This window comes from Nitrobacter vulgaris (genome assembly GCF_002028545.1).
In the GTDB taxonomy this organism is placed as follows: domain Bacteria; phylum Pseudomonadota; class Alphaproteobacteria; order Rhizobiales; family Xanthobacteraceae; genus Nitrobacter; species Nitrobacter vulgaris.
Window position 1 is genome coordinate 56457 of sequence record NZ_MWPQ01000025.1, and the last position, 57671, is coordinate 114127.

The following is a 57671-nucleotide window of genomic DNA, read 5'->3' on the forward strand; positions in this document are numbered from 1 at the left end:
GACGAAATTCGCGATCACCTCTCAGGGGCGAACATGGTGTTCGTCACCGCCGGAATGGGCGGCGGCACGGGGACCGGTGCTGCGCCGGTTATCGCCAAGGCCGCGCGCGAAATGGGGATCCTGACCGTCGGCGTCGTCACCAAGCCGTTCCACTTCGAGGGCCAGCGCCGGATGCGCACTGCCGACTCGGGGATCGGCGAACTCCACAAGGTGGTCGATACGCTGCTGATCATTCCCAATCAAAACCTGTTCCGCGTGGCTAATGAGAAGACTACCTTCGCCGACGCCTTCGCGATGGCCGATCAGGTGCTTTACTCGGGCGTGGCCTGCATCACGGACCTGATGGTGAAGGAAGGTCTGATCAATCTCGACTTCGCCGACGTCCGCGCCGTGATGCGCGAGATGGGCAAGGCGATGATGGGCACCGGGGAGGCTTCCGGCGAGAAGCGCGCGCTCACTGCCGCCGAAGCGGCGATCGCCAATCCGCTGATCGACGACAGTTCGATGAAGGGCGCCAAAGGGCTCCTGATTTCGATCACCGGCGGCAAAGATCTCACCCTGTTCGAGGTCGACGAAGCCGCCACGCGGATTCGTGAGGAGGTCGATCAGGACGCCAACATCATCGTCGGCGCCACCTTCGATGAGAGTCTCGACGGCATCATCAGGGTATCCGTGGTCGCGACCGGCATCGACCAGGGCACGATCGCGCGCGCTGCGGCCACTCCCGCCGCGAAGACGGTATCCGCTGCGCCCGACCCCCGCGCGGCCGAACTGACTGCAAAGCTCCGTGAGGACAACAAGCGTGCTTCCGCTAATCTCGCCCAGAAGCCCATCGAGCCCCGGCCTGCTGCGCAGCCGGTGCAGCCAGCTCAGGCCCCGACCGCTCAACCCGCCGCTAATGTAGAGCGTGCAGCGTTGGAGGCGATTGCCGCGGCGGTTGCCGAGCCAACGCCGCCACCGCCTGCTCCGGCTCCCGTGCAGCCGGCCTCGTACGGCGACGTTACTGTTCGGCCGATTGCGCAGAAGCCGACGCTGTTCCCAGATCACGATCCTGCGCCGCGCGAGCAGCACGAGCCGCCGCCGCCGGAAAACTTCATCCCGCAGCCGGCCGAACGTGCCCCGGTCCGCGTTCCTCGGATGCCGAGGATGGAAGAACTACCGATGCCGGCTCAGAATGAAATCCGACAGGCCCGGGGCGAGGTCGACGGAGAGCATCCGCAGAAGAATCGGCTGTCACTTCTGCAACGTCTGGCCAATGTTGGCCTCGGCCGGCGCGATCAGGACGCCGAGCCTCCTCTCGCGGGTCGCGAGGCCGGGCCAGCCATGGCTCAGATGCCGCCATTGCCGGAGCGCCGGCCGCAGCGCAGCGTTGCCGAGCAGATGGGTAACGAGCCGGTATCAGAGTACGCGCGCCGTCCGTCGCCTCAAGGACTGGATTCTCACGGCCGTCCGGTTCCCGTTACGCCCGCCCCGCAAGGCGATGATCACCTGGATATCCCCGCTTTTCTTCGCCGCCAGGCCCATTGAAGTCTGTAACAATTGAAAATTGGAAGGGCTCCGACCTTTTAGGGTCGGGGCCCTTTCTCTCTTGATACGGTATCTAGCATTTCCACGTATTTTACTGAAATTAATAGAAAATTAGGGTCTTCGGATTTTCGTAGAAGGTCACGCTCCGACGGAAAATTTGGTTAAGGGGCGGCGTGATTGCGGCGGAGATGGGGTAACAATCGGTAAAGAAGCGTGAGTTGGCGTGCTTTGTGGCAACCGGTATGTTCTAGGCGTGACTTTGGGGATCACGAATCGATTCGTCGCCTTTGCAGGCGGAGACATCGGCTTTCGGGATTAGTCACTTGGGCAAGACTTTATGAGATTCAACCGCCAGACGACGCTTCGTTCGCGAGCCACCGTGACGGGTGTCGGCGTTCATTCCGGATTACCAGTCAATTTGACCCTTGGGCCTGCCTCGATCGATGCGGGTTTTATTTTTGTCCGTATCGGTCCCGATGGAACCGAACGTCGGGTACGAGCTGCGGTAAAGTCCGTCACCGCGACCCAGTTTGCCACTGTCCTGGGCGACCAGCAAGGCTCGCTTGTATCCACCGCCGAACACGTTCTTGCTGCGTTGCGAGGCCTTGGGGTCGACAATGCAACCATTGAACTCGACGGGCCTGAAGTACCGATTATGGATGGCAGTTCGGCGGCGTTCGTCGCCGCGATCGATCAGGCTGGTATTGTCGAGCAGTCGGCAGCGCGCCGCTTCATCCAGGTTCTGAAAACGGTCCGGGTGAAGAAGGGCGAGGCGTTCGGCGAACTGCGACCGCACAGGCGCGGTTTTCGCATCGACATCGAGATCGATTTCGCCAATCCGGTGATCGGTCATCAGGACTATTCCATCGATCTCAATCCCGAAAGTTTTCGTCGCGAAATTAGCCGGGCTCGAACCTTCGGTTGCATGAACGATGTCGAAAGACTCCGGAGCGCGGGTTTTGCGTTGGGCGCGTCATTTGAAAACTCCATGGTGTTCGATGATGAGCGCCTGTTGAATACCGGCGGTCTGCGCTACGCGGACGAGTGTGTGCGACACAAGGCTCTCGATGCGATCGGCGATCTGGCTCTCGCAGGGTTTCCGCTGATCGGCGGCTATCGTTCGGTGCGTGGCGGGCACAAGCTCAACCACGCGGTGCTCACGGCTCTTATGGCCGATCGGACTGCCTGGCGGGTGGTTGAGGATCAGCCGGCCCCGCGTCCGCGCAGTCAGGGCGAAGTGGTCGGCGGAATGGTGGGCGGTATGGTTGCGGCCTATGGTCCCAACGTGTCCTGAGTTCTGCCCGGCCTCGCACGCTTTCATCCATTCTGCTCCATACGCGCGCCCTGATCCTGGCACGGCTCCGCAGTCTCACGCGAAATGCTTGGGCGATAGTATGGACAGGCGAGATCCGAATGAATCGGACCAAAGCCTTACTTTCGATCGAACATGATCTTATCCGAAAAGTGATTTCCGCTCGGCACCGCGCCCGGTGTTCCCGCCTTAATCCCGGCGAAATACCTGCTTACCCCGTTGGTGGACGGATTCTTTTCGGCTAAACGGGTCGCGGTAAAAGCAGCGCATCCTGTTTGCCTCGTGCTTGGATCGCCGTATCACGGACGTCGGATTTTCATCAATGTTGGCTAAGCGTATGGCGCTCGGACTGAGCGAGTTCATGGATCGCGCCGCTCTTGATCGGCTTGGCGGGAAACTCCGGCTCGCCGCCAGTCTTGCACTTGTTGCCGTTACCGTGGCCGGCTGCGGGACCGGACCGCTCTTGGACAAGCTCACGGCAAAGGACGAACAGACCTTCAGCGATGATCCGGCGGACAAGCTCTACAATGAGGGCTTGTTCCTGATGAACAAGGAGCGTGACCTCAAGGCGGCCACGAAGAAATTCGACGAGGTCGACCGTGAACACCCCTATTCGGAATGGGCGCGGAAGTCGTTGTTGATGTCGGCCTATGCATCTTATCAGGCGGGCGATTACGATACGTGCATCGGCTCCGCATCGCGCTACGTGACGCTCCATCCGGGCACCCCGGACGCCGCCTATGCGCAATATTTGATCGCCGTCTCGAACTACGACCAGATCCCCGATGTCTCGCGCGACCAGGCTCGCACCGAAAAAGCCATGCACTCCATGGAAGAGGTGATCCGTAAATATCCGACGTCCGAATATGCCGGCGAAGCCAAGAAGAAACTTCAGGCCGCGCGCGATCAACTCGCCGGCAAGGAAATGGCGATCGGCCGCTATTATATGGAGCGACGTGATTATACGGGCGCCATCAACCGCTATAAGGCCGTGGTGACGCGCTACCAGACCACGCGGCATGTCGAGGAAGCGCTGGCGCGGCTGACCGAAGCCTACATGGCGATTGGAATCGTTGCCGAGGCGCAGACCGCCGCGGCTGTGCTCGGCCACAACTTTCCGGACAGTCGCTGGTACAAGGACGCCTACAATCTCGTGACGTCAGGGGGAAGCCAGCCCAGCGAGAATAAGGGCTCGTGGATCAGCAAGGCGTTCAGGAAAGTGGGGCTTGGCTAGACATTCCCACGCCGTTTCAGCGAATGCTGTTGCGAATGCGGAATCGAAGGGCGCCCCTTGGGCTGCCAATGCTGTGGTCAATCCGCGGCTCTGGTTTCGCGATCCGAACTTCGCTAGTCTCCGTGCCACGCTTCTCTGCACCTCTCAACGACTTTCGGCAGGAACCGGCCTCCTATGCTTGCGCGCCTTTCGATCCGCGACATCGTCCTGATCGAGCGGCTCGACATCGAGTTCGCCTCCGGTCTTGCGGTGCTGACCGGCGAGACCGGCGCGGGAAAATCCATTCTGCTTGATGCCTTTGCGCTGGCGCTCGGCGGTCGCGGCGATGCCGGGCTGGTCCGTCACGGCGCGGAGCAGGGGCAGGTCACGGCCACCTTCGATGTTCCCAAGAACCATCCGGCCTGCGTCATCCTGACCACCAATGGCATCGACGGCTCTATTTCTGAAGATTCGGGCGAGATGATTCTTCGACGGGTTCAACTCGCCGACGGTCGCACCCGAGCCTTCATCAATGATCAAGCGATCAGCGTGCAGACCTTGAAGGCGGTAGGCGCGACGCTGGTGGAAATTCATGGCCAGCATGACGAGCGGGCGCTGGTCGATGCATCGACCCACCGTCGGCTGCTCGATGCCTCTGCGGGGCTGGACACCGAAGTCGCCGCGCTGGAGGTGTTGTGGGAAGCTCGCCGCCGCGCCCGCGCGGCGCTTGACGATCATCGCGCCGGCGTGGAGCGCGCCGCGCGAGAGGCCGAGTTTCTGCGTCATGCCTCCGACGAGTTAACGCAACTCGCACCGCAGGACGGCGAGGAAACCGCGCTTGCCGAACGCCGTGCCACGATGATGGCGGGCGAAAAGATCGCGACCGACCTGCGCGAGGCGCAGGACGTCGTCAGCGGTCATGGCTCACCGGTGAGCGTGCTGGCGGCTGCGGTGCGGCGGCTGGAACGGCGAGCTGCGAATTCGCCGCAACTGGTCGAGCCGGCGGTCAGGGCCATCGATGCCGCCATCAACGCGCTGGAGGAGGCGGACCAGCATCTCGCGGCGGCGCTCATTGCCGCCGATTTCGATCCGGCCGAGCTGGAGCGCATCGAGGAACGGCTGTTCGCGCTGCGCGCGGCGTCGCGCAAATATGCGACGCCGGTCGACGGCCTGGCTGCGCTTGCCAAGAAATACGCTGCGGAGGTCGCGCTGATCGACGCCGGCGCGGATCGATTGACCGTTCTGGAAAAAGAGGCGGCCGCCGCCGACAAACGTTATTCAGCGGCAGCGGCGAAACTTTCGGCCGCGCGCACGAAGGCTGCTGACAAACTCGACAAGACAGTCAACGTCGAGCTTGCGCCGCTGAAACTCGAACGCGCCAGATTTTCCACGCAGATCGAGTCCGACCCGTCGGCACCGGGACCGCAAGGCTTCGACCGCGTCGAGTTCTGGGTGCAGACCAATCCCGGCACGCGACCGGGGCCGCTGATGAAGGTCGCCTCGGGAGGCGAGCTGTCGCGCTTCCTGCTGGCGCTCAAGGTGGTGCTCTCCGACAAGGGCTCGGCACCAACGCTGGTGTTCGACGAGATCGACACCGGGGTCGGCGGTGCGGTGGCCGACGCAATCGGCGCGCGTCTGGCGCGGCTCGCTGGCAAGGTGCAGGTGATGGCGGTGACGCACGCGCCGCAGGTCGCGGTGCGGGCCGATCAGCATCTGCTCATTTCAAAGGATGCGCTGGATCGCGGCAAGCGCGTCGCCACGCGTGTTGCGACGCTGGCTGAGGATCACCGCCGCGAGGAGATCGCGCGGATGCTCGCCGGTGCGGAGATCACCGCGGAGGCTCGCGCCGCCGCGGACCGGCTGCTGAAAGCGGCGGGGTAAGTCGCTGTGGCGGCGAAGCCCAAAACGCCTCCGCCCGTCGATCTCCTCACCAGGTCGCAGGCTCGGGTTGAGCACAAGCGGCTTTCGCTTGAGATCGAGACGCATAACGAACGTTATTACCAAAAAGACGCGCCGACGATTTCAGACTCCGCCTACGATGCGCTGCGGCAGCGGCTCGAAGCGATCGAGGCCCGCTTTCCGGACTTCGTCACTGCAAGGTCGCCCACGCAGACCGTCGGAGCCGCCCCCGCGCGCGGCTTCGCGAAAGTGCAGCACGCGGTGCCGATGCTGTCGCTCGGCAATGCCTTTAGCGACGAGGAGGTCGCCGAATTCGTCGAACGCATCCGGCGTTTTCTGAAGCTTGCCCCGGACGAATTCCCCGCCATTGTCGCCGAGCCGAAGATCGATGGCCTGTCGCTATCATTGCGCTACGAGCGCGGCGAACTGGTGCGCACGGCGACGCGCGGCGACGGCTTCACCGGCGAGGATGTCACCGCCAATGTCCGTACTATCAAGGACGTGCCGCAGACGCTCACAGGCCGCAACATTCCCGCCGCCTGCGAGTTGCGCGGCGAGGTCTACATGCTGAAGCAGGATTTTCTTGCGCTGAATAAAAAGCAGCAAGAAGCTGGCGATACCGTGTTCGCCAATCCTCGCAATTCGGCCGCCGGTTCGTTGCGGCAGAAGGATGTCGCGGTCACCGCGTCGCGACCGCTGAAATTCTTCGCCTATGCATGGGGGGAAATGACGGATCGGCCCGCCGACACCCAACACGGCATGCTGGAGTGGCTCAGGGGCATCGGATTCGTCGTCAATCCGCTGATCGAGTTGTGTCATAGCGTCGAGGAGGTGCTGGCGTTTTATCGCCGCATCGGCGAGCAGCGCGTCACGCTCGGCTACGACATCGATGGCGTGGTCTATAAGGTCAACCGGCTCGACTGGCAGGAACGGCTCGGCTTCGTATCGCGAAGCCCACGTTGGGCGATCGCGCACAAGTTCGCTGCCGAGCAGGCGATCACGATCCTCAAGGGCATCGACATTCAGGTCGGCCGCACCGGTGCATTGACGCCGGTGGCGCGGCTTGAGCCCGTCACCGTTGGCGGCGTTGTGGTGCAAAACGCGACGCTGCACAACGAAGACTACATTAGAGGCATTGGAAATGACGGCCAGCCGATCCGCGATGGTGTTGATCTTCGCGTCGGCGACACCGTGGTGGTGCAGCGCGCTGGTGACGTGATTCCGCAGGTGGTCAGTGTTGTCATCGACAAGCGGCCAACGAGCGCCAAGCGGTATGCGTTTCCGCACAAGTGTCCGATCTGCGGCAGTCACGCCGTGCGCGAGGAGGGCGAGGCGGTGCGCCGCTGCACCGGAGCACTGATCTGCCCGGCGCAGGCGGTGGAGCGGCTCAAGCATTTCGTCTCGCGTCTTGCCTTCGACATCGACGGTCTCGGCGAAAAGCAGATTCAGGAATTCTATGACGATGGCCTCATCATGCATCCGGTCGATATCTTCACGTTGCAGAAGCGCGACGCGCGCGCGACAAAGAAGCTGCGTGATCGCGAAGGTTATGGTGAGGTCTCGGTGCGCAACCTGTTCGCTGCGATCTCCGCTCGCCGCAAGATCGAACTGAACCGGTTGATCTTCGCGCTCGGCATCCGCCATGTCGGCGAGGGCAACGCCAAGCTGCTGGCGCGGCATTACGGTAGCATCGAGAATTTTCGCAGCACCATGGCGGAGGCCGCTGCGGCGCAGACAGAAGCGGGCAATGATTCCGAAGCCTATGCCGACCTCAACAACATCGGAGGCATCGGCGATATCGTCGCCGACGCAGTGGTCGAGTTCTTCGCTGAGACGCGCAACGTCAAGGCGCTGAACGATCTGCTCGCTGAGATCGAAGTGCTGCCGGTCGCGCAGGCCCGCAGCGACTCGGCCGTGGCCGGCAAGACCGTTGTGTTCACGGGTTCGCTGGAAAAATTCACGCGCGACGAGGCTAAGGCATCGGCTGAGCGGATGGGCGCGAAAACGTCCAGCTCGGTGTCGAAAAAGACCGATCTTGTCGTCGCTGGTCCCGGAGCTGGCTCAAAACTCAAGGACGCCGAGAAGTTCGGCGTGAAGGTGATTTCGGAAGACGAGTGGCTGCAACTGATCGAGGGGTAAGCGGTTTCCTGAGTGGTGCGTCGAGGACGTGATGGCGCTCAAGCTGCTGGCTGGCCGATCGTCACTGTCAGCGTACCGACGCCGTCGCAGCCGCATTCGACGTGGTCGCCCGGCTGAAGGGGGGAGACGCCGGCTGGCGTGCCGGTCATGATGATGTCGCCGGCGTCAAGCGCGACCTGTTGCGAGAGCTGCGCGATGATCTCCGGCACATTCCAGATCATCTGCGCGAGATCGCCGGATTGGGTTTCCTTGCCATTGACCGTGAGCCAGATGTGGCCCTTCGACGGATGCCCGATCCTGGCGGCGGGTTGCAGAGCGCTGCAGGGCGCAGCGTGATCGAACGATTTTGCGATCTCCCAGGGCTGCTTCTTTTCGCGCACAGCGTTTTGCAGGTCGCGCCGGGTGAGGTCGATGCCGACGGCGTAGCCGTAGACGTGATCGAGCGCGGTGTCGGCGGGAATGCGCAAGCCGCCGCTCTTCATCGCGACGATCAGTTCGACTTCGTGATGCAGATTCTGGGTGAGGGGCGGATAGGGGATAACCGCGCCGTTGGCGTCGATCATGTCGGCGTGTTTGGCGAAGAAGAACGGCGGCGCGCGCTCGTCGTGGCCCAATTCGCGGATATGGTCGAGATAGTTGCGCCCGACGCACCAGACGCGGCGGACCGGAAAAAATCTGTCGTCGCCTGCGACCGCGATGACGGGTTGGGGCGGCTGTGGAATCACGAACGACGATACGCTCATGCGAACTCTCCGCTCTGCCTGCGCTGGCGCGACGAGATCGTCATTGCGGACAATCGCAATGAGCTTACGCTGACGCGCTCAAGGGGGCCAGCGTCAGCGGCGCTGTCTCACGATGCTGCAGGCGGAAGAACGAAGCATAGCGTCCGCCGCTCCGCAGCAGGTCGTCGTGGCGCCCGCGCTCGACGATCTCGCCGTTCTCGACCACAAGAATGGCGTCGGCATGCATGATGGTATGCAGGCGGTGCGCGATCACGATCGTGGTCCGATTGCGGCACAGGTGCTCGATCGCTTCCTGCACCTGCTTTTCGGATTCCGAATCGAGTGCGGCGGTGGCCTCGTCCAGCAGGATGATCGGCGCGTCCTTGATGAGTGCGCGCGCCACGGCGATGCGTTGGCGTTGCCCGCCGGAGAGCTGGGTGCCGTGCTCGCCCACAGGGGTATTGTAGCCGAGCGGAAAGCTCATAATGAAGTCGTGAGCGCAGGCGGCTTTCGCCGCCGCGACGATCTCGTTCTCGCTGGCGCCGGGGCGGCCGAACGCGATGTTCTCGCGGATGGTGGCGCGGAACAGGTAAACGTCCTGGCCGACATAGGCAGTCTGCTGGCGTAGCGATGTGCGCGATACGCCGGAGATGACCTGCCCATCGATCAGGATGTCGCCGTCGGTGGCTTCATACAGGCGCAGCAGGAGCGCCAGCACGGTGGATTTTCCGCCACCCGATGGGCCGACCAGCGCCGTCATCTTGCCCGGCTCGGCGACAAAGCTCATGCGCTTGAGCACGGGCTCGTCGGCGCGATAGGCGAACGTGACATCCTGCAACTCGACGCGCGCGTCGGTCAATTGCAGAGCGGGCTTGTCACTGTCGTCCGGCTCGCTGGCGGGGCTGTCCACGATTTCAATCAGCTTGCGCGCGCCGATCAGGCTGCTGTTGAGTTCGATGTTGAGACGGGCCAGCCGCTTGGCTGGCTCATAGGCCAAGAGAAAGGCTGCGAGGAACGAAAAGAACTGGCCCGGCGTCGCGCCCATGGCGACAACGCGATAGCCGCCATACATCAGCGCGCCCGCGATGGCGAAACCGCCAAGCGTTTCCATCAGCGGGCTGGCGCGGTTCGAAACCCGCGCCATCTTGTTGTTGGTTTGCTCCACCGCGGCGATGCTGGCGTCGATCCGCTCGCGCATGGTCTGTTCGAGCGTGAACGCCTTGACGGTCCGAATACCTTGCAGCGACTCCTGCATCGTCTCCATGATGTCGGCGGTGCCATGGAACTGCATGTGCGCCAGTCCCTTGATGCGCTTGACCAGCTTGCGCAGCACGATCATCGCGGGCGGCGCCACCAGCGCGCCAAGCAGCGACATATACGGATCCTGCATCACCATCACGACGACGAGCGCGATCAACGACAAAAGATCGCGACCCACGGCGTTGATCAGCAGGTTGAGCACCTGGGTGACCGATGTCGCGCCGGCCGTGAGCCGCGCGAGAAACTCCGATGAATGTCGCTGCGAGAAATAGCCGATGCTCTCGCTCATCAGCTTCGCAAACAAGCGGCGCTGATTATTGGCGAGAATGGCGTTGCTGATCCGGGACAGGATTACGGAATGACCGTAGGTCGCCGCACCCTTGACCACGAAGATGACGAGCACCACAATCGACAGCATGAAAATGCCGTGGACGTTGCGGTCCACATAAGCCTGATTGATGACTTCGCCGAGCAGGTAGGCCGAGGTCGCCGTCGCCGCCGCGGAGACGGCCATCAGCGCAAATGCGGCGAGGTAGCGCCGCCAATAGGCCATGCCCTGTTCCGTGATCAGGCGGCGGATGAGGACGGCCGCGCCATAGGGATCGTCGGTAATTTTCTTCGGCGGTTCGGTCATCGCGTTCCGTTGACGCCGTGAATCGGCGGTTGCCCGCGCGTCAGGGATATTGCGAAAGCTCCGACTCAATGCCCGCAATAGCAGCCTTTTTCAAGCGAAAACCGGGTTTCGCCCGGTTTGTCAGGCTGATGCCGCGAGCGCCTCCGAGACTTGTCGGCCCGCCAGCTTTTCTTCCCACGCCAGCGCGTGCGCGGCGATGGTCGCGAGGTCGTCGTATTGCGGCGTCCAGTCGAGCGCCGCGCGAATCCGGCTCGTGTCGGCGATCATGGTCATGATATCGCCGGGGCGGCGGTCGGAATAGTGAACCGCGAAATTGCGGCCGCAGACCCGGCGGACCGCTTCGATCGTTTCCAGAACGGAATAGCCGCGTCCATATCCGCAATTCAGCGTGGTCGAGCATCCGCCGTTTTGCAGATAAGTCAGCGCGGCCCGATGCGCTTGCGCCAGATCGCTGACATGAATGAAGTCGCGAATGCAGCTTCCATCCGGCGTCGGATAGTCGGTGCCGAACACGTCGATCTTGGCGCGCTGCCCGGTCGCGGCTTCGACTGCGATTTTCAGCAGGTGCGTGGCGCCCGCGGTCGAGAGGCCGATACGCGCTTGTGGGTCTGCGCCCGCGACATTGAAGTAGCGCAGCACCACGTAGTTCATGCCATGTGCGGTCGCGACGTCGTGCAGCATGATCTCCGTCATCAGCTTCGACGATCCGTAAGGAGAGAGCGGCCGGGTCGGCGCCTCTTCCGGGACCGGCATCCGGTCGGGATTGCCGTAGACTGCGGCGGTCGACGAAAAGATGAAGCGGTTGACCCCGCATCTGACGGCGGCGTTCAGAAGGCTGCGAGTCGTCATCGTGTTGTTACGATAGTAGGCGAGCGGATCGCGCATCGACTCGGGCACCACCACGGAACCCGCAAAGTGAATGATGCTTTCGATGCCGTTCTGGGCGATGACGTTCTCGACAAGATTTTCGTCTCCGGCGTCGCCGATAAACAGCGGTACGCCCTCGGGGAGCGCCGACGAGAATCCGGTGGACAGGTTGTCGATCACGACGACGTTCTCGCCGGCCTCAGCCAGCGCGAGCACCATATGACTGCCGATGTAGCCGGCTCCACCGGTGACAAGCACGGTCATATCTGCTCCTTTGTACCAAAGTGTGCGGCGGGTCCCGCGGTCGCCGAAGTGTCCCACAAAAGAATGGAATTGCCGTATAGCATGACCGTGAACGACCAGATTTCGTCCGTCTGATCTCGGGATTCGACATTATGGTTGCCAAACTGTAACGGGAACCGGTCTTTCTTTGAGCAGCTGCGGCCGTCGATGACCGACATTCTCATCATCAAGACATCCTCGCTCGGCGACGTCGTGCATCAGATGCCGGCGATCGTCGATGCCGTGCATGCATGTCCGCAGTTGCGGGTGACGTGGCTGGTCGAGGAATCGTTCGCGCCGTTGGTGCGGCTGCACCCGTCGGTCGCCGACATCATTCCTGTCGCGACGCGACGCTGGCGTTCGCAACTTGGTGCTGGCGTCACATGGCGCGAGATCGCCAAGTTCCGGGCGAGGCTTCGCGAACGATCGTTCGACAAGGTGATCGATACTCAGGGCCTGATCCGCTCGGCGATCATGGCGCGCGTCGCGCGCGGCGAGCGCCACGGCTATGACGGTCGCAGCATCCGCGAACCGTTAGCCGCGCGATTCTACGACGTTAGGCACACGGTAGGGCGCGATCTCCACGCCGTGACGCGCAACCGGATCCTGACCGCTCTGTCGCTCGGATATCAGCCGCCCCACGACGTTGACTACGGTCTGCGCCCGTTCATGCGGACAGGTGGTCAGCCCTATGCAGTCTTGCTTCACGGTACCTCCCGGCTCTCGAAAACGTGGCGTGCGGAGGACTGGATCGAAACCGGCCGCTGGCTGAGTGCGAACGGATTGCAGACCGTGCTTCCGTGGGGCACCGAGGCCGAACGTCTGTTATCCGAGCGGCTGTCGGGAGACATCGCGGGCAGTCGTGTCCAGCCGCGCCAGAGCCTCGATCTGACCGCGCAGGTGATCGGCAATGCGGCGTTGGTGATCGGCGTCGATACCGGCCTTATGCATCTTGCCGCTGCGTATCGCGTTCCGCTCGTCGGCATCTATGTCAGCACCGATCCCGGCCTGACCGGGCCTGTCGGCAGTGGCCGCATGGCGGTTCTAGGCGGCAAGAACGGTCCGCCTTCCGCGGGGCAGGTGATCGATGCCGCGGAGCGATTGCTTGCTTAGGCACGTGGCGTGATTGCACTGGATATCTCTGCAAGCACCCGCGCGACGAATGCGTCGAGGTCGCCGCCGCTAAACAGGAAGCCCGGAATTCCTGCACCGGCAGCGGCTTCGATATCGCTTTTGCGGTCGCCGATGGCAAAGCTGCCGTGCTGCCGCACCGGCCAATGCTGCATAAGGTCGAGGATCATGCCGGGCTTCGGTTTGCGCCAGGGATGATCTTCCAGATATCCGGCGACGCTGCCGTCGGGGTAGTGCGGGCAATACCTGAAGTCGTCGATCCGCGCGCCCTGAGACGCTAGATGGGACTGCATCCACAGGTGCAGATTACGAACATCATCCTCGCTGAAAAAGCCGCGCGCGACACCGGATTGATTGGTGAAGATGAAAACGAAATAGCCGGCCTCGTTTAGCCGCTGGATTGCCCTGGCGACGCCGGGCATCCAACGAATGCGATCGCGCGTACCCATATAGCTGTCGTCATGATTGATGACGCCATCACGGTCCAGGAAGGCGGCGGGTTTGCCGGCCTGAGCGATCTCCGCTCCGCTCACTTGCGGCCCGCTCCGTCCACCAGGGCGTGCTCCACGTTATCGCAGATCGCGTGAGCCGCGGTCATGTGGATCTGCTGGATCACCGGGGTGTCGTCGCTCGGCGCAACGAGAAGGCGGTCGCAGATCTCGTGCAGGCTTTGCCCTTTGAGGCCGGTAAAACCGACGGTGACAAGTCCGAGTCGTCGCGCGGCGGATAGGGCAGCGAGGATGTTTGGGGACCGTCCCGAGGTGGACAGCGCCAGCAGCACGTCGCCAGGTCGGCCCAGACTCTCGATCTGCCGGGCGAAAATCTGCTCGAAGCCGTAGTCGTTGGAGATAGCGGTGAGAGCGGACGTATCGGTCGTCAGGGCAATGGCGGCGTAGCCGGGCCGTTCTTTCCTGTAACGCCCGACGATTTCCGAGGCGATGTGTTGGGCGTCGGCGGCGCTTCCGCCGTTTCCGATCAGAAGCACTTTATTTCCGGAACGGAGCGCGTCGATGATCGTGACAGCAATGTCGCTTACGACTGCGAGCAGCGCCGTGTCATTGGCTGCGCGCTGGAGGGCCGTCAGCGATTGCTGAAAATGGGTTGCGATCGGGTTCTGGCTCAAGACGCACCTTTGTCACCGTGATGGCCAGAGCATTTTCGCTTCTGATTGAATCAGAAGCGAAGCTCTAGATTGTTATTTTAACGCGTTTTCTTCACGCAAACCGGTATCCACTTCGCTCGAAAACGCTATAGCAGTGGTAATGAGCGCGTCATACTCACGCAAGCATGGCGTGTCGCATCAACGTGCGTCGTGCGCGCCGGCCTCCGCAAGCACCCGTTCCGCGATCGCGATTACCTCTGCTGCGGGGATATCGCGCATGCAACGATGATCATTCCTGGTGCAGACCGGACGATGGCATGGTTGGCACGGGAGAGGCGTTTTCGCCTGAATCGTCGCGGCGAGCCCGTTCAAGGGCGCCCAGTGATAGGGGCTGGTCGGCCCGAAAATTCCCAGTGTCGGCGTTCCGATCGCAGCCGCGACGTGTAGCAGACCGGAGTCGTTCGATATTGCAATGGTGGCCCCCGCCATCGCCAGAATGCCATTTCGCAGGTCGTGACCCGTGAGATCCCGGACCCGCGGGCCCCCGGTTGCTGCGATTTCGGTCGCCATCGCTTTTTCATTGGGGCCGCCGATCACCCAAAGGTCGATTCCGCGCTCGGCCAGCATTCGGGCGGCCTCGGCGTAGGAGGTCCAGCGCTTACTGGAGCCGACCGCCCCGGGTGCCAGCGCCACCGCCGGTCCCGCGCCCAATCCCTGCGCCTGCCGCCAGCGGGTGACGTCTTCGGTGGATATCCGAAGCTGCGGCGCCGGCCATTCAGGTGGCCGGGCTGCCCCGGCCGGAAGCGCCAGGGACGCCTTCCTGTCGATCATGCGGGGCAGGGCTCTTTCACCCCACCGCCAGCGGTTAAGTAGTCCGAAACGCGCTTCGCCGACAAAACCCACCCGTTCCGGGATGCCGGCCAGCGCGGGCGCGATCGCCGATTTCCAGGTGCGCGGCATGACGAAGGCCGTTCCATACCCGCGCGCGCGCAATTGCCGGGCGAGACTCCACTGTTGCGTCGGTGCCAGCCGGCTGCGGGGCAGGTCCCAGACCACGCCAGCGCGCACTCCGGGCATATAATCGACCAGCGGCGCGCAGAGCGTTGTCACCAGCATATCCACCGGTCGATTCGGCCAGCGCTGTTTGAGCACCCGCACCACCGTGTGGCCGCGCACGAAGTCGCCGATCCACATGTAGGGAACGATCAGAATGGGTCGGGTATCGTCCGGGTCGGCCATTTCCGGCCCATATGGTGAATCTGTTTTCATATCTTAATCGATGCGCAATCCAGGATCGATGTTCGGTCCTCGGTATCCGCTCCGACCCGTGAGGTAAAGTTATCTCGCGCGCTGTTTTTCACGGCCGATCGTCACACGGCAGGCCCACCTAAGTTGCCTCGCGGGCTAGAGTGGGGCAAACCAGTGGGGTGAATTTGACATTCGCCACCCACTTTGCCGCAAACCCGGCAAGGGAATGTCAAATTCAAAACTCCACTGGAAAACCTTATGGTTGCTAGTGGGCTCTTGATTCTAACATTTGCAAAGAACGCCTGCCGCGCCGGGATGCAAATGTTAGAACGGACCACTAAGAGTCGCACATCCATGACGGGGACATCATGCTGCTGGTGACCGGGGGCGCCGGTTTTATCGGATCCAATCTCGTTGCCGCGTTGAACGACGCCGGGCGCAGCGATGTGGCGGTGTGCGATGTGCTGGGACATGACGGCAAATGGCGTAACCTCGCCAAGCGGCAGCTTGCGGATATCGTTCCACCCGAGGAATTGATGCGTTGGCTGGACGGCCGTCGCCTGGACGCCGTCTTTCACCTCGGCGCGATCTCCGAAACCACGGCGACCGATGGCGATCTCGTCATCGAGACCAACTTCCGGCTGTCGCTCCGATTGCTCGACTGGTGCACGTCGACCATGACGCCTTTCATCTATGCCTCTTCGGCGTCAACCTACGGCGATGGCGCGCAGGGCTTTCGCGATGATCAATCGTTGTCCGCGCTGCGAGCGCTCCGGCCGATGAATCTCTACGGCTGGAGCAAACACCTGTTCGACATGGCCGTTGTGGACCGCGCCGCCAAAGGTGGTGCTCTGCCGCCGCAATGGGCTGGTCTGAAGTTTTTCAACGTGTTCGGACCGAATGAATATCACAAAGGCTCCATGATGAGCGTGCTGGCGCGCCGCTTCGGCGATGTGAAAGGCTGCCGCCCGGTGCAGTTGTTCAAGTCGCACCGTGAAGGCGTCGCCGATGGCGATCAGCGCCGCGACTTCATTTACGTCGACGACGTCGTTCGTGTGATGATGTGGTTGTTTGCGACGCCTTCGGTCAACGGTCTTTTGAATGTGGGAACTGGCGAGGCGCGCAGCTTTCGCGATCTGATGACTGCGGCCTATGCCTCGCTTGGCACGAAGCCGAATATCGAATACGTCGATATGCCTGAACAGATTCGCGGGGCCTACCAGTATTTTACGCAAGCAGATATCGAGCGCTTGCAAAGCGCTGGTTACAACGGAGGCTTCACGCCTTTGGAGGAAGCCGTCGATGCCTATGTCAAAGGCTATCTGGATCGCGATGATCGCTTTCGCTGACGTGCTGGACCATGATCCCGAAAAGTGAAAACCGGTTTTCGGATAAGATCATGCTCGACCGAAGGATGGGCTTGGGTCTGGTTGATGCGATTGCATCAGACTCCAGCAACAGGTGAAGGGTTTTGATGATCGATTTTGACGACTTGTCGAATGGCTTTTCCGGCCAGACGGTCCTCTGTGTCGGCGATCTCATGCTCGACGAGTTCGTGTACGGCGAGATTTCGCGGATTTCGCCGGAGGCGCCCGCCCCGGTCATCGCGGTTCAGCGGAGCGAAACCAACGTCGGTGGGGCCGGCAATGTGGCGCGCAATATCGCCGCGCTCGGTGCGCGCTGCATCTTCGTTGGATTGGCGGGTGAGGACGACGCCGGCGAGAGGCTCCGGGCCACGCTTTCGCGGGAACGCCTGATCGAACCATTGTTGATTTCGGATCCGGCGCGACCGACGACGCGCAAGGTCCGCTTTGTTTCGGAGCATTTTTCGACCCACATGCTGCGAGCCGATTGGGAAATGGCCGTTCCGGCGTCCGGGGCGGTGGAGCAGACCTTGATCGATGCCATTCTGCCGCAACTGCCACGCGCCGACATCGTATTGTTGTCCGACTATGCCAAGGGAGTGTTGACAGCGCGGGTAATCCGCGACGTCATCGATGCTGCGCGCCGGCTTGGCAAGCGCGTGATCGTCGATCCGAAGAGCGCTAATTTCAACATCTATCGCGGCGCCACGTTGCTCACGCCGAACCGCAAGGAGTTTGCGGATGCGACTCGCACCCGCGCCGACGATCAGCCGAGCATTGCGGCAGCGGCTCGCGAAATGATGCGGCTCGTCGATGGTGAGGCCGTGCTGGTGACGCAAAGCGAACATGGCATGACGCTGGTGCCGCGCGAGGGCGAGGTCATCCATGTTCCCGCGCACACCGTCAAGGTTCGCGACGTGACGGGCGCCGGCGATACTGTCGTCGCCACGCTCGCGGTTTCGCTTGCCGCGGGCGCAGATTGGGAAACCGCGCTGCGGACAGCGAGCGCCGCAGCTGCTGTTGCCGTCGGCAAGAGCGGGACTGCGATTGTCACGCTCGCGGAACTGCGCCGCAATATTCTGCCGCCGGCCTCTCTGGCCGCCGAAGAGAAAATCGCGCAATCGACGGTCAACCTTGACCAACACCTGACGGCGTGGCGTGCGCAAGGTCTGCGAATTGGCTTCACCAATGGCTGTTTCGATATCCTGCATCCCGGTCACGTCAAGGTGCTGACCGGAGCACGCGCTACGTGCGACCGGCTGATCGTGGGATTAAACAGCGATGCGTCCGTGATGCGGCTGAAAGGCGAGGGCCGTCCGATCCAGAATGAGCGGGCGCGCGCAGAAGTTCTGGCTGCGCTCGAGGCTGTCGACCTCGTTGTGGTTTTCGAAGAGGACACGCCGATGAACCTGATCGAGCGAATCCAGCCGAATGTGCTCGTCAAGGGCGGAGATTATTCTCTTGAGCAAGTCGTCGGTCAGGAGCTAGTTACTGCACGAGGCGGGGAAGTGGTGCTGATCGATACTCTGAAAGGATTCAGTACGACGTCGCTGGTGAAGCGCGCAGGAGGCCGAGCATGAGAGTCTTGCTCCGCAGTGGCCGGCGTGTTTTCGTTTCTTATACTGTCCGGACCAAAGCCTCATGAATCCGCGCCGAAAGTTTACTTCCCGAAATGTTCTGATCGCGCTGCATGACCTGATAACGGTCGTGGCAGCGGTGCTCGTGAGTTGTTACTTCCGTTTTGATGATCATGATTTTGCCCTGCGCTTGCCACTGCTCTTGAAAGCGCTGCCCTATTTCCTGGCCATCAGCTGCGTTATCTTTTATGTCTTTAACCTGACGACAACAAAATGGCGGTTCATTTCCCTTGTGGACGCCCTCAATATCGTCAAGGCATCCTCGCTTCTGGCATTCGTCATCCTGGTCTTCGACTACGTCATCATCGCCCCCAATCTTTATGGCACGTTCTTTCTTGGAAAGAAGACGATCATACTTTACTGGCTGTTGCAGATATTTCTGCTCGCAGCTACGCGCTTTACCTATCGGTATTTTCGTTACAAGCGGACCCTTGTTCACGTAAGGGCCGACGACGCAACGCCAGCCATCATCGTCGGACGCGCTGCGGATGCCGAAATTCTCCTGCGTTCGGTCGAGAGTGGCGCGGTCAAGCAATTGCGACCGGTTTGCCTATTGTCGCCGTCGGCCGCTGACATTGGTCAGACGATACGCGGCGTTGCCGTCCTTGGTGGAGTGGATCAACTCGAAGAGGTGATAACGGATTTTGCGGAAAGGCAGACGTCGATCAAGCGCATCATCATGACGCCCTCCGCCTTCGAGCCCGACGCCCAGCCGGAAACGGTTCTCGCTTACGGCCGCAAACTAGGCCTTAAGGTAAGCCGGCTGCCCTCGCTAGGGGAGGGAGGGGAGATTCCGCGCCTGACGCCGGTCGCCGTTGAAGATCTTCTGCTTCGCCCAAGCCGTACCATCGACTATGAACGGCTCGAAGGACTGATCAAGAACAAGTCCGTTGTCGTGACCGGCGGCGGCGGATCGATCGGGTCCGAAATCTGCAAACGTGTCGTGACGTTTGGTGCGAGCCGTCTGTTGATCGTCGAAAATTCTGAACCTGCTCTTTATGCGATCGTGGAGGAGTTCAGCTCCACGAGCCGAGCCGCTGTGGTGGAAGGTCGCATTGCTGACATTCGTGATCGCGAGCGGCTGATGCGCTTGATGAACGAATTCAAGCCCGACATCGTGTTTCATGCGGCTGCGCTCAAGCATGTTCCCATCCTCGAGCGGGACTGGGGCGAGGGCGTCAAGACCAACATTTTCGGTTCAGTCAATGTCGCCGATGCCGCGCTGGCATCGGGTGCCGAATCCATGGTGATGATCTCCACCGACAAGGCGATAGAGCCGGTGTCGATGCTCGGGCTGACCAAACGTTTTGCCGAGATGTATTGTCAGGCGCTGGATCGTGAACTGGCGGCACGTGCGGCCGGCAAAGTTCCGATGCGGCTGATTTCAGTCCGTTTCGGCAACGTGCTGGCGTCGAACGGATCGGTGGTACCAAAGTTCAAGGCGCAAATCGAAGCCGGCGGTCCGGTGACAGTCACGCATCCGGACATGGTTCGCTACTTCATGACGATCCGCGAAGCCTGCGATCTCGTCCTTACCGCGGCCAGCCATGCAGCGATGCCGGAAAGACATGATGTCTCGGTGTATGTCCTGAATATGGGTCAGCCGGTGAAGATCGTCGATCTGGCCGAACGCATGATCAGCCTGTCCGGCCTGCAGCCTCACAGCGACATTGAGATTGTTTTTACCGGGGCGCGGCCGGGCGAAAGATTGAACGAAATCCTGTTTGCAAGCCAGGAGCCGACGATCGAGATCGGCTTATCGGGGATCTTGGCGGCAAAGCCGAACGAGCCGCCGATGGACACGGTTCGCGAGTGGGTTGCGGTTCTAAAGGAAGCCGTCGCGAGCGAGAACAAGCTGGCGATCCGATCGATCCTGAAAGATGCCGTGCCGGAGTTCGGCGCGCATCCCGCGCAAACCTCGCCTCTCGCGCCCGATATGTCGCGATGAACCGCTGCGTTATTCGGCACTCTCGATTGAGGTCGATCCTTTCTGACTTCTTTCGCCGCTGAAAATCCAGACGAGTCCCCCGAGCGCGCCTACGACCAAAAACACCGCGCCGTACAGCAGCGAGACATTGACGCCTTCGCTAGTCGCCAGTCCGGCATATCCGAAAGTCAGAGCCATGGACGCCTCGCGCACGCCCCAGCCGGCTATCGAGATCGGCAGCATCGTAATCAGCATGACCGGTGGGACAAGCAAGAAAATCTCGCTGAAAAGGATTGGCGCGGCGATTGCCTTCACAACGCACCATGCAATCACCACGGCGAGGATATGGATGAGCAGCGACAGAAACGCAATCTTCGACCAGCGCTCTCGATTGAAGATGGCACGGTTCGTGATGATCGAGCAGGCGCGAAGATGGTGCACGGCCCGGATACGTCCGAGCCAGTGCCAATGCAATCTACCGAGAAGCAGGAAACCACCGGCGGCTGCGAGCGCGACAAGATCGACGAACAGCAATGCGAGCCGGCCTTGGGGATCGCCGATCAGACGGTAACTCCACGGCAGACTCGCGGCGATCAGCAGGGCAAGCGCAATCAGGCCAATCGCGCGGTCGACGAAGATCGAATAGGCCGCTGCCCGCCAACCGGCCGGACCACGTCCGACCAGCCAGAGCCGCATGGCGTCGCCGCCGATCGATGAAGGCAGGGTCTGGTTGAAAAACGAGCCGATCATGCAATAGCGCACCGCCTGTGCGACCGAGAGGCTGGCGCCGCAGTCGGCGCTGATTTCACGCCACCGCATGGCGCTGGCGAACACCTGCAATAGCGTTACGACAATGCCGAGCGCGATCCAGCCGGCGCTGGTGAAACCGAGGCGCGAGAGGAGGTCAGAGATATCGACCTTACGGAGCGCTAGGTAGAGCAGGGCAGCCGAAATCAGTATTTTTGCCGTTGAAAGCAGAATTTGGCGCATTGCGCTTGTCTGTGCCGAGGTTAAGTTGGCCATCGGGCTCTTCGGGACAAAGTGGACGTCTTGTCTTGGTATGGTTTTGGATTGCCTCTGGCAATAGTCGTGCACAGCGGGGTATTGCGGTCCTGCGATGCCATGGATAACGAGGCAGGGCTACCCCGTGGGCCGCGGCTCACAGTTCCTGAGGAGTGAAATTGTCGGATTATCCGATATTGGTTACCGGCGCGGCGGGCTTCATCGGATTTCACGTCGCCGGCCGACTCCTGAAGCAGGGGCATCGGGTTATCGGCATTGACAGTCTCAACGATTATTATGATCCTGCACTCAAGGATGGCCGGCTCGAAATCTTGCGCAAGGATTCACACTTTCGTTTTGTCAAAGCCGACCTGGCCAATCGTGAGGCGACGGCCGCATTGTTCGCTGAACACCGCCTTTCGGTCGTGCTCCATCTCGCAGCGCAGGCGGGCGTTCGCTACTCATTGCAGAATCCCCATGCGTACGTCGATTCCAACCTCACGGCTTTTGCGAATGTCCTAGAAGGATGTCGGCACGCCTGCTGTCCTCACTTGCTGTTTGCTTCATCGTCCTCTGTTTACGGCGCAAACACAAAGCTTCCTTTTTCCGTTCATGATAATGTCGATCACCCCGTCAGCCTCTATGCGGCGACGAAGAAGTCCAACGAACTCATGGCGCACGCCTATAGCCACCTCTATCGGATTCCGACGACGGGCTTGCGTTTCTTCACGGTCTATGGCCCGTGGTACCGACCGGACATGGCGCTCTACAAGTTCGCCGACGCGATCGTCGGAGGGCAGCCGATCAAGCTGTTCAATCATGGCAACATGCAACGGGATTTCACCTACGTCGATGACGTGGTGGAAGCCGTTGTCCGCCTGATCGATCATGCGCCACAGGCTAATGCGAGTTGGTCGGGCGATGCTCCGGATGCGGGGACCAGTTCGGCTCCATGGCGAATTTATAATATCGGCAACAACAAACCGGCAGAATTGATGAGCGTCGTCACCCTGCTGGAGAAAGCTCTCGGACGATCCGTGCAAAAGGAACTGCTGCCGATGCAACCCGGCGACGTACAGGCAACATTTGCTGACATCGATGATCTTGCCCGTGACGTCGGTTTCCGTCCCTCGACTTCACTGGAAGATGGTATTCATCGTTTTGCAGCCTGGTATTGTCGTTATCATCGGGTCAATTAGTGCGGCCGTCGGGGTTTGCGTGATCCGATTGAGTGCCTTTCATCGTACGGCTTCCCTCGTCCCTTTGATCCGGGTTCGCATCAAGATGGCCGGCAGAGTCTGATCCAACTGCGTTGAATCAGACTCTGGCCTTAACTTTTTGATTGACATGATCTTATCCGAAAACCGGTTTCCATTTTTCTCTAAGGGTCTGCGAACGTCGGAATCGGGATGGACAAATCAGCATACGGAGATGGTCCTGTGAGTGAGCGTATCGTCCCGCTCATCATGTGCGGCGGTGCGGGAACCCGGCTGTGGCCGGCCTCGCGGGAGGGGCGTCCGAAGCAGTTTCTGCCGTTGTTCGGGCCGCGTTCGACGTTTCAGGATACGCTGCGACGGGTGTCCGATCCCTTGCTGTTCGAGCGGCCGATCGTGGTCACCAACGCCGCCTACCGTTTCATGGTGCTTGAACAACTCGCTGAGATGGGGCTTGAAGCGGACATTCTGCTGGAGCCGGCACGGCGCGATTCGGGGCCGGCGATAGCCGCGGGGACGATCTTCGCGCAAATGCGTCACAGTGAAGCCGTCGTGCTCGCGCTCGCCGCAGATCACGTTGTCCGCGACACCGAAGCGTTTGTCTCCGCCTGCCGCCAGGGATTAGCTGCCGCCAATGGTGGCCGCATCGTAACCTTCGGCGTTCGGCCGCAGCGGCCGGCGACCGAGTACGGCTATATCAACCCTGGCGCGGCGATTGCGGGCGCGGTGCGAGTGGTAACGACGTTTGTCGAAAAGCCCGATCCGCAAACCGCCGCCGGTTACCTTGAGGCGGGGTATCTCTGGAATAGCGGCAACTTCATGTTCCGCGCAGCGGTTCTTCTGGATGAATATCGCAACGTCGATCCAGACAGCGTCGCCGCGGTGACCGATGCGGTATCCCATGCTGGCCGGGATCTTGGTTTTGTCATGCTCGATCCGGAGGCCTTTTCGAGGGCGCAAGCAATTTCGATCGATTACGCCGTAATGGAAAAGACCGCTCATGCGGCCGTGGTGCCGGTTGATTGCGGCTGGTCAGATGTCGGATCGTGGCATGCGGTTTGGGAGTTGTCGGACAAGGACGGTCAGGGCAATGCGGCGCAGGGGATCGCCGTGTTCGAGGATTCCCGCAACTGCAATGTCGCGACCGATAAAGCACTGGTCGCGCTGGAAGGTGTCGACGATCTCGTTGTGGTAGCGACGCAGGACGCCGTGCTGGTGTCGCGTCAGAAGGACGCCAGCGGGCTGAAACGTCTGGTGGCGAAGTTGAAGGGCCTTGCGCCGCAGGTCACGGAAGAACATCTGCGGGTCCATAGGCCCTGGGGCGCTTACCAGTCGATCGACAGGGGCGAGCGGCATCAGGTCAAGCGCATCACCGTGAAGGCCGGCGACCGGCTGTCGCTGCAAAAACATCACCATCGCTCGGAGCACTGGATCGTGGTGCGCGGTACGGCGAGGGTGACGGTCGATGACGTTGTCAAGATCGTGCACGAGAACGAATCGATCTATATCCCGATTGGAGCCGTCCACCGGCTGGAGAACCCGGGCAAGATTCCCCTGGAGCTGATCGAAGTGCAGACCGGCAGCTATCTTGGCGACGACGATATCGTCCGGATCGAGGATGATTATCGGCGAAACTGAGCTACGGCTCGGGCACCGAATCGGCTAATCTGTGGACACACTGTTGCCCTATCCAAAGGTGTTGTTCTTCGTTCGGCCGGCCACAATGTTATGTAATTCTTTGAATCAAAACGTGTTGGGATTGTTATTCCTCTAATCGCCTCTTTCGTTATGGCGTGCTAGGGAGAACGCGCGGTCGGGTTCGGGGGTGCCTAGGCTGTCGTTTTTTTTGGGGTACCTGATGAGTTCCAAGCCATCTGCACTGAAGCCGTCTGCATTAAAGCCGCCTGCATTGAAAACTGCAGCGTCCGAGCGCTTGCTGCGCGTCGGCGTGATCGGCGCGGGCGTCATGGGCAGCAATCACGGCCGCGTGCTGGCCGGTCTTCCGGGCGTCAGGCTCGTCGGCATTGTTGACCCCTTGCCCGGGCATCGTGCCCGTGCGGCCGAGATGACCGGGTGCCGAACCTTCGGGACATTCGATGAGCTACTCGCCGCCGGCGTCGACGCGGTGACCATCGCTGCGCCGACACATCTTCATTGTGAACTCGCGCTGGCTTGTATCGCGCGCGGCGTTCATGTTCTGGTCGAGAAGCCGATAGCCTCGACGGTCGAGGAGGGATTTAAGATCGTCGCAGCGGCGCACCGTGCTGGTTTGACTCTGATGGTCGGCCATGTCGAGCGCTTCAACCCGGCGGTCGCCGCCATCAAGCAGGCGATTGGGGGCGAGGATATTCTCTCGATCGCGATCACGCGTGTCGGGCCATTTCCGCCGCGCATGTCGAATGTTGGTGTTGTGATCGACCTCGCCGTGCATGACATCGACCTGATCCGCTGGTTTACAGAATCCGAAATTGTCGACGTCCAGCCCCAGCTCTCCTGTGCGGTCGCCGAGCGGGAGGATATCGCGCTGCTTCAGTTCCGGACCGCGTCCGGCGTGCTCGCGCACATCAATACGAACTGGCTGACGCCGTTCAAGGCCCGCAACGTTACGGTCGCAACCCGCGGCAAGTACGTGATGGGTGATCTGCTGACTCGCCAGGTCACGGAATGTTTCGGTTTTCAGCCGGACGGCAGCTACTCCATGCGGCATCTTCCGGTAGGTCATGACGAGCCCCTGCGCGCCGAACTGATCGCGTTTGTTGATGCGGTGCGTTCGGGCAAAGCTCCGGCCGTGGGTGGCGCCGAAGGCGTCGCCAGCCTCGCGATCGCGATCAAGTGCCTGCAAGACCAGTCTCCCGTCGCTCCGCCGGTGCAGACAGTGCGCCGTGCTGCCGGCTGATAGCCCAGAGCACAGAATGCAGCAGCATATGCCTTCTCAGGCGATTTCATTCATCGACGTCGCCGAACAGCGCCGTCGCCTGGGTAAACGTATCGATGACGCGATAGCTCGTGTCCTGACGCACTGCCAGTTCATCAACGGTCCGGAGGTCGCACGCCTGGAGGCCGATCTTGCGGCTTTCAGCGGCGCGAAGCATGTGGTGGCCTGCGCGAGTGGCACGGATGCGCTGTTGATGGTGCTGCTGGCGAAGAAAGTCGGCCCTGGCGACGCGGTGATCTGCCCGACATTTACATTCTGCGCGACCGGAGAGGTCGTGGCGCTGCTCGGCGCGACGCCCGTGTTTGTCGATGTTGACGAGACAACCTTCAATATCGACATCGCTTCGCTCAAGAACGGCATCGCCGTCGCGAAACGGCAGGGTCTCAAGCCCCGGGCTATCATCCCCGTCGACCTGTTTGGTCAGTCCGCCGATCATGATGCGATTGCGGCAGTTGCTGCGGCCGAGAATCTGTTCGTTTTGGACGACGCCGCACAAGGTTTTGGCGCGACCTACAAGGGCCGGCGGTTGGGTACGTTCGGCCTTGCGACCGCGACCAGTTTCTTCCCCGCCAAGCCGCTCGGCTGCTATGGCGACGGCGGAGCGATCTTCACCGACGATGCCGAACTGGCCGACACATTGCGCAGCGTGCGTGTGCATGGTCAGGGATCTGACAGGTACGACAACGTGAGGCTGGGTCTCACGGGTCGCATCGATACTGTGCAGGCGGCGGTCTTGATCGAAAAGCTCAAGATATTCCCTGACGAGATTGCGGCGCGGAATGCAGTTGCCAGACGCTACAATGAAGGGCTCGGGCAGGTTGCGATCGTGCCGCGCGTCGCATCGGATTGCACCTCGGTATGGGCGCAGTACACGATCCGGCTGCCGAATGGGGGCCGTGAGGCGCTGGCATCGACGCTAAAGGCGCAGGGCATTCCGACCGTGGTCTACTATCCGAGGTCGCTGCATCAGCAGACCGCCTATCGGAGCTTCCCGGTCGCCGCCGGCGGCCTTGCTGTCAGCGAAAAGCTGTCGACCGAGGTCATCAGCCTGCCGATGCATCCCTATCTGGATGAATCGACCCAGGGCCGAATCATCGAGGCTGTGCGCGCCGCGCTTCCGAACTGACTTCGGCATTTTGCGCCGCAAGGCGATCCTGTAGAAACGCCGGATGCTTGGACGTATTTTCACCGTCGGCGGATATACGCTGCTCTCGCGGCTGACGGGGTTTGCGCGCGACATCATGCTCGCGGCAATCCTTGGCGCCGGGCCGGTCGCGGATGCGTTCTTCGTGGCGCTGCGATTGCCGAATCATTTCCGGGCGATTTTTGCCGAAGGCGCTTTCAACGCTGCGTTCGTGCCTGCTTACGCGCATGTCTCTGCCGGCGGCCCTGCTGCTGCAAAATTGTTCGCCAGCCGCATCTTCACCCTGCTGTTGCTGTCGCAGGTGATTTTGCTGGTGATCGCATGGCTGTTCATGCCGCAGGTCATCGCATTGCTGGCACCCGGCTTCGCTGATGACCCGATACGCGGCGAGCTCGCCATTTCGCTGACCCGGATCACCTTTCCTTACCTTCTTCTGATCACGCTGGTGACGCTGTACGGCGGAATGCTGAACGTCGTCCACCGCTTTGCCAGCGCGGCCGCGGCGCCGATTTTCCTTAATCTGTCGATGATGATGGCGCTGGCGCTCGCCGCCTTTTTTCCGAGCGCCGGACACGCGGCGGCCTGGGGCGTGCTGCTCTCGGGTTTCTTGCAATATTTTTTATTGGCGGCCGACGCGGCGTGTCACGGCCTGATGCCGCGGCTGACACGTCCAACGCTCGACGCCGACGTACGTGGTTTCTTTCGCGCGCTCGGACCTGCAACTGTCGGCTCCATGGGAACGCAACTGGCGATGTTTGCCGATACTATCATTGCCACCTTTCTCCCGGTCGGCGCGCTGTCGGCGCTCTATTATGCCGACCGGCTTAATCAATTGCCGATCGGGGTGATCGGTATCGCCATCGGCACCGTGCTGCTGCCGGAAATGTCGCGGCGGATCACGGGCGGTGATCTTGCAGGTGCAATGGCATCGCAGCGCCGGGCGTTCGATTTCACGTTGCTGTTTTCGGTGCCGTTCGTGGCCGCCTTTCTGGCCGTCCCCGATGTGGTCGTGCGGGCGATGTTCGCGCGCGGCGCTTTTTCCGCGGCGGATGCGGCGGCGGCCGGCGCGACGCTTGCAGCCTACGCGGTGGGTCTCATCCCCTTTGTTCTGATCCGCAGCGCGGTCGCCACGTTCTACGCGCGCAAGAATACCGCGACTCCGGTGAAAGCTTCGCTCACCGGGCTCGGAGTCAATCTCGTGCTCAAGGTGGCATTGATGGGCTCGCTGGCGCAGGTCGGTCTGGCGCTCGCCACCGCGGTCGGGGCCTGGATCAATCTTCTGCTCGTGATCGGATTTGCGATGCGGGCAGGATACTTCGAGGTCGATCGGGCGTTGCGAGTCTCGCTCGTCAAATTTCTGATCGCGGGCGCGGTGCTCGCAGCGGCGCTGTGGTTCACCGCGCGCTTCGCCTCTGGACAGTTTGCGGATTGGAGCGCGATGCGCGACGAAGCGGTGCTCGGATTGCTGATGATCGTCGGAGCCCTCGTTTATGCCGGCGCGATTTTGCTGCTGTTCGGTCCGCGCTGGTTGAGGTCGTTGGTGCGGGTCTAGTCTCCGATTCCGACAGTTGCTCGAGCATTGCGCTCGGTAGTGTTCCGCTGCAGTATCTCGGTAATCCGGGAACATAGCTGGAGATCCCATGGCTCCCGTAAAGTTCGGCATAGGCCAAAGCGTTCGGCGCCAGGAAGATGATGCCCTTATTCGCGGCAAGGGGCGCTATACCGACGATCACACGCCGTCCGATGCGTTGCACGCGCTGATGCTGCGCTCACCGCATGCTCATGCAACATACAGCATCGACGCCTCGCGCGCTCGGGGCTTGGCGGGGGTTGCCCTGATTCTCACTGCAGCCGATGTCGGCGATCTCGGGGGCTTGCCCTGCCAGTTCAGTTTGCCTGACCAACCCTTCACCGCGCCGCCGTATCCCATTCTGCCGAAGGACGAGGTGCGGCATGTCGGTGATGCCATCGCTTTCGTTGTCGCCGATACGGTCGAGCACGCACGGGACGCGCTCGAGGCGATCGAGGTCGGATGGACGCCGCTTGCCTCGGTTGTTGGCGTCGCCAATTCCGTGAAGGATGGCGCACCTCAGGTCTGGTCCGATCACGTCGGTAACGTTCTGTTCGACGTTTCGCTCGGCGACAAGAAGGCGGCGGATGCAGCCTTCGCCGGGGCGCATGCCGTTGCCGAGATTTCGATCGTCAATCCGCGCGTCGTCACCAACTTTATGGAGACGCGCGCCGCAGTCTGCGAATATGACGCGGGACGCGATCACCTGACGCTGACGGTCGGCAGTCAGGGCAGCCATCGCCTGCGCGAGATCCTTTGCCGGTCCGTGCTGAAGATACCGATGGAAAAGATGCGCGTGATCTGTCCCGATGTCGGCGGCGGATTCGGCACCAAGCTGTTTCCTTATCGCGAATACGCGTTGATCGCGGTCGCCTCGAAAAAACTTCACAGAACAATCAAATGGACGGCAGAGAGGTCGGACCATTTCGTTGGCGACTCGCAGGGGCGCGACAACGTCACGACCGCGCGTATGGCGCTGGCCCACGACGGCAGGTTCCTCGGCATGGACGTCGATCTGATGGGAGATATGGGAGCTTATCTCTCGACCTTTGGTCCGGACATTCCATATAGCGGAGCCGGGATGCTACCGGGCCTCTATGATATCCAGGCGTTTCATTGCCGCGTCCGCGCCGTGTTCACCAACACCGTGCCGGTCGATGCCTATCGAGGCGCGGGCCGGCCCGAGGCAGCCTATGTTGTGGAGCGGTTGGTTGATGCCGCTGCGCGCAAGATCGGAATGACGCCGGACGCGATCCGGCGCAAGAACTTCATTTCACCGGAAGCGATGCCGTACAGGACCGCGACGGGCAAAATCTATGACTCCGGCGATTTCGCGACGCACATGACGCGCGCGATCGAGATCGCGAAATGGCAGGAATTTCCCAAGCGGGCTGAAGCGGCGAAAAAGCGGGGTTTTGTTCGTGGTATCGGTTTGGCCACCTATGTCGAGGTCTGCGGCACCATGGGACGCGAGCGGGCGGACGTACGGCTTGATGCCAATGGTGACGTCACCGTGTTGATCGGTACGCAATCAACCGGGCAGGGCCACGCCACCGCCTATGCGCAGATCATCGCCGATCAGTTTGGGATACCTCCCGAACGGGTTTACCTGATGCAGGGCGACACCGATGTGGTCGCTACCGGTCTCGGCACCGGAGGGTCGAGTTCGATTCCGTCCGGCGGCGTCAGCGTCGAGCGGGCGACACGCAAGCTCGGCGCGCAGCTCCGCGAGATCGCCTCCGAGGCGCTCGAAACCAGCGCGGCCGACCTCGAGATCAGCGACGGCTCGATCCGTATCGCCGGTACGGACCGCTCCGTCTCCTTAACCGATCTTGCAAAGCGCGCCGATCCATCGAAGCTGACGGCCGACGAGAGTTTCAGCAGCGCCGACGGCACTTACCCGAACGGTACCCATCTCGTCGAAGTCGAGATCGATCCGGCGACCGGAAAGATCGAACTTGTGAATTACGTGGTCGTCGACGATTTCGGCGTGACGTTGAATCCGCTGCTGCTTGCGGGGCAGGTCCATGGCGGCACCATGCAGGGCATCGGCCAGGCGCTGATGGAGCACGCGGTCTATAGTGAGGACGGACAGCTCGTCACCGGTACGTTGATGGATTACGCGCTGCCGCGCGCCGCCGACGGCGTCTCAATCACCTTCGAGACCCACAATGTTCCCTGCGCCACCAATCCTCTCGGGATCAAGGGAGCGGGTGAAGCAGGCGCCATCGGCTCCTGCCCAGCGGTGGTCAATGCCATCATCGATGGCCTGTGGCGGGAGTACGGGATCGACCACATCGACATGCCAACGACGCCCGAGCGAGTCTGGACGGCGATCCAAAACGCTCAGCGGAGCCGGTGAAGACGGTCGAGTCGGAAGCCTACTTGGTGACCTGACCCCGGATTTCGCCGCCAGGATGGGCTGCGGTGTGGACGTTGACATAATACTGGCCGGCAAGGAGATCGGCGGCTTGCGTGTCGGTCAGCGTAGCGCTGCCGTCGGCCGGGCTGGACGTCGCATCGGGGATCGTAACTGCAATGCCCGCATTCTCGCCAGCGGCTGCCGGGCCATGGAAATGGGCGGCCGTCACCGGACCGGTGAGACCCGAATAGGTCAGTTTCCACGTCAGTTTTTTGGACGCGGGATCGTAATTCGCATCGACCGTTCCGGTGCCCTTGCTGGTATTGGCGGGCACTTCGGATGCGCCGTTCAGGGTTGCTTTCAGTTTTTCAGCGGAGGCTTGACCCGCGAACGTGATAGCAGCGGCGAGGGTGAGGGCAGCGAGAGAAATCCCGGCGGTTTTCATCGTTTTCTCCTCATCGTGTTCAGAGTTGGCGCAAATTCAAACGAGGCTTTCCGCAGTTTGTTCCCGATACCGGCAGCAGCTATTTCGATCCGAACGCCTTGAAAGTAATAATGGTGTGGGTGTCCTGAATGCCGGGAATGACCTGCACCTTTTCGTTGACGAAGTGACCGATATCGGTGTCGTTATCGACATAGAACTTCGCCAGCAGGTCGTAGTCGCCGGCGGTGGAATAAATCTCGGAGGCGATCTCGGCTTCGGCGAGCGTGTTGGCGACGGCATAGGATTGGCCGAGCTTGCACTTGAATTGGACGAAGAAGGGGACCATCGCGTATCTCCGGAAGGACGAAGCTCCAATATAACAATTTCAGGTCGGGAGCACACCGGTCGCGCTTGAGAAAGCACGCCGCGCCTGCGCCTGCTGGCTAACCCTGTTGCCTATCCCTGCCGGTCCGCGCTGATTATGCTGGCGTGATTTGATGGCTTACGTGAGAAGACGATGACAGTCCCTATCGCCTTGACCATCGCTGGCTCCGACTCCAGCGGCGGCGCGGGAATCCAGGCCGACCTCAAGACATTCGCCGCGCTTGGCGTCTATGGAGCGTCTGTCATTACGGCGCTGACTGCGCAGAACACGCAAGGCGTCATGGGAATCCACCACGTTCCGGCCCATTTCGTGACCGCGCAGATCGACGCCGTGTTCAGCGATCTCGATGTCGCAGCCCTTAAGATCGGGATGGTCGCTCACGCCGCCACGATCGATGCCATCGTCGCTGGCCTGTTGCGCTGGGCGCCCGCGCATGTGGTGCTCGATCCAGTGATGGTCGCGACTTCGGGGGCCCGCCTGCTGGAGTTTGATGCGGTTGAGGCATTACGGAGAACACTTGCTCCGCGAGCGCAACTGATGACGCCAAACCTCCCGGAGGCCGCAATGCTGCTCGACGAACCCGTTGCTGAGAGTGAAAGCGATATCGTGCGGCAGGGCCAGCGGTTGCTGGAGCTAGGCTGTGCTGCGGTCTTGATCAAAGGCGGGCACATGCATGGTCCCGAAAGCGTCGACTATCTTGTCACCCGCCAAGGAACGCTTCAGTTTGCCGCTCCGCGTGCCACCACGAAAAATACCCACGGAACTGGCTGTTCGCTGTCGTCGGCTATCGCTGCAGGTCTGGCCAAAGGCGACGGCATGGAAACCGCCGTGCGCAAAGCGAAAGATTACATCACGGCGGCGATCGCAGCCGCCGACCGGCTAAACGTCGGTCGCGGCCATGGACCTGTTCATCATTTTCACGGGTTCGATCGCGGCTGATGGTGTCGTCGTCCGATTGTGTCTGTCATTGCTCTGTCATGACGGCATGGTAGCTGCGCTACCATGGGCAGCGACGCGATGAATGAAGGCAATCCAGATCGCCGTTTCCGGGCTCTGTTCATCTCCGACGTCCATCTGGGTGCGGGCGGCTCTCAGGCCGGCCAGTTGCTGGATTTCCTCAAGTATCACGATGCCGAGACGATTTATCTCGTCGGCGATATCATCGATGGCTGGGCGCTGAAGTCGAGTTGGTACTGGCCGCAATCGCATAACGACCTCGTCCAGAAAATGCTGCGCAAGGCGCGCAAAGGCGCGACAGTTATTTACGTGCCCGGCAACCACGACGAATTCCTTCGGTCCTATTATGGAACGCATTTCGGTGGCATCGAGGTCGTCGAGAACGCGATCCATAACGGCGCTGACGGGCGGAGCTATCTCGTTATCCATGGAGATATCTTCGACCTGGTGGTTCAGAACGCACGGTGGCTCGCCCACCTCGGCGACAAAGCCTACGACTTCGCCATCCGGGCCAATCGTATCGTCAACGCGTTCCGCCGTTCGTTCGGATTCCCGTACTGGTCGCTATCGAAATGGGCGAAATTCAAGGTCAAGAACGCAGTGAACTACATCGGCGCGTTCGAGCAGACGCTGGCCGGCGAGGCGCGTCGTCACGGCGCCGACGGCGTGATCTGCGGCCATATTCACCACGCCACGATCCGCAACGAACAGGGCATTTGCTACATGAACTGCGGCGACTGGGTGGAGAGTTGCACCGCGCTTGCCGAACATGAGGACGGTCGATTTGAGATCATCACATGGGCCGATCCGTTGCGCCATTCGCCGTCTGTGGTACCTATAAGCGCGCGTGCGGCGTAGATGCGTATACTGATCGCTACCGACGCCTGGCATCCGCAAATCAATGGCGTCGTGCGGACACTGACGATGACTGCCGCCGCCGCCAGGCCGTTTGGCGTCGATATCCGCTTCCTGACCCCGGAGTCGTTCCGGACTGTTGCGCTGCCGGGTTATCCTGGAATTCGCGTCGCACTGCCCGAGCCGACCAGGATCGCCGCGCTGATCGCAGAGGCCAATCCCGACAGCATTCACATCGCGACCGAGGGGCCGATCGGCCTTTTGGTGCGTCGCTATTGTCGCAAGCATGCAAGGCCGTTCACGACGAGCTTCCATACCCGTTTTCCGGATTACATTTCGGCGCGGGCGCCGATCCCCGAAGCCTGGATATGGGCCGCGCTACGCTGGTTTCATAGTGCCAGCCGAGCGGTCATGGCAGCAACCCCAGCGCTTGCGGACGAGTTGCGCCACCGTGGCTTCCGCAATGTGGTGCTGTGGCCGCGGGGCGTCGACATCGGCTTGTTTCATCCGCGGGAGACCGATCTCCGCCTGCCGCGCCCGATTTTTCTGTCGGTCGGACGCATTGCAGTCGAGAAAAATCTCGATGCGTTTCTCAGCCTCGATCTACCCGGCACCAAGGTTGTCGTCGGCGATGGACCGGCTCGCGCAGCGCTCGAGCGGACCTATCCGGACGCGGTCTTTCTCGGCGCGCAAGCAGGCGAACAACTGGCAGCAACATATGCCGCCGCCGACGTCTTCGTGTTCCCGAGCCGCACCGATACGTTCGGCCTCGTTCTTCTCGAAGCGCTGGCGAGCGGCGTTCCGGTCGCGGCCTTCCCTGCGGCCGGCCCGCGCGATGTCATCGGTGATACTCCCGTCGGCGTCCTCGACGAGGATTTACGATCGGCGTCCCTGGCGGCGCTGAAAATCGCGCCCGAGGCCTGCCTTGAGTTTGCCGCCAGCCGGACATGGGAGAAGTCAGCCCGCGCTTTCGTCACCAATATAGTTGAGGCTTGTGCAGCTGAGACGAGGGCGGCAAGTTCTCACATCGCCAACCCGCGTTTCGTCGCCTGACAAAAGCTGCAATGGGAGACGGATGGTCAGGAAAAGAACGCGATTTTTTCTGCTTGAGTCATGCGCCTGAACGGAGCCATCGGATCGGAACGCGGCGTGATTCGCGGGACGATTCCGCTCTCCAGCAGCGAGACGCCGAGTGAAGGTGGCGCGGCAATATCGGGTGTTGACTCGGGCTCGGGATCAATACGCGCGTCAGAGCTGTTTGCGATCGGCTCGGCAACTGGCGCTAGCTCGACGGTTCCCGGCCTGTCAATAGCATGGTCCGTCGCGGGTTCTTCGAAATCAGGCGCTGCCATTTCGAGCGCGATCATGTCGAGCACGGCGTCGTCGTGCGCTATGTCCTGTTCACTCACTTCGGCGGCGGGTTCGCGTTCGATATGATTTTCCGTCGTCGCTCCATCGGCGGCCGCGACCGGCGTGTCGCCCGCAGTAGCGGTGGCGGCTTCTGGCTCAACGACAGCAGCTTCCGCCATTGCCTGCTCGTGAGATGCTGCTTCTTCGGGTAGGGTGACGGCTTCATCGCTCGTCGTCGGGGATGCGGTTTTGAGTGGGGACGGAGAAGCCTTCGAGCTCGGCGAGTCCCACAACCCGTCGAGTGTTGCCTCGATCAGGCTGAACGCTGAATGCAGCACTGCCACGTCGTCTCTGGCGGCAAGCTGTGAATGAGCTTTCTCGATCGCGCCGGCCTGCGACTCGAGGATATCGCAAATACGGCTGTCCCCGCCGATCTCGCGCCAACGCCACGAGATTTCACGAATGATGCGTACGCCATTCTGAATCGGGACGAGTGCATCGTTTATGATCCGCTTGTCGAATGCCGCCATTGTGGCGGTTCTGGCTTCAACGAGACTTCTCCTGATCGCGGCGAGTGCGTTGGGCAATGTGTCGGCGGGCGCTGCCTGTTGTTGAGTCGCGATAGTTTGCTCGATGCGCGCAACGGCATCGAGCACCATCGCAGTGTCGGCGCTGCGGTTGCGCTTGGCGTACTCGGCAAGAAACCACCGGCCTCTCGACGTCTCCATAAAGGCTTCGCGAATGGCGTCGAAGTCGGTCTCGCTGAGAGGCGCAGCGCTGGCGGAAATCGGCGACAGGGCAAAAGCTTCATCGGCCATGGCAAACTCGTCGCGTAAATCATTGCGCGTTGCTGTAACGATCAACACGATTCAGCCCGAATCGCAATTGAATTGACGCGATCCGAATCAGAAATCCCCCATTCGCCGCGTTCTGGAGGGCAGGTGGTTTGCGTTTGCCCGTGAGCTTGCCGGCGCACCATCCCTAAGAACGTTCCGTGAGAGCCAGCGGGATCAGCCCCAGAGCTCCGCGTTCGGCGGATAGACCGTGCTGCCGTCGTAGCGAAGACCGTTGTCACGGTCGTCAGCCAGCAACAGCGGACCATCGAGGTCGACGAAGCGGGCTTGCTGCGCGATCAGCATGGCGGGCGCCATCGACAGCGAAGTTGCGACCATGCACCCGATCATGATTTCGAAACGCAATGCGCGAGCCGCATCTGCCATGGTCAGCGCTTCGGTCAGACCGCCGGTCTTATCGAGCTTGATATTGATGGCGTCGTAGCGTTCCCGAAGGCCGTCGAGCGATGCCCGGTCATGAACGCTTTCATCGGCGCAGACAGCAATGGGTCTGCGAATGCGTGCCAGCGCGTCGTCGCTCCCTGCGGGGAGGGGTTGCTCGACGAGCGTGACGCCGGCGGCCTCGCAAGCCGCCAGGTTCCGCTCGAGATTATGAAGCGTCCATGCTTCGTTGGCGTCGACGATCAGTTCCGATTCGCGCGCCTGTTTGCGCACAGCGGCTATGCGCTGGGGATCGCCGTCGCCACCAAGTTTGATCTTGAGGAGGGGCCGATGCGCGGCTTTGGCGGTCGCTGCCGCCATCGCCTCAGGCGAGCCGAGTGAGATTGTGTAGGCCGTGGAGCGAGGAGAGGGCGCCGAACGATCCAGTAACGTCCATATCCGCCGGCCGCTGCATTTAGCCTCGAGATCCCAGAGCGCGCAGTCCAGTGCGTTCCGCGCCGCGCCAGCTGGCATGGCGGACGCGAGTGATTGGCGATCCAGGCCTGCTGCGAGAGGCTTCTGCATCCCAAGGATGGCAGCGAGAACCCCTTCCGGTGTCTCCCCATAACGAGCGTATGGAACGCATTCCCCGCGTCCGGTGTGGCCACTCCGGCTGATTTCGGCGACGACCACGACGGCTTCGGTCTTGGCGCCGCGGCTGATCGTGAAACTCCCGGCGATCGGCCAGCGTTCGATGCGGCACCGAAGCGTGATTGCGTCGTTCGACAATATTTCCAATTGGCAGGTCCGAATGCACCGCAAGCCGGTCACGTTGGGAGGGATAAATCCGCGAGCCAGCGACCCCATGTTGACGTTCCGCTTCATGTCGGCAGAGACCACTGCGCGGAACCAATGTTGGTCGACGATCCCACACTGAACACGGTTGCGCAAGGCGACCGGTCTGGCGCTGGCTAAACGTTGGCGGCAACGCACGGCCCCCGCGCTGTCGGCTGGCCTTCTAAAGGGACGGAAGGAGCATGCTGCGTAGCGCGATCTTGTGCCCGCTGCGGCCCCTTGAATTGAAAGGGCTGCGATATTCCGGGGGCGATCTGGTCTTCGTCGGTATCAAAAGCCAAGAAACGGAGGTTTAAGCCTCCGTTTTTCAGCCTGTGAAGCGCTATGCGAGCCGTCCCGCCGCATGCGCGAGCAAGGTATAGACCAACCCGGTCTCGGATGTCAGATGGTCGCTTATCACCGAGGGTTCTCGCTCGTCGCGTGCGACCTCATCCAGCAGCCGTTCAAATTCGGCAATGTAGCGATCCGCCGTCTGTTTGAAAGTGCGGTCCGTACGGTATTTGCGGGCCACCTCGTCAAAGGCCTTTTGACCTCCTGGCGTGTAGAGCCGCTTAGTGAAGGCCTTGCGTTCGCCACGCTGATAGCGGTCCCACATCTCGCCGACAAGCTTGCGGTCCATCAGGCGGCCGATATCGAGCGACAGTGAATCCAGAGGATTTACAGGCGCAGCCGGCGGCGCTGGTCGTCCGCGTGGAATGTCGCCGCTTCCGGTATCGGCGCGGTTCAGCAAATCCGAAAGCCAACCGTCACCCTCATCGTCAGCGCCTGGCGGTTTGGCTGGCTGATCGGTGCGGCGAGTTGACTGAATGCCAAGGTCCGGCGTCGGCAGGTTCGATGCACTGCCGTTGTCACGCATACGTGCCGCAGGGCGTGCCGTTGCCGCGCTCCGACCGGCAGCGGCCGCCATCACCGGCTCTTCCTCGCGCTGCGAACTGCCGCTGCTGACGACGTCGAACCCATGGCCATGGCGTGCGACGATCCGGTTGAGTTCGGCAAGCGCTTCGATCTGATCGACAATCACTTTGCGCATCTGAGCGGTGCTCTCCGCCGCCTCCTGTGGCATCTCGAGCACGCCGCGACGAAGCTCGCCGCGCGTCGCCTCCAGTTCGGAATGCATCTCGGCCGACATCTGCTTCATGCTCTGCACCAACGCGGCGAACCGGTCGGCGGACTGCCTGAGCATCGATTCAGCTTCCTGGCTCGCCTTCTTGCAAATCTCGCTCATCGATTCTGACGTCAGCCGGCGTTCTTCCTCGGCCGTAGCCCGAACGGCCTCAAACTGACGGTTGATCGCGGCAGATCCCGCGCCGGCGGTTTCGGCCACCACCCGCGCGATATCGCGGGCGCGCTCTTCGGCGGCGGCGAGCGATTCATCGAGCAAGCTCGTAAAACGCGTCAGCCGTTGGTCGAAGTCGGTCGTCCGCAAATCGATTGTTGTCACGAGTGATTCCAGCGCCGACTTACGCTCCTCGACGGAGGAGGTGGCGCTTCGGTTGCTCTGTTCGACTCGCGCTGTAGCTTCGACCAAAATTTTTCCATGATTCTCAAACTCGGCGGATAAGCCGCCAAGATCATCGAGAGCCTTCGAGGTTTTGGTGTTGAACAACGTCAATTGATCTTCAAGTGTCTGAGTCGCGAGGCCGCTCTGCGAGGTGACATCCCTCATCGTAGTGACGAAATCGGCGACGCGTGTGACGAGCGTGCGCTCTAGCGAATTGAGATTTTCGTGCGCTCCGGTGAGAACCTCCTGAAGGAGAATATTGCCCTCGCGCAGCCGCTCAAACAGCGCAACTGTATCCGTGCGCAATATCTTGCTGGTCTCCTGCATCTCGGTGACGGCCGCGATGGATGCTTGCCGGGACTGATCGATGGCGGAGTGGGATGCCTCCTCGAGATCCTTCAATGATTTGCTGACCGCGGCCGTTGCTAGCTCACCCGCGTTGGTGATTGTGCGGACCACGTCAGAGCCATTCGCCGCGATCGATTGCGAGAATGCCTGGCCTCTGGCTTCGATCGACTTGAGGGCGTCGCCGGTAACGCGGCCGATATCGGAGTTGAGTTGATCGGCCTTGCTCCCGAGAGCTTCGATCAGAGATCCCCGTTTGGTGTCGAGAACCTGTGAGAGACGATCCGTCTGCTGCTGAACGTAATTGACGATTTCGTCCGTTTTACCGGTAATCATCGCGCCGAAGCCGCCGCTGGCCGAGAAGATCAAGCGCTCGGCGTCGGTCGAGGCCGACTTGACCTTCATGCTGACTTCGTTCGATGCCGAGACAAGGGCGGTTTGCGCATTTTGCGCACTCGCCTGAATTATCTCGGTGGTATTTGCCGCGGCTGCGTGGAGGGTGCGTTCGATATCCGACGAGATCACTTTGATCTGATTGGCAGAGTCGGCGGAAGCGGTGGTCAGCGTGCTCTGGGCCTGACGTGCGCTGCCGAGAAGCGCGGCGGCGGTCTCAGCGCCTACCGTCGTCAACGTCTGTTCGATCTCGTTCGTCAGCGATTTGACCTGGCTTACGGTATCGGCCGACGTGGTGGTGAGGGTGTTATGGGCTTCGCGTGCGCTGTTGAGAATGGCGGCGGCGGTATCGGCGCTTACTGTCGTCAATGTCCGCTCGATGTCGCTTGCGAGCGATTTGACCTGGCTTGCGGTATCGGCCGACGTGGTGGTGAGGGTGCTCTGGGCTTCGCGTGCGCTGTTGAGTATGGCGGCGGCGGTGCCGGCGCTCACTGTCGTCAATGTCTGCTCGATGTCGCTTGCAAGCAACTTGACCTGACTTACGGCCTCTGCCGAGGTGGTGGTGAGAGTGCTCTGGGCTTCGCGTGCGCTGTTGAGTATGGCGGCGGCGGTATCAACGCTCGCTGCTGTCAATGTTCGCTCAATGTCGCTTCCGAGCGATTTGACCTGATTTGCGGCGTCGGCCGAAGCGTTGACGAGTGTGGTCTGGGCCTCCCTCGCACTCGACAGTACAGTGTTCGCGGTCGACGTGCCGGTGGCGGACAGCATGCGCTCAACGTCGGACCCGACAGTCGTGAGCGTGCGTTCGATATCGCTCGCGAGCGATTTCACTTGATTTGCGGCGTCCGATGACGCGGCGACCAGCGTGGTCTGCGCCGCGCGGGCGCCGGCGAGAACCGAATCTGCCGTGTTGGCGCCAGCGGCAGTCAGCGTCCGCTCGATATCGGCTGACAGGGATTTCGCCTGACTTGCAGTCTCTGCGGATGAGTTGATCAGCGTCGTCTGCGCCTCGCGGGCGCTGTTGAGGATGGAGCTGGCAGCCGCCGTTCCGGCTGTGGTCAAGGCGCGCTCGACCTCCGTCGACGTCAGCTGAAGCTGGGCACCCACATCGGTTGAAATCGAAAGCAGGGACTGTTTAGCAGAGCGAGCACCCGTCTGAATGGTTTCGCTTGTGTTGACGACCAGATTGGTCAGCGAGCGTTCCGCATCCTCGACGTGCGACTTGATACCGAGCGACAGCTCTTCGGCGCGTGCCAACAGTGTGTCGCTGGCCTCGCGCCCGCTCAATTCGAAGCGGCCTGCCACAGCTTCAATTCGCGATCCGAGCAGATCCTCGAACTGCGCGACTCGTGTATCGATCGCGGTTGCGACAAAGCCCACACGTTCGTCGAGACCTTGATGGATTTCCTGGAACCGAGCTGTGATCGTATCCGCGAGGTAAGCGCTACGGTCGTCGATGGCTTCGGTCACCCCTGAGATGCGTCCTTCAAGGGCCACGACGGCCTGCGTCGCGCCTTCAGCCAGCGATGTTGTAAGGAGGGAGAGACGACTCTCGATCGAGCCGATCGCATGAGCGGTGCCATCGGATAGCGACGAGGTGAGGGTGCCGAGCCGGCTGTCGATTGTCTCCGTGACTGATTTTGCACGCGTATCGAAGATTTGCTCCAGTGTTTTCAGGCGGCCGTTGACCGATTCGTCGAACGACTTGATTTTAGCGTCAAACGAAGCATCGAGATTGGTGACGCGCGACTGGAGCGAGGTTTCGAATCTTGCCAGATGCTGATCCAGCGCGGCGCTGATCTCGCCTCCATTGGAAGTCAGTCGTGTATCGAAGGTATCGACATAGTTCTTCATACTCTGTGCGATATCTTCGGTGCGCTGGCCAAGGCGATCGACGATCTCAGCGCCGAAGGTCTTCACCGTGCGATCAAACTCCGAGATGTGGCGAGTGATCAGGGCGCCGAGCGTGCCGCTGTCGCGTGCGAATTTCTCTGCGAGTTCGGAGCCTTGGTCTTTCACCAGTTGATCGAACGCGTTCATCTGAAGGCTAAGCGTATCGTGCGCGGTTTCGGTTTGAGTGACAACGTTGGCCACCAGTGTGTTGACTGTGACGTCGAGTGCTTCGCTCGCCTTGTCACCGCACGATAGAATCCGGCTTGCCAGCCGGTTGCCTGCCTCGTCGATCTTGCTGGCAAGGTCGCCGCCGCGAAGCTCGAGCTCCACCAGCAGGGAATCGCTGGAATTTTTCAGAGCGTCGTGGACTTGTTCGGTACGGTCCGAAATGCCCTCGACGATGGATGCCGATTTTTGCTCGAAGTCGCCCGTAATCCGGTCGATCCGATCGTTCAGCATGTCGTGGACGCGGTCGGCCAGATCGACGAATTCATCGTGGACGTGACCGGTCTTGAAATTAAGGCTGCTGGTCAAGCGCTCGCTGGCGTCGAGAACGGCGCGTGCGGTCTGGGCGCTGGCTTCCTCAAGGCGGTCGAGCAAGTCGCCGCCCCGTTCGCCGAGCGCAAAAATCATGTTGTCTCCGGCATTACTAAGAGCCGTTGTGATGTGCTCGCCGCGCTCTTCCAACGTACCGGTGATACCCTTTGCGACTTCGTCGACGCGCGAGGCGATGGCATCACTGATCAGCGCGATGTCATGCCGCAGGTCTATCTGGACACCCGAGATCGCACTGCGGACCTGCTCGGCCTGGCCGACGAGGTTGTCCCGCTGATGCGCGATATCCTGAAGCAAAGCGCGAATCCGCACCTCGTTATCAGAATAGGCACGTTCCAGCGCGGCGACCTCGTTGGCGACCAAAGCTTCCAGTTCGCCGGCTCGGGCGATGGCACGCTCGACGCCGTCACCCATCGCGGCGACTTCGCGCCGGATCGCCTGTCCCACGGTTACCACTGAATCGCTGGCCAAGCCTTCCGGCTCGGAGAATCGGATCGCCACCTGGGCCATCGACTGAGCGATCATGCGCAATTCCTGTCCGCGCCACGCCATATTGGCCAAAAAGTAGAACAGCAGCACAGGGGCGAAAAACACGGCAATCAGACCGGTGAGGGCGAGCGTGCCGCCGCTACCCTGACCAAGGGCCGCCTGAAGCGACGGCAAAAAGCTGATCGTCAGAAGACCGGCGCCGAGAATCCAGATACCGGCGAACAGCGTCGCCAGCGTATAGATGTTGCGGGAAGGACCGCTCTTTTGGAGCGACTGAAGGATCTGCCCGATCGTTTCACGGTCGTCGTTGGCAGGGCGTCGCGTGAAGTGCGGTCCTTCTGCGGCTTCAGGAATCGGTCGATCTGCACGGATGCCGGGCCACTCCTCGCCATGGCCAGCGGGTGGGACCGGCGGGAAGACATCGTGACGGGTCACAGCCTGATCAAGGTCTGCTGCGGATGCCTCACCTATGCTCAGCGCCTCCTGTATGGCGGAGAGAGCGACCTCTGTCGGATCTTTGATCTTCTTGGGATTGTTCGCCATCTCAGTCCACGCCCTCGTGTTACGCAAACCGCAAGTTCGCGTCGCCGCTGCAAGTCCGGTCGCCGACCCGAGCCCCAAGCCGGTCCCAGGCGCGGCAATCGCCACCGCCCGTTGTCGGTCACTTCCCCCCAACATCCTATTGGCTTGGCGTCTCGAATGAAATGGTCGTGATTAACACAATCTTAATCATCGTTAACGGCTGGCGGCGCCGACCGCTCTGGCGGCTCGAAAGTCATGGGGCAGTAGGTCGAAATTGGTCTCTAAACATACGGAAGGTCAGTTTCGTACCTGAAACGTTCCATTAACCAGTTCCGTGATTGGCTGGGTCGGATTCTGCGGGGGGAACCTCGCCGTCGCAGCGGATGCCCGGATAGCAGCAATGTCGTTTTCTCTTGGACAGGTCGACTGGATGCCCTCGCCACCGTTGGTTCCAGAGGATGGGCCGATCGATTTCGACCATCTCCATCGCATGACACTCGGCGATGACAGTCTTGAACGGGAGGTTTTGGCAATGTTCGCCGGTCAGGCCGCCGAGCTGGCCGCCTCGCTGGCGCAACTTCCGCCGAATGCCGCGATCCTGGCGCACAAACTGAAGGGCTCCGCGCGGGCGATAGGCGCCATTCACGTCGCCGTTGCCGCCGCCGACCTGGAAACCGCGCTTCGCAAGGGTGCCGATCCGGCCGAGCCGCGGGTTACGCTGAATGACACCGTCAATCAGGTTTGCCAGGCAATTGATGCGATCCTGCGGCGCTCCTGAGGCCACGGGCGAATTCCTGCGAGTGCGCCTTTTTGCGCCGACCGCTGGCGTTGGCCCGATCGTTTCGTTATAGGACAGCCGAACTTCCTCATTACCAGTAATCTGTTCGGCAACACGGCACCCTATGACCAAGATCAACTTTGTCGACCATTCCGGCGAAACCCGCACTGTTGACGTCGATAACGGCGCGACCGTCATGGAAGCTGCAATCCGTAACGCCGTTCCCGGCATTGAGGCCGAATGCGGCGGCGCCTGCGCCTGCGCCACCTGTCACGTCTATATCGACGACGCGTGGGCCGAGAAGGTCGGCAAACCGACGCCGATGGAAGAGGATATGCTCGACTTCGGCTACGATGTGCGGCCGAATTCGCGATTGTCCTGCCAGATCAAGGTAAGCGACGAACTCGAAGGCCTCGTGGTTACGGTACCGGAACGGCAGGCTTAAGCGCGTCGCATAGCCGACTGACGCCCGCCCACAAAGCCGCATCTGGCGTGACGCTGGCCGGACGCGGTGCAGGCGCCGCGACAGTTTATGGCTTTCCTCAAACCGGCCGGTTGGTTATAGCGAAGCGAATTTGATAAGCGTTCGCGGGAAGAAACGCGTCAGGAATATCCAGGCAGCGGCGCGGCCGTCCTGCTGGCCCGCGCAAAGGTTTCAACGGAAAAAGAAGCTGACATGAGCGAAGCGATCAAGACGGATGTGCTGATTATCGGTGCGGGCCCCTGCGGACTGTTTGCCGTGTTCGAACTGGGGCTGCTCGACATGAAGGTGCATCTTGTCGACATCCTCGACAAGATCGGCGGGCAGTGCGCCGAGCTTTATCCGGAGAAGCCGATCTACGACATTCCCGGTATTCCGTTGGTGACCGGTCAAGGGCTCACCGAAGCCCTGCTGGAGCAGATCAAGCCGTTCAACCCGACGTTCCATCTCAACGAGATGGTGGAGAGCATCGAGAAAATCGGCGATCCCGGATTCCGCGTCACCACCGACGCTGGCCAGGTGTTCGAGTGCAAGGTCGTCGTGGTGTCCGCGGGTGGCGGCTCGTTCCAGCCGAAACGACCGCCGGTGCCCGGCATCGAGGCTTATGAAAATACTTCCGTGTTCTATGCGGTGCGCAAGATGGAGCAATTCCGCGACAAGGAGATTCTGATCGTCGGCGGCGGCGACTCCGCGCTCGACTGGACGCTCAACCTGCACCCGCTGGCGAAGCGCATGACGCTACTGCATCGTCGCGACGATTTTCGCGCGGCGCCTCATAGCGTCGAGCAGATGCGCAAGCTGGTTGCCGACGGCAAGATGGATTTGAAGATCGGTCAGGTCACGGCGCTGGAAGGCGCGGACGGAAAACTCTCCGGCGCGCAGGTGAAGGGGAGCGACAATGCGATGTCGACGGTCAGTTGCGATACCATGCTGCCGTTCTTCGGTCTGACCATGAAGCTCGGCCCGGTCGCCAACTGGGGCCTTCATCTTGAGAACAACCTCATTCCGGTGGAGACCGCGTCGTTCGAGACCAACGTTCCCGGTATCTTCGCGATCGGTGACATCAACACCTATCCCGGCAAGCTAAAGCTCATCCTCTCGGGCTTCCACGAGGGCGCGCTGATGGCGCAGAAGGCGCATCGCTACGTCTATCCGGACAAGCGGCTGGTGTTCCAGTACACCACCTCGTCGTCGAGCCTGCAGAAGAAGCTCGGGGTGAATTGAGACCGGATGTTCTCGCCGACTTTGATCCGGCGTTTCATCGCGACCTCAAATTTCGATTAAGAATCCTGCTGCCTGTTCGGCGGCGCTATAGCCTCTGTGCTCGTGTGGAACCAGGCGCGGTATCTAGCGTTTTACGTTGGTACCGAGCTTCCAGCGGGTTGGGGTAATGCATACTTTCGCGGAATTAATCGCTCGAGGTAGAGCTCGTGGCTCACGCTCGCAGGGACTTCGGGTTCGGCTGCGTGAAGCGACGGCTACAGCGCATCAATCGTTGGACGCGCGGATAGCCGCCTCTAACTTGACTAGCCTCGCATGCTATCGGCATTTTCTTGAAGCGACCGCAGCGGCCTTGATCCCGCTCGAAGCAGCGCTCGAAGACTCCAATGTGAACGCGGTTGTCGAGGATTGGCAGGAGCGTGCGCGTACTCAAGCGATCCGCAGTGATCTCGCGCGGATCGGGGGACAAGTCCTGCCGCTTCCGTCGGTTAAGCGCTTGAGCCACGCCGAGACACTCGGTGTGCTTTACGTTCTGGAGGGCTCGCGGCTTGGCGCCAGATATCTGTTGCGCACCGTGAGCGCATCGTCCGATCCGATGGTGGTAAATGCAACAGCCTATCTCGGCCATGGCTCAGTGTCGTTGTGGCAGACTTTTCTTGCGGTACTCAATCGGAAAAGCCGTATAGCCGATGAGGCGGGCGCGGTCGCCGGCTCGATCATGGCTTTCAATCTCTTCGGCATGGCGTTCGCGCGCTTATGAACATCGAGGTCGATCTTACAAATTGCGATCGCGAGCCGATCCATATTCCTGGCAGCGTCCAGCCATTCGGCTTTTTGCTCGCGCTGCTGCCCGATTTCACCATCAGCATAGCTTCCGAAAGCGTGAAGCAGCACCTCGGTATTGCCGCCGGTGAATTATTGCAGTGTCCCCTCGGCGACATCCTGCTGGAGTCGGCGGTGAAGTCGATCCGCGAGCGGATTGATTTTCTCTCGGGCCCGGACACTGTCGAGCGTATGTTCGGCATTCCACTCATGCCGGATGGGCCGCCATTCGATCTGGCGGTTCATTTCTCTGGCGTCTACTTCGTGATCGAGGCAGAGCCGAGCATCGTTGAACCGGGCGTCAATTCCGGCGAGCTCGTTCGCCTGATGCTGGCGCGTATCCGCAAGAGGCGCACCACCACAGAGCTTGCACAGGAGGCGGCGCGGCAGCTTCGGGTTCTGACCGGCTTCGATCGCGTCATGGTTTACCGCTTCCATTTCGACGGCTCCGGCGAGGTAATCGCCGAAGCCGCGACCTCCGGCCTGGAGTCCTTCCTCGGCCTGCACTACCCGGCTTCGGACATTCCGAAGCAGGCGCGGCTGCTTTATCAGCGCAACTGGCTGCGGATCATCGCCGACATCAATGAAAAGCCCGCGCCGTTGCAATCGCTGCCGATGCATACCAATCCGCTCGACCTGTCGATGAGCGTCCTGCGTTCGGTCTCTCCGATCCACATCGAATATTTGCGCAACATGGGCGTCGGCGCCTCGATGTCGGTCTCGATCCTACGCGAGGGCAAGCTGTGGGGGCTGTTCGCATGCCACCACTATTCGCCGAGGCACATTTCCTTCGAGCGGCGGACCGCTTCCGAATTATTCGGTCAGATGTTTTCGTGGATACTTGAGGGACAAATCCGCGAAGAGGACGTCGCCTACGAGAGCAAGGCACAGCAAATCCAGGAGTGGTTGATGGAGGCGGCGGCGACGCACGCCCATAGCAAGCGCGCGGTGCTGGATTTCATGCCCGAGTATCGCAAGATGATCGCATGCGACGGGATCGCCGTGTGGTCGGAGGGAGAGATCACGCTCGATGGTGAGACACCGCGGGAGAACGAGGTCAAGGATCTCGTAGCATTTATCAATCGCACCTCGCCGGGACGGATATTCGCCACCGCCGAGATAGGCAAAGTTTACGCCGCCGGCGAGTCGTTTCGCGACCGGGCCGCGGGCTTTCTCGCCATTCCGCTGTCGCGGACCCCGCGCGACTGCCTGCTCTTCTTCCGCCGGGAAATCCAGCAGTCGGTGAATTGGGCGGGCGATCCCAACAAATCTTATCAGGAGGGACCGCACGGGCCCCGGCTAACACCGCGCAAAAGTTTCGAGCTCTGGCAAGAAGTCGTGCGCGGCCAGTCCAAACCCTGGACGTCAGCCGATCTTCATATCGCGGAAAGCCTTCGGGGCACGCTGCTCGAGGTGATCCTGCAACTTGCCGATCTCGCAGCGCGGGAGCGCCGTAACGCGCAGGAGCGGCAGGAATTGATGATTGCAGAACTCAATCATCGCGTCCGCAACATTCTGAGCCTGGTGCGCGGGCTGGTTGCCCAGAGCAAGACCACGGCCGTCAGCATCGAGGAATTTGCCGGCGTGCTCGGCGGCCGCATCCAGGCGCTGGCGCGCGCTCACGACCAGATCACCAATCTCAACTGGGCGCCGGTCGCATTGCGGTCGCTGGTGGAGTCGGAAGCGGGCGCTTATCTCGGAGCGCGCGCCGACCGCATCGAGATGAAGGGGCCTGAGGTCGCTCTGGATCCCAAGGCGTTTGCGGCGCTGGCGCTGGTCGTCCACGAGATGATGACCAACTCGGCCAAGTATGGCGCGCTGGCTGACTCGGTCGGCCGGGTCGAAATCATCTGGAATATTGATGATCAGTCGGGTCTTGTGATCAATTGGAAGGAAAGCGGCGGCCCGCCGGTCCAGCCTCCATCGCGCCGCGGCTTCGGTACCACCATCATCGAGCGCTCGATTCCCTTCGACCTCAAAGGCGACGCAGAGATCCATTTTGACTTGTTCGGCGTTCAGGCTCGCTTTGTCATCCCGCCCAACTTTATCGAGTGGGTGCCGTCTCTGGCGAACGCGTCGGAGCGGATTGAAGCAAAAAAGCAGGAGGCGCCCCGCATCTCCGACACGGCTTTGATCGTGGAGGACAATCTCATCATCGCAATGAGCGGCGAGGTGATCCTTCTTGAACTCGGCGCTCGCCACGTGAATACGGCGGCCTCAGTCGCTCAGGCGTTGAACTCAATTGAACGCACCAAACCGAGCTTCGCGTTGCTTGATCTCAATCTCGGCAACGAGAATAGTATTCCGGTTGGCATGAAGCTGCAGGAATTGAATGTGCCATTCATCTTCGCCACCGGTTACGGCGAGCGCGCGCCAATACCGGCTGAACTCGGCAGCGTGCCGGTGATCCAGAAGCCCTACACACGAGAGGTGGTCGAAGCCGCGCTTGCAAACATGGCGTGCGCAGGCTGACTATTGCTGCATCGGTGCGGGTGGGGTTGCCGCTGGTGGGGTGAGTGCCGGCGACGTCGGCAACGCCAATGGCGGCAGCGGTTCGCCTGTCACGTTGCTCCCGTCGGCGGCGTTGAGATGCAGTTGCGCCTCGGCCGCCGGCAGCGCGGCGTCCGCCATCGCGGCATGACCCTCGGCGGTCGGATGGATCGCGCCGCCATACACTGCGGAGAGCAGTCCCCATGTCGCGTCATGGATGTCGGACGGCTGCATTGATGAGGACTGCGCCTGCGGGTAGGTCATCGCGGTGAAGTAGCTGTCGTTGGCGTCGCGGATCCAGCGCGCGCGGGGCAGATAGGCGCGGAACGCGCTTGCCTCACGGCCGCAGGCGAGAGGCTGCTGCGGCGCCTCCACGATGTTGCTGACGAAGCTGTTGCCTTGGGGCGAGAAACATTCGCGGTCGAATTCGGGATCGCTGCCGGCGCGCGCGCAAAACCCGTGATCGGCGAAAGCCGCCTGATGCGCCTCGACGAAGGTCATGCGGTCGCCGGCGGGATCGCGGCAGATCACGCCGGACTGGCACAAGGCGAGGGCTTTCAGCCGCGGCAGGAATTCATTTTGAACGTAGCCGGTGACCGCGGCGAGCCGCCCGGGATCGGCATTGAATGACGGGTGCACGTCGAAGCCCGCTTTGCCGCCGGTGCAGGGCGCGCCGCCGTTCGTCAGCGCCGGGTTGGCATAGGAGACGAACACCGCCCGCGACAGGTCGTTATCCAACAGTGGCTTCAATGCTGCGCGCAGCTGGACGAAGGATTGCGGCAGGTCGCGCACAAGGCTCGATCGTGAATCGTCGACCGATCCGATCAGGCCGCCGCGCCTGAACAGCGCGCGTTCGGTTGCCGCATCCACGATGACGTCGGACACGAGGCCGGAGAAATTGATGTCGTTGGCGCCAATGGTCATCAGCACGAGATCGAGCCTGCGGTCGGGCTGGCGGTGCCTCGCAGCCGCGAGCGCTTCGCGTAGTTGGGCGATCTGGCCGTTGACGGTGCCCTGGCACTTGGCCGACGACTTCGAGGTCAGGCATTCGCGCGCACGCTGCGAACCCAGCATCCCGTCGGGAATGCTGGCGCCGGTGCAGGCCAGCGGCAGATAGGTCACCGCGACGTGCGTATAGCGCACCGCGAGTGCGAGTGCGGTGCGGGCCTGGTAGCTGTAAAGCGAGCGATGGCAGGCCGCGTTCATCCACAGCGCGCCGTATTGTTGCCAGGTCTGTAGCGAGCCGGAGGTGCCGCAGGCTCGGCCGCCCTTGTAGCCGGCGCGGCTCGGCCGGTAAAATTCGTCCGCCGCGCCGCCGAGATAGGAGCGGAAGCAAAAGCCTTCGTCCGACAGCGCAACAGGGCGATCCGGGTTGCCTTCACCGGAAGCGATGGAGTCGCCGAGGCCGGCGACGAGGATGTCGCGCACCTTGATCTGCGTCATCAGGCGCTGCGGTGCGTCGCTGCCGCTCGTGACATCGACGGTGGCGTTGGTGGCGCGGCCATAGCGGGCGCGGAAGTCGATCGGCTCGGCGCAGTCCTGCGTCGTGGCGCGGGGGCCGTCGCCATCATCGAAAGACCAGGCGCAGACGGCGCCGACCGGGACCGCGCCGGTCAGGCGCACGGTGACCGGATGCTCCGTCGGCGTCAGATAGCTTTCCTTGATCTTGTCGCGCGTGCAGGGCTCGCTGATGTGCCCCCCGAGATCGATGCAAAGACGGTTCACGGCGTTGCGAGCCCAGCCGCGACCGTCGCTTTGCAGTTCCAGCGCCTGCTCAGCAGCGAGAATGCTCTGGTTGCCGGCAGCGGCGACATGGATCTGGAAATCCCGCTCCTCCCGGAACAGCCGGAAGCGACTACGGACCTCCCAGGAAATCTGCATTCCGCCGGCAGCCTGATCCTGGATTGGAGCAGCGGGGTCGGCCGGGGCGATGCCAGTGGAAAGCGGCTGCGCGGCGATTTGCTGCGCGGCAAGGCTGCTAAGAGCAAGGCTGCCAAGAAATGTGAGGGCAATACCGACCAGGAACGAGGCGTGGGCGCGAAGCATGAATGGTTTTGACGTGACAGTTTTGGCGGAAATAAGAGCGGAGAGGAAGTCGCCGGCTCAGTCCTGCACGACCGGCGACTTGGCCGCCCGTGGCGATGCCGCCTCATCCGGCGGGCCATCACTGTTGCCCTTACCGTGGTCGTCGTTAGCGCCGTTGTCACCGACAACGTCGCTGTTGCCGTTGCCGTTGATCCTGCGGCGGTGCTGCCAAGGCTGCACCACGTTGAGCCAGAGTTCGCGGGTGCCCATGATGGTGATGGCAATGGCGAACGGGATCATGAAATAAAGAATCCGGAATACCAGCAGCGTCGCCAGCAACTGCTCCTTGCCGAACTGCGGCAGCGCCACCAACATTGCCGCGTCGAACACGCCGAGGCTTCCCGGCGCATGACTGGCGAAGCCGAGCAGGGTGGCCAGAATGAAAACGACCGCCACCGACACGAAATCAATGTCCGGATGCGTGGGCATCAACAGATACATTGCCAATGCACAAAATCCGAGATCGACGACTCCGATCAGGATCTGCACGAAGGTCAGCGGCGCGGACGGCAGCACGACCTTCCAGCCGTTCTGCCCGAGTTCGCGGCGGTTGCGACCGGTGATGATCCAGGCGAGATAGATTGCGATGCCGCCGAGGCAGCCGAATGCGATCAGGCGGTTGACTGACGGCGGCAGCAGGTCCATCGCGCTCGCCGCCCAGGGATGCCAGGCCATGCCGATGCCGAGCACGAACAGGTTGCCGAGCCAGAACGTCAGCCCGGAGATAAAACAGATCTTTGCGACGTCGATGGCGTTCAGCCCATAGTCCGAATAGATCCGAAACCGGATCGCGCCGCCGGTAAACACCGTCGCGCCGACGTTGTGGCCGATGGTGTAGCTCGTGAAGGCTGCGAGCGCCGCGACGCGATAGGGGATGTGATCCTTGCCGATCGTCCGCACCGCGAAGAAATCATAAAAGGTCAGGGTGCAGAACGCCCCGACGACGCAAAGCGCGGCCAAGGCGATCTCGGAGGGCGACTTTTCCGTCAGCGCGACCAGGATAACACCGGAGTCGACGCCCTTAAGGGTGTGGATAAGAGTCGTGATCGCGAAAGCGATGATGACGAAGCTCGCAACGACACCAAGCCGTTTCCAGCCGATCCATTCCTTGAAGCCGCGCTGCAGCGCGGTCAGCAGCCGTTGCATTCGTCCTCCCGCTAGCGCCCCGATTCCGAAGGTCTTATGGCCTTGTGGAAACGTCCAATGCGAATTTCGAAATCAAGGGACACTAGTAATCTCACTATTCCGGTGTGGCTTGATTTCAGAAGACGCCGCTCGACGGCCTCGTCGGGACCATGACGCCAAATTCTGACCACCACACCAGGTCACGATACGTTTCGAGCCGATTGCGGAGAGGAAGGCAAGCGGCTGTTCCGTCTCTCATACGCGAAAAACTCATAAGACAAAACGGGGCGTTTGACGGTCGCTATCAGGCCTGAACGCGGCGGCGCCTTCACCGGTTGAAAAAAGTCAGGACACATCCCCGCTGCGCGCGTCCGCAGCGGCGAAAGTGAGTTGACGATGCATATAGGCATAAGACGCCCCGTGTTCCATCGCCGGTTAGGAAGTTCTTGCAGACGACATCATCAAAGCCCCGACAGCTCCTTATGCGTCGGATGTATGACATCGCTTATTACGCGAGGGAAACAATTTGTGAAGCTGGTGCTGAACTTGTGCATGGCCGCTTCGCAGTGCACTGGCGAGCCGGTGCGAATCGAATCCGGATCGATCACCCCTTCCTGCTCAGGACAGCCAGGACGGAATGCCAGCACACGATGAGCTTGTGCCGGGACTTAGCGACTCGGAAGTGCCATGCAAATAGACGTTTTGAGAGTCAGGTCTTGCGCAGCGTGAAGTAAGCGCCGCAGAAGGCCATCGCCGCGCCAAGGCCGAGCACGGCAAGGCCAGTTATGAAACTTGAGACGGTCGGCGCGGTGCTGGGCGCCGAGGCGGCCTGTCCCGCGCCCGCCAGAAACAGTACGGCGACTACGATCAGGAACTGCCGGAGCCGCTGCTGAATGCGGTTGGACGCTGCGCTATGCATCAGCGTCGCGACAAAATAGCTGCCGGAGAAGCTGGCCGTTGCGACCAGCCACCATGCGATCGCGGCACCCGCAGGCATGAACTCCTTGGCATCGGAACGCCAGAGCCCACCGAGGTCGAGACCAATCTGAGCGCCCAGCATGTGCACGGCGAGAGCGAGCAATATGCCGGACACCATTGCCCCGCCGACGATCAAGTGGCGCGGAAAATAAGCGGTTTCAGCCATGAGGGTTTTCTATAGCGTTTTCGAGCGAAGTGAAATCCGGTTCGCGTGAAGAAAACGCCTCAAATCAAAAAGCTTAAGTCTTTCGCTGTTTCCGTGAAGCGGTGAAAGACTCTAGGATAAAAACTGCACGTCGAGCAAGAGAACGCACCGCTGTGCGAAGGGTACTGATTGTGTCGCCGCCACCAGAGATACCGCCGCCTGGCGTTGGATACGCTTATAGAGCCTCGCTGATCGGCTCAGCGCATCGGTTCGCGCTGGAGGATGACGGGATATCGTGGCGCGTTGGCCGCCGGACGGGAAGATGGCGCTATGCGGACGTCGCTGCCTTGCGCATGTCCTACCGGCCGATGTCGATGCAGTCGCACCGATTCCGCACCGAGATCAGCCATCGGAACGGCGGATGCATCATCGTGATGTCCACCACCTGGCGGACTTTGGCGCTGATGGATGCGCAGGACAAGGACTACAGCACGTTCATCGTCGAACTGCACCGACGGCTTGCAGCGCATGGCGCGCGCACCATGCTCGTTGGCGGCCTGAACCCGGTGCTTTATTTTGCGGGCGCGGGCGTGTTGACGCTGCTGTCCGTAGCGATGGCAGCCCTGCTGGTGCGGGCGATGGTCACAGGCGAATGGGCCGGCGCCCTGTTCATCGTCGGTCTGTCTGCGCTTTTTGGCTGGCAGATCGGCCGTTTCATGCACCGCAACAGACCGCGTGCCTACACATTCAATGCGTTGCCGCGGGAGTTGCTGCCGTAAACTGACGCTGCTCCTCGCTCTCGACGCTCAATGTCGCACGACCAACACCGAGCAACTGGCATAACGCACCACATAGCCGGCATTGGAGCCAAGAAAGTAGGTCTTCATCGCCGGCCGATGCGAAGCCATCACGATCAGGTCGGCGTCGACGGCCTGGGATTCCTCAAGAATCTCATGATAGACGCTGTTGCCCTGCCGCACCACGCTGGAAATGCGCGACGGTTCGATGCCCACCTCGCGTGCGACGATTGCCAGCGCCTCCTGGGACGACTGACGCTGCAGCATGTCGAAATCCGCCGGCACGTATTCGGTGAGCATCACCGGCGTCATGTGCAGCACGTTCAGTAGCCTGATGGTTCCGTTCGAGGTTTGCGACAACAACACCGCGGTTGCAACCGCGGGCTTGGCGAGATCGGTGTTGGTAAGATCGATCGGCACGAGAATGGATTTGAACATCGGGTGTCCTCCATCATGCCCAGTCCCCGCGTCGAATCCTGTCTTCCTAAGGGGCTGACTCAAGGGCAGCTTGCCATGCTGCGTGCCATACAAGCATATCATGAAAGCGATGCGGAGTCGGATGAAAGGCCGAACTGTCAGGCTTCCTTCAGCAGTTTCGGGCTGACGTACCGGACGAGTTGTCCGCCACCGAATGTGATGCTGTCCCAGCGATCGACGGCGAAGTCGATGACGGCAAGACCCGACGTCGGCAGGTTGTCGGCCAGCGCCGCACGTCCGGCTGCGTCACCGCCGCCGATCAGACGAAGCGCGAGGTCGTGCATGCCGGGATTGTGCCCGACGATCATGAGGCGCTCAGGATCCGGGCCGGCGGAACGAATAATTGTCAGGAGTTGCGCCGGCTCGGCGCCGTATAGCTCCGGCAGGTGCTCGACAAGTCCCGGAGCCATTTGATCCGAAAACTTTTGCCGAACGATGTCCCAGGTCTCGCGTGCCCGCACAGCGGTCGAGATCAACGCGAGATCCGGCAGCAGTGATCGCTCTGTGAGAAGCCACGCGCCGATTTCGGCGGCGTCGTTGCGGCCGCGCGCGGCAAGCGGGCGGTCCCGATCGCTTCCACTGGGCGAGTCGCGTTCGGTTTTCGCGTGTCGAAGCAGCAAAAGGCGGCGCATGACGCTGGCTCGATTCGAGGTTAAGCATGACCCGGAACGCGGGGTAGGGCCGGCTTAGTCTACAACCTTGCACGGGACAAGGTCACAGGGGTAGTGGTAGGAAACGTCATGATTTCGGATAACATAGTTGCGGCCGATGGTCCCGGTGACGCGGAGTCTGCGGCGCAGCGGCGCGAGCAACTGACTTTCGATCTCGACGTTGAAATCTGCGTCGTCGGCGGCGGCCTGGCCGGCCTCACTGTGGCGCTGGAGGCGGCACGGACAGGCGCAAGCGTCGTCGTGCTCGAGGGCCGCCATGTCGGCTGGAGTGCGTCCGGCCATCATCTCGGCACGGCGATGCCTGGCTACGGACTTCCGCTTTCCGATCTGATCGCGCGCGTCGGTTTCGATGATGCCTACGAACTCTGGTCGCTGTCTCAGCAGGGCGCTGATTATGTTCGCGCCCATGCCGCTGAAGATGTCATTCCGGGACTAGGACTCACGGAAGGCGCGCTCGAGGTTTCCAATGTCGATGCCGGCGAGCGGCTCATCAGCCAACTGCAAATGCTAAGCGAGGATTTTGCGACCGAGGCAGAGGGATGGCAGATCGACCGCGTCCGCGACACCTTACGCACCGACCGGTATTTTCACGCGGTGCATTATCCGCGAGCGTTCCAGATCGACGGTCGCAAATATGTTCACGGCCTCGCGGAGCTCGCGCGTAAGGCCGGTGCTCGCATCTTCGAAGGGACGCCGGTGGTTAGCATCGATTCGTCCGGGATTCGGAAACGCATTACGACGCCGCGGGCGCGGCTGCGGGCTTCCAACGTCGTGCTTGCGGGCAATGTCCATCTTGGCGAAGCGTTGCGGCGATTGTCCGATACTCTGGTGCCGGTCTGGCGGTATGCCGCCGTCACTTCGCCGTTGGGCGAGCGGCTCGCCGAGGTGATGAGGTTTCAGGGCTCTGTCATCGACACTGACGGGATCGATCATTTTCGGATCGTTGATGGCGACAGGCTGATGTGGGCGAGCCCGGAAACGACCTGGGAGGCGCGGCCGGAGCGCCATGCCGGGGGGATCTGCAAGCGCATCCGTACCACCTTCCCGCAACTCGGTACTGTCGAGATCGCGAAGGCTTTCTGTGGTGCGGTCGGTCAGACCGTGCACGGTATGCCGCAGGTCGGCCAATTACGGCCTGGACTGTGGGTTGCGAGCGGCTTCGGCCGGCAGGGGCTGAATACCTCGGCGATGGCCGGGCAACTGATCGCCCGCGGCATGCTGGAAGGAGATGACCGCTGGCGGTTGTTTGCGCCGTTCGAACTCGTATGGGCGGGCGGAATGACCGGACGCGCGGCAGGCTATGCGATCAGCATGGCCATGCAAGCGCGATCCGCCGCCGCCGGCACGCTGGCGCGCTATCGCGAGCGGGCGCGGCAGGCGCGGCTGAATGCGGCCAATCGCCAGACGGGATCGCGTCCGCGGCGATCCGCGGCTCATCATGCGCTGGCGCCAAATGATTCCGGGGAAACAGGAGCGGGCGGCTCTTCAACCTCGCCCCGCTAATGGGAGGAAGCCAAAACGCTTCCGGAAACCACCTCGCAAGAACGTGAGAACATTCCCGACACGTCCGTGTAACTTTGCCCAGGTCGTCCCGTATGAGATGCAAGGTGAATCGGTTCTCGCTTGCACGGAGACAACCATGATTGATCGCCGCATCCTGCTCGCATCCGCCGCCGGTCTTGCGGGTCTGTTCGGCTTCCGCTGGGCAGGGAGAGAATCCGCTTGGGCGACGGGGACGAAGGTCTCGCGAAAGTTCGAGATCGAAAAGACCGATGCCGAATGGCGGGCGCAACTTACGCCGCAGCAGTATCACATCCTGCGTGAGCACGGCACCGAGCCGCCTTTCTCCAGTCCCTTGCTCAAGGAGCATCGCAAGGGCACATTCGCCTGTGCCGGTTGTGGCCTGCCGCTTTATTCGTCCGAGACGAAATTCGAAAGCGGTACCGGCTGGCCGAGCTTCTGGAAGCCGCTCGACAACGCGGTCGGAAAATCTACCGACACAACGCTTGGCATGGCGAGGACCGAAGTGCATTGCCGTCGCTGCGGGGGCCATCTCGGCCATGTCTTCGACGACGGGCCGAAACCCACGGGCCTGCGATACTGCATGGACGGGTTGGCGCTCGTCTTCCATCCTGCTTCGCCATCGGCGACGTAAAGTTCGTTTGCTTCATCCCCGGATGGAGATCGTGATGGCCGGGCTCGGCCCGGCACTCCTTCATATCTTCCGAAGACAGCGAACCGGACCCCTCGCAAAAAGTAGTCCCGATCGCTCGCCACCGCGAGGCGCTTCCCGGCAAGAGTTGCCGAGCAAGGCAAGAATGCCCCGGGCTTTGAAGCCGGAGCTCTATGCTAACTTGCTGAAATAATTTGTCTCTTCCGTTGGCATGGAGCTTGCGATGTCGTTTGCCGGCCGCGGCGAATTTTGACCCGCGTTTTGGGCCGCCGCCTGGATCGAGTTGGAGACGACGTATGGGTATTTTCGACGCACTGAATACTTCGGTCGGCGGTTTGCAGGCACAGTCCTTTGCACTTCAGAATATCTCCGGCAACATCGCAAACTCCCAGACCACAGGCTATAAGGGTATCACCACCGCCTTCGTTGACCTGATCCCGGATTCGACCACCCCCAATCGCCAGGTTGCCGGCGGCGTAACCGCCTATGCGACGCCAACCATCAGCAGTCAGGGAACGGTGTCCGCCTCGACGGTTGGCACTTACATGGCGATAAACGGCGATGGCTTCTTCAACGTCCAGGCGCCGACGGGACGGGTCGACAACCAGCCGCAGTTTTCCGGCGTGACTTACTACACGCGGCGCGGCGATTTTCAGGTCGATGCTTACGGCCATCTGGTCAATAGCGCTGGCTACTATCTGATGGGCGTGACGGTCGATCCCAGGACCGGCAACCCGCTCGGCAATGTGCCGCAGGTGCTGAAATTCCAGAATAGCTTCGTTCCTGCGCAAGCCACGACGACGGTGCAATACGCCGCCAATCTTCCGGCGGTGCCGAGAACGCTGTCGAGCGCGACCGCGCCGGTCGGGAGCATTACGGCGGCCGGCGGATTGAACCCGTCCGACTTCACGACCAATTTCAATCCCCTTGTGGTCGGCACACCGGCCCCGCCCTATACCGACAACACCATAACTGGGTCGCCGGCGACCAATCAGCAGACGCCTGCGGTCGCGATCTCCAGCGCGACGCTTTTGTCGGGCACGGCGCCGAGCGACTCGTTGCCGGGCGGATTCGCGGTCGGTGACACCATCACCGTGAACGGCACCACGATCACCTTCACCGACGCCAGCACCGCGTTGCCGCCGGGCGCGCAGGATGCGACCCATGTCCGCATCGACGACACCGTCGGTGATCTGCTG

Annotated in this window: 44 protein-coding genes (2 of these 44 cut by a window edge); 27 read left to right on the plus strand and 17 right to left on the minus strand. The window is 61.4% G+C overall.

The window, feature by feature from the left end; all coding sequences use genetic code 11:
• The 5 genes from ftsZ to ligA all read left to right on the plus strand — a co-directional run.
• Window positions 1-1527: the 3' portion of a cell division protein FtsZ gene (ftsZ, locus tag B2M20_RS05740; RefSeq protein WP_079446113.1), read on the plus strand. Its footprint begins 267 nt before the window's first position; 1527 of the gene's 1794 nt are visible here — the last part of the coding sequence; its start codon lies beyond the left edge, outside the window; it ends in the stop codon at window positions 1525-1527.
• A gap of 337 nt (window positions 1528-1864) precedes the next feature.
• On the plus strand, window positions 1865-2821 hold the full coding sequence (gene lpxC / locus B2M20_RS05745; protein WP_079446114.1) for a UDP-3-O-acyl-N-acetylglucosamine deacetylase: 957 nt from the start codon (window positions 1865-1867) through the stop codon (window positions 2819-2821).
• 355 nt (window positions 2822-3176) lie between these two features.
• Window positions 3177-4073 (plus strand): outer membrane protein assembly factor BamD, encoded by an 897-nt coding sequence (locus tag B2M20_RS05750; RefSeq protein WP_079446115.1) that lies wholly within the window; start codon window positions 3177-3179, stop codon window positions 4071-4073.
• A gap of 174 nt (window positions 4074-4247) precedes the next feature.
• Window positions 4248-5933: a DNA repair protein RecN gene (gene recN / locus B2M20_RS05755; RefSeq protein WP_079446116.1), complete on the plus strand. Its 1686-nt coding sequence runs from the start codon at window positions 4248-4250 to the stop codon at window positions 5931-5933.
• Window positions 5934-5939: 6 nt separating this feature from the next.
• Window positions 5940-8090, plus strand: coding sequence for an NAD-dependent DNA ligase LigA (gene ligA / locus B2M20_RS05760; RefSeq protein ID WP_079446117.1), 2151 nt, complete (start codon window positions 5940-5942; stop codon window positions 8088-8090).
• 38 nt (window positions 8091-8128) lie between these two features.
• On the opposite strand, the gene B2M20_RS05765 is transcribed toward ligA, so the two are convergent.
• The 3 genes from B2M20_RS05765 to galE all read right to left on the minus strand — a co-directional run bounded on the left by B2M20_RS05765 (window position 8129) and on the right by galE (window position 11837).
• On the minus strand, window positions 8129-8833 hold the full coding sequence (locus tag B2M20_RS05765; protein ID WP_079446118.1) for a fumarylacetoacetate hydrolase family protein: 705 nt from the start codon (window positions 8831-8833) through the stop codon (window positions 8129-8131).
• A gap of 64 nt (window positions 8834-8897) precedes the next feature.
• On the minus strand, window positions 8898-10706 hold the full coding sequence (locus B2M20_RS05770; protein ID WP_079446119.1) for an ABC transporter ATP-binding protein: 1809 nt from the start codon (window positions 10704-10706) through the stop codon (window positions 8898-8900).
• A 120-nt stretch (window positions 10707-10826) separates the two neighbouring features.
• The gene (gene galE / locus B2M20_RS05775) at window positions 10827-11837 is read right to left on the minus strand and encodes a UDP-glucose 4-epimerase GalE (protein WP_079446120.1); all 1011 of its coding nucleotides are present in this window, start codon (window positions 11835-11837) and stop codon (window positions 10827-10829) included.
• Between the two features lie 186 nt (window positions 11838-12023).
• Between galE and waaC the strand changes: the two genes are divergently transcribed.
• Complete coding sequence (gene waaC, locus B2M20_RS05785) at window positions 12024-12968, plus strand: lipopolysaccharide heptosyltransferase I (RefSeq protein ID WP_079446122.1); 945 nt, start codon at window positions 12024-12026, stop codon at window positions 12966-12968.
• On the opposite strand, the gene B2M20_RS05790 is transcribed toward waaC, so the two are convergent.
• The 3 genes from B2M20_RS05790 to waaF form a co-directional block, all read right to left on the minus strand.
• The gene (locus B2M20_RS05790; protein ID WP_079446123.1) at window positions 12965-13519 is read right to left on the minus strand and encodes a D-glycero-alpha-D-manno-heptose-1,7-bisphosphate 7-phosphatase; all 555 of its coding nucleotides are present in this window, start codon (window positions 13517-13519) and stop codon (window positions 12965-12967) included. The genes waaC and B2M20_RS05790 overlap by 4 nt on opposite strands.
• Complete coding sequence (locus B2M20_RS05795) at window positions 13516-14109, minus strand: D-sedoheptulose 7-phosphate isomerase (RefSeq protein ID WP_079446124.1); 594 nt, start codon at window positions 14107-14109, stop codon at window positions 13516-13518. Before B2M20_RS05795 ends, B2M20_RS05790 begins: the two co-directional genes overlap by 4 nt.
• A 177-nt stretch (window positions 14110-14286) precedes the next feature.
• Complete coding sequence (gene waaF / locus B2M20_RS05800) at window positions 14287-15357, minus strand: lipopolysaccharide heptosyltransferase II (RefSeq protein ID WP_079446125.1); 1071 nt, start codon at window positions 15355-15357, stop codon at window positions 14287-14289.
• A 347-nt stretch (window positions 15358-15704) separates the two neighbouring features.
• Here waaF and rfaD point away from each other — a divergent pair, with 347 nt between their 5' ends.
• The 3 genes from rfaD (at window position 15705) to B2M20_RS05815 (ending at window position 20285) form a co-directional block, all read left to right on the plus strand.
• A complete protein-coding gene (gene rfaD / locus B2M20_RS05805; protein ID WP_079446126.1) occupies window positions 15705-16685 on the plus strand; it encodes an ADP-glyceromanno-heptose 6-epimerase in 981 nt (326 codons plus the stop codon).
• A gap of 125 nt (window positions 16686-16810) precedes the next feature.
• On the plus strand, window positions 16811-18280 hold the full coding sequence (gene rfaE1 / locus B2M20_RS05810; RefSeq protein WP_079446127.1) for a D-glycero-beta-D-manno-heptose-7-phosphate kinase: 1470 nt from the start codon (window positions 16811-16813) through the stop codon (window positions 18278-18280).
• Between the two features lie 61 nt (window positions 18281-18341).
• A complete protein-coding gene (locus B2M20_RS05815; protein WP_079446128.1) occupies window positions 18342-20285 on the plus strand; it encodes a nucleoside-diphosphate sugar epimerase/dehydratase in 1944 nt (647 codons plus the stop codon).
• A 9-nt stretch (window positions 20286-20294) separates the two neighbouring features.
• Here the strand turns inward: B2M20_RS05815 and B2M20_RS05820 are convergent, their stop codons facing one another.
• Window positions 20295-21254, minus strand: a complete 960-nt coding sequence (locus tag B2M20_RS05820; RefSeq protein WP_079446183.1) for a lysylphosphatidylglycerol synthase transmembrane domain-containing protein — start codon at window positions 21252-21254, stop codon at window positions 20295-20297.
• Between the two features lie 191 nt (window positions 21255-21445).
• Between B2M20_RS05820 and B2M20_RS05825 the strand changes: the two genes are divergently transcribed.
• From B2M20_RS05825 to B2M20_RS05850, 6 genes are all read left to right on the plus strand, one after another.
• The gene (locus tag B2M20_RS05825; RefSeq protein WP_079446184.1) at window positions 21446-22465 is read left to right on the plus strand and encodes an NAD-dependent epimerase; all 1020 of its coding nucleotides are present in this window, start codon (window positions 21446-21448) and stop codon (window positions 22463-22465) included.
• Between the two features lie 240 nt (window positions 22466-22705).
• Window positions 22706-24118, plus strand: coding sequence for a mannose-1-phosphate guanylyltransferase/mannose-6-phosphate isomerase (locus B2M20_RS05830; protein ID WP_079446185.1), 1413 nt, complete (start codon window positions 22706-22708; stop codon window positions 24116-24118).
• A gap of 220 nt (window positions 24119-24338) precedes the next feature.
• Window positions 24339-25376: a Gfo/Idh/MocA family protein gene (locus tag B2M20_RS05835; RefSeq protein WP_244553435.1), complete on the plus strand. Its 1038-nt coding sequence runs from the start codon at window positions 24339-24341 to the stop codon at window positions 25374-25376.
• Between the two features lie 16 nt (window positions 25377-25392).
• Window positions 25393-26541, plus strand: coding sequence for a DegT/DnrJ/EryC1/StrS family aminotransferase (locus B2M20_RS05840; RefSeq protein ID WP_079446129.1), 1149 nt, complete (start codon window positions 25393-25395; stop codon window positions 26539-26541).
• Window positions 26542-26584: 43 nt separating this feature from the next.
• The gene (gene murJ / locus B2M20_RS05845; protein WP_079446130.1) at window positions 26585-28111 is read left to right on the plus strand and encodes a murein biosynthesis integral membrane protein MurJ; all 1527 of its coding nucleotides are present in this window, start codon (window positions 26585-26587) and stop codon (window positions 28109-28111) included.
• A gap of 88 nt (window positions 28112-28199) precedes the next feature.
• On the plus strand, window positions 28200-30491 hold the full coding sequence (locus tag B2M20_RS05850) for a xanthine dehydrogenase family protein molybdopterin-binding subunit (RefSeq protein WP_079446131.1): 2292 nt from the start codon (window positions 28200-28202) through the stop codon (window positions 30489-30491).
• A 19-nt stretch (window positions 30492-30510) separates the two neighbouring features.
• Here the strand turns inward: B2M20_RS05850 and B2M20_RS05855 are convergent, their stop codons facing one another.
• Both B2M20_RS05855 and B2M20_RS05860 read right to left on the minus strand, forming a co-directional pair.
• Entirely contained in the window at window positions 30511-30936 is a 426-nt protein-coding gene (locus B2M20_RS05855) for a CHRD domain-containing protein (protein ID WP_079446132.1), read from the minus strand.
• Between the two features lie 79 nt (window positions 30937-31015).
• Window positions 31016-31261, minus strand: coding sequence for an Lrp/AsnC ligand binding domain-containing protein (locus B2M20_RS05860; protein ID WP_079446133.1), 246 nt, complete (start codon window positions 31259-31261; stop codon window positions 31016-31018).
• A 171-nt stretch (window positions 31262-31432) separates the two neighbouring features.
• Here B2M20_RS05860 and thiD point away from each other — a divergent pair, with 171 nt between their 5' ends.
• The 3 genes from thiD (at window position 31433) to B2M20_RS05875 (ending at window position 34165) form a co-directional block, all read left to right on the plus strand.
• Entirely contained in the window at window positions 31433-32239 is an 807-nt protein-coding gene (thiD, locus tag B2M20_RS05865; RefSeq protein WP_079446134.1) for a bifunctional hydroxymethylpyrimidine kinase/phosphomethylpyrimidine kinase, read from the plus strand.
• A 78-nt stretch (window positions 32240-32317) separates the two neighbouring features.
• Window positions 32318-33115 carry a UDP-2,3-diacylglucosamine diphosphatase gene (locus B2M20_RS05870; RefSeq protein WP_079446187.1) on the plus strand — a complete coding sequence of 266 codons (798 nt, stop codon included), beginning with the start codon at window positions 32318-32320 and terminating at the stop codon, window positions 33113-33115.
• The gene (locus tag B2M20_RS05875; RefSeq protein ID WP_079446135.1) at window positions 33116-34165 is read left to right on the plus strand and encodes a glycosyltransferase family 4 protein; all 1050 of its coding nucleotides are present in this window, start codon (window positions 33116-33118) and stop codon (window positions 34163-34165) included.
• Between the two features lie 26 nt (window positions 34166-34191).
• Here B2M20_RS05875 and B2M20_RS05880 read toward each other — a convergent pair whose 3' ends face one another.
• The 3 genes from B2M20_RS05880 to B2M20_RS05890 all read right to left on the minus strand — a co-directional run bounded on the left by B2M20_RS05880 (window position 34192) and on the right by B2M20_RS05890 (window position 42250).
• Window positions 34192-35280 carry a hypothetical protein gene (locus B2M20_RS05880; RefSeq protein ID WP_079446188.1) on the minus strand — a complete coding sequence of 363 codons (1089 nt, stop codon included), beginning with the start codon at window positions 35278-35280 and terminating at the stop codon, window positions 34192-34194.
• Window positions 35281-35472: 192 nt separating this feature from the next.
• Window positions 35473-36468, minus strand: coding sequence for an N-acetyl-D-Glu racemase DgcA (gene dgcA / locus B2M20_RS05885; protein WP_079446189.1), 996 nt, complete (start codon window positions 36466-36468; stop codon window positions 35473-35475).
• Between the two features lie 385 nt (window positions 36469-36853).
• Window positions 36854-42250, minus strand: a complete 5397-nt coding sequence (locus B2M20_RS05890; protein ID WP_079446136.1) for an apolipoprotein A-IV repeat region-like domain-containing protein — start codon at window positions 42248-42250, stop codon at window positions 36854-36856.
• A 379-nt stretch (window positions 42251-42629) separates the two neighbouring features.
• On the opposite strand from B2M20_RS05890, the gene B2M20_RS05895 reads away from it, so the two are divergent.
• From B2M20_RS05895 to B2M20_RS05915, 5 genes are all read left to right on the plus strand, one after another.
• Entirely contained in the window at window positions 42630-43007 is a 378-nt protein-coding gene (locus B2M20_RS05895) for an Hpt domain-containing protein (RefSeq protein WP_079446137.1), read from the plus strand.
• A 124-nt stretch (window positions 43008-43131) separates the two neighbouring features.
• On the plus strand, window positions 43132-43452 hold the full coding sequence (locus tag B2M20_RS05900; RefSeq protein WP_079446138.1) for a 2Fe-2S iron-sulfur cluster-binding protein: 321 nt from the start codon (window positions 43132-43134) through the stop codon (window positions 43450-43452).
• Window positions 43453-43683: 231 nt separating this feature from the next.
• Window positions 43684-44712 carry an NAD(P)/FAD-dependent oxidoreductase gene (locus B2M20_RS05905; RefSeq protein WP_079446139.1) on the plus strand — a complete coding sequence of 343 codons (1029 nt, stop codon included), beginning with the start codon at window positions 43684-43686 and terminating at the stop codon, window positions 44710-44712.
• 166 nt (window positions 44713-44878) lie between these two features.
• Window positions 44879-45469: a biliverdin-producing heme oxygenase gene (locus tag B2M20_RS05910; RefSeq protein ID WP_079446140.1), complete on the plus strand. Its 591-nt coding sequence runs from the start codon at window positions 44879-44881 to the stop codon at window positions 45467-45469.
• The gene (locus B2M20_RS05915; protein WP_079446141.1) at window positions 45466-48003 is read left to right on the plus strand and encodes an HWE histidine kinase domain-containing protein; all 2538 of its coding nucleotides are present in this window, start codon (window positions 45466-45468) and stop codon (window positions 48001-48003) included. The genes B2M20_RS05910 and B2M20_RS05915 overlap by 4 nt, the downstream gene beginning before the upstream one ends.
• Here the strand turns inward: B2M20_RS05915 and B2M20_RS05920 are convergent, their stop codons facing one another.
• The 3 genes from B2M20_RS05920 to B2M20_RS05930 all read right to left on the minus strand — a co-directional run bounded on the left by B2M20_RS05920 (window position 48004) and on the right by B2M20_RS05930 (window position 52375).
• Complete coding sequence (locus B2M20_RS05920; RefSeq protein WP_079446142.1) at window positions 48004-50067, minus strand: SGNH/GDSL hydrolase family protein; 2064 nt, start codon at window positions 50065-50067, stop codon at window positions 48004-48006.
• 57 nt (window positions 50068-50124) lie between these two features.
• Window positions 50125-51252 carry a lysylphosphatidylglycerol synthase transmembrane domain-containing protein gene (locus B2M20_RS05925; protein ID WP_139372851.1) on the minus strand — a complete coding sequence of 376 codons (1128 nt, stop codon included), beginning with the start codon at window positions 51250-51252 and terminating at the stop codon, window positions 50125-50127.
• Window positions 51253-51940: 688 nt separating this feature from the next.
• Window positions 51941-52375: a hypothetical protein gene (locus B2M20_RS05930; protein ID WP_079446143.1), complete on the minus strand. Its 435-nt coding sequence runs from the start codon at window positions 52373-52375 to the stop codon at window positions 51941-51943.
• 167 nt (window positions 52376-52542) lie between these two features.
• Between B2M20_RS05930 and B2M20_RS05935 the strand changes: the two genes are divergently transcribed.
• Window positions 52543-53133, plus strand: a complete 591-nt coding sequence (locus tag B2M20_RS05935) for a hypothetical protein (RefSeq protein WP_079446190.1) — start codon at window positions 52543-52545, stop codon at window positions 53131-53133.
• A 27-nt stretch (window positions 53134-53160) separates the two neighbouring features.
• Here the strand turns inward: B2M20_RS05935 and B2M20_RS05940 are convergent, their stop codons facing one another.
• Both B2M20_RS05940 and B2M20_RS05945 read right to left on the minus strand, forming a co-directional pair.
• Window positions 53161-53589 (minus strand): universal stress protein, encoded by a 429-nt coding sequence (locus B2M20_RS05940; RefSeq protein WP_079446144.1) that lies wholly within the window; start codon window positions 53587-53589, stop codon window positions 53161-53163.
• Between the two features lie 137 nt (window positions 53590-53726).
• Window positions 53727-54260 carry a SixA phosphatase family protein gene (locus B2M20_RS05945; RefSeq protein WP_079446145.1) on the minus strand — a complete coding sequence of 178 codons (534 nt, stop codon included), beginning with the start codon at window positions 54258-54260 and terminating at the stop codon, window positions 53727-53729.
• Window positions 54261-54368: 108 nt separating this feature from the next.
• Between B2M20_RS05945 and B2M20_RS05950 the strand changes: the two genes are divergently transcribed.
• From B2M20_RS05950 to B2M20_RS05960, 3 genes are all read left to right on the plus strand, one after another.
• The gene (locus B2M20_RS05950; RefSeq protein WP_087881118.1) at window positions 54369-55802 is read left to right on the plus strand and encodes an NAD(P)/FAD-dependent oxidoreductase; all 1434 of its coding nucleotides are present in this window, start codon (window positions 54369-54371) and stop codon (window positions 55800-55802) included.
• Window positions 55803-55938: 136 nt separating this feature from the next.
• Entirely contained in the window at window positions 55939-56454 is a 516-nt protein-coding gene (gene msrB / locus B2M20_RS05955) for a peptide-methionine (R)-S-oxide reductase MsrB (protein ID WP_079446192.1), read from the plus strand.
• Between the two features lie 314 nt (window positions 56455-56768).
• On the plus strand, window positions 56769-57671 hold the 5' end (the start) of the coding sequence (locus B2M20_RS05960) for a flagellar hook-basal body complex protein (protein ID WP_079446146.1). Its footprint extends 939 nt past the window's final position; the window shows 903 of its 1842 coding nt (coding positions 1-903); the start codon lies at window positions 56769-56771; the stop codon falls past the right edge of the window.

Coding starts and splice junctions, on each gene's coding strand:
- msrB (WP_079446192.1), top strand. CDS start 55,939: ATGATTGATCGCCGCATCCTGCTCGCATCCGCCGCCGGTCTTGCGGGT.
- recN (WP_079446116.1), top strand. CDS start 4,248: ATGCTTGCGCGCCTTTCGATCCGCGACATCGTCCTGATCGAGCGGCTC.
- B2M20_RS05940 (WP_079446144.1), bottom strand. CDS start 53,589: ATGTTCAAATCCATTCTCGTGCCGATCGATCTTACCAACACCGATCTC.
- B2M20_RS05875 (WP_079446135.1), top strand. CDS start 33,116: ATGCGTATACTGATCGCTACCGACGCCTGGCATCCGCAAATCAATGGC.
- waaC (WP_079446122.1), top strand. CDS start 12,024: ATGACCGACATTCTCATCATCAAGACATCCTCGCTCGGCGACGTCGTG.
- B2M20_RS05855 (WP_079446132.1), bottom strand. CDS start 30,936: ATGAAAACCGCCGGGATTTCTCTCGCTGCCCTCACCCTCGCCGCTGCT.
- B2M20_RS05910 (WP_079446140.1), top strand. CDS start 44,879: ATGCATACTTTCGCGGAATTAATCGCTCGAGGTAGAGCTCGTGGCTCA.
- B2M20_RS05835 (WP_244553435.1), top strand. CDS start 24,339: ATGAGTTCCAAGCCATCTGCACTGAAGCCGTCTGCATTAAAGCCGCCT.
- thiD (WP_079446134.1), top strand. CDS start 31,433: ATGACAGTCCCTATCGCCTTGACCATCGCTGGCTCCGACTCCAGCGGC.
- B2M20_RS05860 (WP_079446133.1), bottom strand. CDS start 31,261: ATGGTCCCCTTCTTCGTCCAATTCAAGTGCAAGCTCGGCCAATCCTAT.
- B2M20_RS05820 (WP_079446183.1), bottom strand. CDS start 21,254: ATGCGCCAAATTCTGCTTTCAACGGCAAAAATACTGATTTCGGCTGCC.
- B2M20_RS05880 (WP_079446188.1), bottom strand. CDS start 35,280: ATGGCCGATGAAGCTTTTGCCCTGTCGCCGATTTCCGCCAGCGCTGCG.
- lpxC (WP_079446114.1), top strand. CDS start 1,865: ATGAGATTCAACCGCCAGACGACGCTTCGTTCGCGAGCCACCGTGACG.
- B2M20_RS05750 (WP_079446115.1), top strand. CDS start 3,177: ATGGCGCTCGGACTGAGCGAGTTCATGGATCGCGCCGCTCTTGATCGG.
- murJ (WP_079446130.1), top strand. CDS start 26,585: ATGCTTGGACGTATTTTCACCGTCGGCGGATATACGCTGCTCTCGCGG.
- B2M20_RS05930 (WP_079446143.1), bottom strand. CDS start 52,375: ATGGCTGAAACCGCTTATTTTCCGCGCCACTTGATCGTCGGCGGGGCA.
- B2M20_RS05770 (WP_079446119.1), bottom strand. CDS start 10,706: ATGACCGAACCGCCGAAGAAAATTACCGACGATCCCTATGGCGCGGCC.
- B2M20_RS05870 (WP_079446187.1), top strand. CDS start 32,318: ATGAATGAAGGCAATCCAGATCGCCGTTTCCGGGCTCTGTTCATCTCC.
- B2M20_RS05925 (WP_139372851.1), bottom strand. CDS start 51,252: ATGCAACGGCTGCTGACCGCGCTGCAGCGCGGCTTCAAGGAATGGATC.
- B2M20_RS05915 (WP_079446141.1), top strand. CDS start 45,466: ATGAACATCGAGGTCGATCTTACAAATTGCGATCGCGAGCCGATCCAT.
- B2M20_RS05950 (WP_087881118.1), top strand. CDS start 54,369: ATGATTTCGGATAACATAGTTGCGGCCGATGGTCCCGGTGACGCGGAG.
- B2M20_RS05765 (WP_079446118.1), bottom strand. CDS start 8,833: ATGAGCGTATCGTCGTTCGTGATTCCACAGCCGCCCCAACCCGTCATC.
- B2M20_RS05920 (WP_079446142.1), bottom strand. CDS start 50,067: ATGCTTCGCGCCCACGCCTCGTTCCTGGTCGGTATTGCCCTCACATTT.
- rfaE1 (WP_079446127.1), top strand. CDS start 16,811: ATGATCGATTTTGACGACTTGTCGAATGGCTTTTCCGGCCAGACGGTC.
- B2M20_RS05900 (WP_079446138.1), top strand. CDS start 43,132: ATGACCAAGATCAACTTTGTCGACCATTCCGGCGAAACCCGCACTGTT.
- galE (WP_079446120.1), bottom strand. CDS start 11,837: ATGACCGTGCTTGTCACCGGTGGAGCCGGCTACATCGGCAGTCATATG.
- B2M20_RS05890 (WP_079446136.1), bottom strand. CDS start 42,250: ATGGCGAACAATCCCAAGAAGATCAAAGATCCGACAGAGGTCGCTCTC.
- B2M20_RS05945 (WP_079446145.1), bottom strand. CDS start 54,260: ATGCGCCGCCTTTTGCTGCTTCGACACGCGAAAACCGAACGCGACTCG.
- B2M20_RS05895 (WP_079446137.1), top strand. CDS start 42,630: ATGTCGTTTTCTCTTGGACAGGTCGACTGGATGCCCTCGCCACCGTTG.
- B2M20_RS05850 (WP_079446131.1), top strand. CDS start 28,200: ATGGCTCCCGTAAAGTTCGGCATAGGCCAAAGCGTTCGGCGCCAGGAA.
- B2M20_RS05815 (WP_079446128.1), top strand. CDS start 18,342: ATGAATCCGCGCCGAAAGTTTACTTCCCGAAATGTTCTGATCGCGCTG.
- rfaD (WP_079446126.1), top strand. CDS start 15,705: ATGCTGCTGGTGACCGGGGGCGCCGGTTTTATCGGATCCAATCTCGTT.
- B2M20_RS05840 (WP_079446129.1), top strand. CDS start 25,393: ATGCAGCAGCATATGCCTTCTCAGGCGATTTCATTCATCGACGTCGCC.
- waaF (WP_079446125.1), bottom strand. CDS start 15,357: ATGAAAACAGATTCACCATATGGGCCGGAAATGGCCGACCCGGACGAT.
- B2M20_RS05905 (WP_079446139.1), top strand. CDS start 43,684: ATGAGCGAAGCGATCAAGACGGATGTGCTGATTATCGGTGCGGGCCCC.